The organism is Brevundimonas sp., assembly GCF_030704825.1.
Taxonomy (GTDB): domain Bacteria; phylum Pseudomonadota; class Alphaproteobacteria; order Caulobacterales; family Caulobacteraceae; genus Brevundimonas.
Window position 1 is genome coordinate 105,904 of the sequence record NZ_JAUYNX010000021.1, and the last position, 52,710, is coordinate 158,613.

Below are 52,710 nucleotides of genomic sequence, written 5' to 3' on the forward strand. Positions count from 1 at the left end.
GCGACAGCCTCGAGGTCCTGCGCGAGCGGCTGGAGGAGGGCGCCGGCCTGGCCGTGGTGGTCGAGGAGGCGCTGCGCGACCGCGACCTGACGGGGCTGGCGGCGTGGATCGAGGCGCAGCCGTCGTGGTCGGACTTTCCCTTCGTGGTCCTGACCCGGCGGGGCGGCAGCGTGGAGCGCAATCCGGCGGCCCGGCGGCTGTCGGTCACCCTGGGCAATGTCAGCTTTCTGGAGCGCCCGTTTCATCCCACCACCCTGGTCAGCGCCATGCAGACGGCCCTGCGGGGGCGCAACCGGCAGTACGAGGCCCGGGAGCGGATCGAGGAGATCCGCCGCGCGGAGGCGACGCTGGAGCGCCGGGTGGCCGAGCGCACCGCCGAGCTGGAGGCCGCGAACCGGCAACTGGCCTCGCAGATCGGCGAGCGGGAGAAGATGGAATCCGCCCTGCGCCAGGCGCAGCGGCTGGAGGCGGTCGGACAGCTGACCAGCGGGGTGGCGCACGACTTCAACAATCTGCTGACCGTCATCCTCGGCAATGTCGAACAGATGCGAAAACAGGCCGAGGATCCCGTGCTGATCCGGCGGCTGGCGATGATGAGCGAGGCCTCGCAGCGGGGCGCCCGGCTCACCGCCCAGATGCTGGCCTTCTCGCGACGGCAGAAGCTGGAGCCGCGAGCGGTCGACCTGAACGACACGGTTCTGAGCATGAGGGACCTGCTGCACAGCACGATCGGCGGCAGCGTCCGCATCGCCCCGCCCCGGCTGGCCGACGACCTGTGGCCGGCGATGATCGACCCGACCCAGATCGAGCTGGTCATCCTCAACCTGGCGATCAACGCCCGCGACGCCATGGAGGTGGGCGGGTCGCTGACCATCGGCACCGCCAATGTCGTGCTGGGTCAGCCGGAGACCGCCGAGGCGCCGCCCGCGGGCGCGTATGTGATGGTTTCGGTCAGCGACACCGGATCGGGCATGGCCGAGGCGGTGCGGGCGCGCGCCTTCGAGCCCTTCTTCACCACCAAGGAGGTGGGCAAGGGATCGGGCCTGGGGCTGAGCCAGGTGTACGGGCTGGCGAAGCAGTCGGGCGGGGGCGTCGCCATCGAGACCGGACTCGGGCAGGGGACCACCATCAAGGTGTTCCTGCCCAGGGCCAGCGCCCCGCCGACGGTCCAGGGCGCGGACGCCGAGGCCGCGCCCCCGGCCCATGAGGACCATCTGGTCGTGCTGGTCGTCGACGACGACGACGCCGTGCGCGAGGTCACCGCCGGCCTGCTGACCGACCTGGGGTACGATGTGGTGGAGGCCGGCAGCGGCGGGGCCGCGCTGGACCTGATCGAGCGCCACGACGAGATCAGGGCGGTGGTGCTCGACTTCGCCATGCCGGGGATGAACGGCGCCGATCTGGCGCGGGAGTTGCGGGCCCGGCGTCCGCGGGTGCCGATCCTGTTCGCGACGGGCTATGCCGACGCCGAGGCCCTGACCGGCGTCGGGGATCACCAGATCGTGCACAAGCCGTTCGTGCAGGCGGACCTGGCGCGCAAGCTGTCGCGCAGCTTCGCGGCGGCCTGACGGTTCGCGGAGACGTAGCCGGCTCCGGCGCCTTTGACACGTCCCGCGCCAGTCACTAGCCACTGGGTTCCGTCCCTCCGCCCCGGAGCCGTCATGGCCGCCCCCCTCAAGACCGCGCTGATCTACGATTTCGACGGCACCCTGGCGCGGGGCAATATGCAGGAGGTCACCTTCATCCCCTCGGTGGGCATGGGGGTCGGCGACTTCTGGGGCGAGGCCGACCGGCTGACCCGCGAGGCCGACGGCGACAACATCCTGATGTACATGCAGCTGATGCTGGCGCGGGCGCGCGAGAACGAGCACCCGATCACCCGCAAGCTGCTGGCCGAGCACGGCGAGGAGGTGAAGCTGTTCGACGGGCTGAAGTCCGACCTGACCGGCCCCGGATGGTTCGACCGCATCAACGCCGTCGGCGTCAGATACGGCCTGGAGATCGAGCACTACATCATCTCGGCGGGCCTCGAGGAGATGATCGACGGCTGCCCGATCCGGCCCGAGTTCCGGCACGTCTTCGCGTCGAAATTCGTCTACGACGAGAACGGCGTCGCGATCTGGCCGGCGGTGGGCGTCAACTACACGACCAAGACCCAGTATCTGTTCCGCATCAACAAGGGCGTGCTCAATCACTGGGAGCACGAGAAGATCAACCGCTTCATGGCCGATGACGACCGGCCGGTGCCGTTCGAGCGGATGATCTTCCTCGGCGACGGGGACACCGACGTGCCGACCATGAAGATGATGCACACCAAGGGCGGCTATTCGATCGCGGTCTACGACCCGCGCAACTCCGAGCGGGACCAGCAGAAGATCTATGGCCTGATCTCGGAGGACCGGGTCAATTTCGTCGCCGCCGCGGACTATCGCGAGGGCTCGGCCCTGGACCTGATCGTCAAGGGTCTGATCGGCCGCATCGCCATCACCGCCGGAACGATGCCGGACGGGGTCTGAGCTAGATCGCGTTCAGCGGCAGTTTGAGGAACCGCTTGCCCGAGGCCTCGGGCGGCGGCAGGGCGCCGGCGCGGATGTTGATCTGCAGCGAGGGCAGGATCAGCGCCGGAACCGCCAGGGTCGCGTCGCGAGCCTCGCGCAGGGCCACGAATTCGTCCTCGGACCGGGCGCTGCCTATGTGGATGTTGTCCGCCGCCTGGGCCGCCACGGTGGTCTCCCACCGGTAGTCCGACCGGCCCTCGGGCAGATAGTCGTGGCCGACGAAGACGCGGGTTCCGGGCGGCAGGGCCAGGATGCGCCGGATGGAGCGGTACAGGGTCCGGGCGTCGCCGCCGGGAAAGTCGCATCGCGCCGTGCCGTAGTCGGGCATGAACAGGGTGTCGCCGATGAAGACGGCGTCGCCGACGACATAGCTGACGCAGGCCGGGGTGTGGCCCGGCGTGTGCATCACCTCGACCGGAAGCCTGCCCAGGGCGAAGCGCTCGCCGTCGGCGTAGAGGCTGTCGAACACCACGCCGTCGGCGGTGACGTCATGGGCCTCGAACAGGGCGCCGAAGACCTTCTGCACCTCGGTGATGCGGCTGCCGATGCCGATCGGCGCGCCCGTGCGCCGGCGGATCTCGTCGGCGCCGGTCAGATGATCGGCGTGGGCGTGGGTCTCGAGCACGCGCTCCAGCCTCAGGCCGCGTTCGGAGATCCGGGCCAGGAGCCGCTCGAGGGAGGCGGTCGAGGTGCGGCCGCTGGCGGCGTCGAAGTCGAGGACCGGATCGATGACGGCCGCGGCCCCGGTCGCGGGGTCGGCGACCAGATAGGTGATGGTGTGGGTCGCCGCGTCGAAGAACCCTTCGACGATCGGGACGGGCGGCGGGGCGACGGCCATGGGAACCTCCTTGATTGGCCCCAATATATTAGGACTTGCTAAATTAGCAATCCCTTATATATTCCGCCTCATGAACACGCTTTCCACCCTGTCCCTCGACCAGTTTCAAGGCAAGGCCGGTGAGGCGGCGCGGCTTCTGAAGGCGCTCTCGAACGAGAAGCGGCTGATGATCCTGTGCCGGCTCGGCGACGGCGAATGCGCCGTGGGCGAGCTGTTGCCGCTGGTGGGCCTGTCCCAGTCGGCCCTGTCGCAACACCTCGCGGTGCTGCGCGAGGAAGGCCTGGTCGAGGGCAGGCGCGAGGGCGTGTCCATCCTCTACCGCATCGCCGAGCCGGCGGTCCTGAAGCTCATCGCCGCCCTCGCCGACATCTATTGCCCCCCAGCCCAGGGAAACTGACCATGGCCGCGCTCACCCCCCTCTCCGCCGCCGAAGTCGCGGCCCGCATCACGGCCGGCAAGGCCGTTCTGGTCGACATTCGCGAGCCCGGCGAAGTCGCCCAGGAACGGATCGCCGGCAGCATCATCAAACCCCTGTCCATCTTCGAGGCGGCCGACCTGGACGTCCAGCCGGGCCGCGACGTCATCTATATGTGCCGCTCCGGCGCCCGCACCGGCATGAACTGCGTCCGCCTGGCCGCCTGCATCCCGGGCGAGGCCTTCGTGCTCGAGGGCGGTCTGAACGCCTGGAAGGCCCAGGGCCTGCCCACGGTCTCCGGCAACCCCTCGTCACGGACGGCGTAAGGCATGGACCCCGCCGTCATCCAGCTGCTTCTGGCCGTCCTCAGCGGCGGTGTGGTCGCCCTGCTGCTGACGGTGTTCGGCGGCGGCGGCTCGGTGCTGGCCGTGCCGTTGCTGCTGTATGTGGTCGGGGTGAAGGATCCCCATGTGGCCATCGGCGCCTCGGCCGCCGGCGTCGCCCTCAACGCCCTGACCGCCCTCGCCGGTCGGGCGCGGGCGGGACGGGTGCGCTGGCCCTGCGCCCTGCTGTTCGCCGCGACCGGCTCGGCCGGCGCCTTCGCCGGATCGTCCCTGGCCAAGGCGATCGACGGCCACGCCCTGCTGATCTTCTTCGCCCTCGCCATGGGACTGGTCGCCCTGGCCATGCTGAGGCCGAAAGCCCCCGTCGGGGCGGAGAATGTGCGGCTGACCCGGGGCATGGCCCCGCGCGTCGCCGCCTCCGGCGCGGGAGTCGGCGCCGCGGCCGGCTTCTTCGGCATCGGCGGCGGCTTCCTGATCGTACCCGGCCTGATGGGGGCGGCCGGCATGACCCTGGCCCTGGCCCAGGCCTCGTCCCTGGTCAGCGTGGCGGCCTTCGGAGCGACGACGGCGGCCAACTACGCCCTGTCGGGCCTGATCGACTGGCCCATCGTGGCGGCCATGGCCGCGGGCGGGACGGCGGGAACCCTGGCCGGCCTGCCGATCGCCCGGCGGCTGGGCGCCGACGCGGTGCTCGGCCGGCGTCTGTTCGCGGCGCTGATCCTGGTCGTCGCCGTCTATGTGGCGGTGAGGGCGATCACCGCCCTCTAACGCCCGCCGGCCCTGAGGAAGGCGGCGCGGGCGGGGGCGAGGCGGGACGGGACCAGACCGCGCAGGGACGAGCGGGCGCGCTGTTTCAGCCCCGCCTCCTGGCCCTTGCGCCAGACCACGTCGGCCTCGATCGCCGCCGCCCCGGCCAGGTCGATGACCACGACCGGACCCGACAGGGCGAGATTGCGCTCGAGCCGCAGGCGCAGCCCGCCCGCGGACTGATCGACGATCAGGCAGGGCAGCTCCAGCCCGTGCGCCAGCACCACGCCGCGCGCGCCGGCGGGCGAACGGGGTTCCAGTCGGCGGTCGTCCGGCCTGTTCATCGCGCGATGGATACCGGTTGTCGGTTTCGATCCAGTTTCACTGTCACATCGGCCTGGACGCCGCCGGCCAGCATGCGCCGGGTGATCCGCTCGAAATACTGGATGAAGCCGGCGATGCGGGCGCGCTCGGGCGGCGGCAGGGCGTCGGGCGCGACGCCCAGCAGGTCGGCCTCCTGCTGGCAGCGCCAGTCCAGCACGACGTCGAAGCCGGGAGCCTGAAGGAACAGGACGGCGTCGAGGCCCGCGACGAAGTCGGCGTAGGCCCCGGCGACGAAGCCGTCGACGGCGCGCCGCCAGACGCCGTCCGGGTCCCGCTCACGCTCCAGGGTGTTGACCGGTTCGGCCAGGTCCGCGGCATCCCCGGGTCGGGCGCCCAGACACCAGGCGTCGATCAGGATCGCCGCCGGCCGGCCCCGGAAGACGCGCCACTCAGAGACCGGCCGCCGGTCGTCGCCGCGCTTGTCGAACGCCGGAATCCGGGTTTCGTCGTCGGGCCCGGCCGCGGACAGGTCGCCGATCAATCGTTGACCCAGGGCGAGATCATGGGTTCCCGGCGGCCCGCGCGTCACGAACAGCGGATGGACCTCCCGCGCCATGGCCTCGCGTTCGGCGCGGGTCCGGTAGAGGTCGTCGAGCGAGATCTGCACGGCCCCGAAGCGGTCGGCGGCGGCGCGGGCCAGGGTGGTCTTGCCGGACCCTTGCGCCCCGACGACAGCGATCAACGGGGGGCGGTTTTCCGGACCGTCGGCGATCATCTGGCCGACAAGCTCGACGAGGGCGGGGTTCGGCCGGCCCATGGCCGGGCTCAGTGCTGGTCTTCAGGCAGGCGGACGATCAGGCCGTCGAGATCGTCCGTGACCCGGATCTGGCAGGACAGGCGGCTGTTCGGCTGGACGTTCTCGGCGAAGTCCAGCATCGACTCCTCCATGGCCGAGGCCCGGCCGGTCTCGGCGGCGAAGGCCTCGTCGACATAGACGTGGCAGGTGGCGCAGGCGCAGGCCCCGCCGCAGTCGGCGTCGATGCCCGGGACGTTGTTGCGGATCGCCCCCTCCATGACGGTGAGGCCGTTCCTGACCTCGACCACATGCTCGCGGCCGTCGTGCTCGATGTAGGTGATCTTCGCCAACTCAGGCGGCCTCGGTCTTCTTCCGCGACGGAGACACCATCAGCTTCTTGGTTTTCGCGATCGCCTCGGCCGGGTTCAGGCCCTTGGGGCAGACCTGGGCGCAGTTCATGATGGTGTGGCAGCGGTAGAGCTTGAACGGGTCCTCGAGGTCGTCGAGCCGCTTGTCCGTGGCGTCGTCGCGGCTGTCGGCGATCCAGCGGTAGGACTGCAGCAGGGCGGCGGGGCCGAGGTATTCGGTCTGGTTCCACCAATAGCTGGGGCAGGAGGTCGAGCAACAGGCGCACAGGATGCATTCGTACAGGCCGTCCAGTTTCGCCCGGTCCTCGGGCAGCTGGATACGCTCGGTCTCCGGGTCCGACTCGTCGGACTGGAGGTACGGCTGGATCGAGTCGTACTGGGCGTAGAACAGGGTCAGGTCCGTGACCAGGTCCTTGACCACCGGCTGGTGCGGCAGGGGGGCGATGGAGATGGTCGAGGAGGAGCACTCGTCCCAGCCCCTGGTGCAGGCCAGGGTGTTGCGCCCGTCGATATTCATCGAGCAGGAGCCGCAGATGCCCTCGCGGCACGAGCGCCGGAAAGTCAGGGTCGGGTCGATCTCGTTCTTGATGTGGATCAGGGCGTCCAGCAGCATCGGGCCGTGATCGTCGGCCGAGATCTCGAACACATCCCAGCGCGGGTCGGCGTCGACCTCGGGGTCGTAGCGGTAGACCTTGTAGGTCTTGACGTTCTTCGCGCCGGGCGGGGCCTTGTGGACCTTGCCGGTCGTGGGCTTCGAGCCCCTGGGGAGGGTCAGCTGGACCATCAGTACACCCGCGCCTTGGGTTCGATGTAGGCGATGTCGTCGGACATCGTGTAATTATGGACCGGGCGGTAGTCGATCTTCACCGCGTCGCCGGGGACCTTCCAGGCGAGGGTGTGTTTCATCCACTCGGCGTCGTTGCGGTCCGGATAGTCCTCGCGGGCGTGGGCGCCGCGGCTCTCGGTGCGGTTCAGGGCGCCCTCGATGGTGACCAGGGCCTGGTCGATCAGGTTGTCGTATTCGAGGGTCTCGACCAGGTCGGTGTTCCAGATCAGGCCGCGGTCGGTGGTCCTGATGTCGGCGCCGGCGGCGTGGATGGCGCGCAGCTTGGCGACCCCCTCCTCCAGCGTCTTGCCGGTGCGGAAGACGGCGGCGTCGGACTGCATGGCGCGCTGCATCTGGATGCGCAGCCGGGACGTCGGGGTCGAGCCGTCCGCATGGCGGAAGCGGTCGAGGCGGGCCAGGTGGCCGTCGGTGGCCGAGGCCGGGACGTCGGGCACCTTCGAGGCCTTGTCCACCACCTCGCCGCAGCGCAGGCCGGCGGCGCGGCCGAACACGACCAGGTCGGTCAGGGAGTTGGAGCCGAGACGGTTGGCGCCGTGCACCGAGACGCAGGCGGCCTCGCCCACCGCCATCAGGCCGGGCACGACGCTGTCGGCGTTGTCGCCGACCTTGGTCAGGACCTCGCCGTGATAGTTCGTGGGGATGCCGCCCATATTGTAGTGGACCGTCGGCAGGACCGGGATCGGCTGTTTGGTGACGTCGACGCCGGCGAAGATCCTGGCCGATTCCGAAATGCCGGGCAGGCGTTCGTGCAGCACGGCGGGGTCGAGGTGGTCGAGGTGCAGGTGGATGTGGTCCTTGTTCGGGCCCACGCCGCGGCCTTCACGGATTTCGATGGTCATGGAGCGGCTGACCATGTCGCGCGGGGCGAGGTCCTTCACGGTCGGCGCATAGCGCTCCATGAAGCGCTCGCCCTCGGAGTTGGTCAGATAGCCGCCCTCGCCGCGCGCGCCCTCGGTGATCAGGCAGCCGGCGCCGTAGATGCCGGTCGGATGGAACTGGACGAACTCCATGTCCTGCAGCGGCAGGCCGGCGCGCAGGACCATGGCGTTGCCGTCGCCGGTGCAGGTGTGGGCGCTGGTGGCCGAGAAATAGGCGCGGCCGTAGCCGCCGGTGGCCAGGATGACGAGCTTGGCGCGGAAGCGGTGCATCGTGCCGTCGTCCAGCTTCAGCGCCGTGACGCCCGTGCAGGCGCCGTCCTGCATGATCAGGTCGAGGGCGAAATATTCGACGAAGAACTCGACCTCGCGGCGCACCGACTGGCCGTACAGGGTGTGCAGGATGGCGTGGCCGGTGCGGTCGGCGGCGGCGCAGGTGCGCTGCACCGGACCCTCGCCGAAATTGCGCGTCATGCCGCCGAAGGCGCGCTGGTAGATCTTGCCTTCCTCGGTGCGCGAGAAGGGCACGCCCCAGTGCTCGAGCTCGTAGACGGCCTTGGGCGCGTTGCGGACGAGGTATTCGATGGCGTCCTGGTCGCCGAGCCAGTCCGACCCCTTGACGGTGTCGTACATGTGCCACTGCCACGAATCCTCGCCCATGTTGCCGAGCGAGGCGGAGATGCCGCCCTGGGCCGCGACGGTGTGGGAGCGGGTCGGGAAGACCTTGGTGACGCAGGCGACCTTCAGCCCCTGCTGGGCGGCGCCGAGGGCGGCGCGAAGGCCCGAGCCGCCCGCGCCGACGACGACGACGTCACAGGCGTGATCGACGAATTCATAAGCAGCCATCAGCCGTCAGATCCCGAAACCGGCGGGCAGGGGCGCCGAGCCCAGCGCCAGCCGCACGATGAAGAAGACGCCCGCCGCCGCGATCACGAGGCAGAGCAGGCCGATCCCGCCCAGCAGCGCCGTGCGCGAGCCGGGCTTGTGAATGTAGTCGTCGACGATGACCTTCAGCCCCATCTGCATGTGCCAGACGCTGACCAGCAGGGTCACGGCCAGCAGGACGGCGTTCACCGGCGAGCGGAACCAGGCCAGGGCGCCGTCGTAGCCGCCGCCGGCGAGGACGGAGCCGCTCCACAGGCCCCACAGGGTCAGGGGAACGAGGATCAGGGACGACAACCGCTCGGCGGTCCATTCCCCGGCGCCATGGCGTTCGGACACCTTGACGCCCTTGACGAAGGCTTTCGCTTCGCGGCTCACAGCGCGACCCTCCCGGAGGCGAGGAGGAAGACCCAGAAGGCGACGGCGATGGCCGCGCCCCCGATGATCGAGGCCCAGGACAGGGCGTCGGCCGATTTCGGCGACAGGCCGGCGCCGGCGTCCCAGATCAGATGACGGAGGCCGCCCGTCAGATGCAGGCACAGGGCGAGGGTCAGGCCGAACCAGACCAGCAGGCCGAGCGGCGAGCCCATCCAGCCGGCGAAGGTCGCATAGGCGTCCGGCCCGAAGGCCAGGGCCAGCAGCCACAGGGCGATCAGGACCGCCCCGACCGACAGGGCGCCGCCCGTGAACCGGTTCAGGATCGAGGCGAACATGGTCACGTGCCAGCGCCAGATCTGGAGATGGGGCGACAGGGGACGGACGCGGCCGTTGGGCTGGACCACGAACCGGCCGGTCTGATCGTCCGTCGGGTCGTTGGAGGCGTCGCCCGGCGAGGGGGAGGTCGACATATTGCGAATGGTTCTCAGAAACCTGAGCGAATTCAGCCGCTCGAAACCGGTGGTCACGCTTTAGTCAGCGCCGCCCCGGGGGTCAACGCGGCCAGGCTCGAGGGGAGGGCTCGCGCGCGCGTTATCGGCCGGTTCCGGACCATCACGATTTCGCGTGTGGCCTGTCTGCACTAGGCGCCCGCCCGGACGCGCGGCAGCCTCGAACCATGTCGGGGTTCATCGCAGTCGCCTTCGCGGGCCTGCTCGTGCAGCAGGCCGCGCCGCATCCGTCCACGCAGACGCCCTACCAGGCGCCGGCGATCCGTCCGTTCGAGCCTCCGTCCGACTTCGGCCGCGAGGTCGCCCAGGGCGACGCCGCCGACGACCTGCACCGCCGTCCGCTGGAGGCCCCGGTCCCGGTCGAGGCCTATGACCGCTCCTACGAGTTCACGCCCGGCGACGCCGAAACCGCCTATGACCAGGGCGTGGCCTCGGCCGAGATACGGGCGGACCAGGCCGCGGGGCCGCTGGACGGGCGCTGGCGGATGGTCGATGCGGCGGGGCGGACCGTCTGCGACCTGGTCCTGAGCGATCCCGGCACGGGACCGGTGGAGGGCGGCTGGCGCGGCGGGCCAGGCTCGGGCGGGGCGACATCGGACGGGACGATCCTGACGCTCGACGGCCTGGGCGAGCTGACGCTGGAGCGGACGACGTCGGGCTGGCGCGGCGCGTTGACGGCCGACGGCCGGACCCGCCCGGTGGCCCTCAGCCGCCCGGGCTGAGCCGGATGCGCGAAAGCGCGACCTGCAGGCCGTTGGCGCCGTAGGGAGCCGCCGATCCCCGGCCCCACACCGGATCGGGCCACAGGCCGTCGTCGTGGCGACGTCCCACCACATGCAGATGCAGCTGGGCGGTGACATTGCCCAGGGCGGCGACGTTCAGCTTCTGGACGGGGCGGCCCGCCGCCTGACCCAGCGAACGGACGATATCGCCGGCGCGCACGACCTCGTCCATCAGCCGGGACCGCTCCGGCGGCGTCAGGTCCTCGAGCTCATGCAGTCCCGCGCGCCGGGGGATCAGGATCAGCCAGGGGAACCGGGAATCGTCCTGCAGCCGGACCTGGCACAGGGGCCAGTCGCAGACGACGACGGATCCGGGGTCGAAGGCCGGATCGGCTTTGAACGGCGTGGTCATGGCCCTGCGTGGCGCGACCACGCCGGGGGGTCAAGCGTCAGTCCAGCGCGTAGACCACGCAGGCCCGGTCGCTCAGCTCGCGCAGCGGCGGCTGGAGCGCCAGCCGGGCGGCCTCGATCTGGGCTTCGGACGGACCTCCGCCTCCCGGAGGCGGAGGGGGAGGCGGCGGCGGAGGCGGGGGCGGAGCCGGAGCGAAATTCGCCCGGTCCATCATGCCCGAATCCACGTCCGTGGCGAGGCCGCCGGCGCCGTAGACCGGCCAGCCGGCGAGCACGTCCGTCTCGCAGGCCCGGCCGGTCGGATCGATCACCCGCACCGCGCCGAGGTCCGCCCCGGCCGCCGCGGTCGCCAGACGGGCGCGGCGCGCGGCGTCCCGCACCGCCTCGGTCTGGAGCCAGGTCTTCACCGCATTGTCCGGCTCGAGACTGAAGTGGACCGGGGCGATCGAGGTCGGCTGGGAGGCCACGACCGTCGCATAGACCCGCTCCAGCACGGCGATGTCGCGAATGGTGACGGTGACGGCGGCATCGGCCTGGTAGCGTTCGATCCGGTCGGAGCGGACATTGTCGCGCAGGACCCCGTTCTCGTCGCGGTACTGGTCATAGAGCGGGCGGGTGCTCACGGTCGTCTCGACCCGGACCTTGTCGACGCCATAGGCCGCCAGGGCCTGGCTGAGGGCGCGGACCTGATCCGCCGCCTTGCGCGAGGCGTCGGCCGCGGTGCGGTCCACGGACTGGAAACTGGCGCCGAAGCCCGCGCGATTCGCGGCCACCTCGGTGCGGACATGGCCGATCGAGGCGATCACCGGCTCGCGCATCCACCAGGGCGCGGGCACGTAGCGTTCGCCGATGGTCGCGGGCGGGGTCTGGGCAAGGGCGGCGGCCGGCAGGCCGGCCGCCGGCGCGGCCGTGGCCGCCAGCAGAAGAAACGTCAGTCGGCGCATGTCGATGTCTCCGGTTGGACCCCGAACCTGCGCCCGGGGAATGGGGCCGTAAAGACGCCGACGGGTTTCGTCAGGGTCCGCGCCGCCTATGTACTCCATAGATATTATCTATCGAACATTCCGGTTTCCAATCATTGACTTTGTGCAGCGCACAGGCCATTTCGCGGCTGCGGCGCCGCTCCCCCGGCGCTCCGGACATTCCCTTTTCAGAGACTTCAGGAGAACAGCGATGCTGGGCGTCGGTCAAAAACTGCCGGACTTCAAGATCATCGGCGTCAAGCCGGGCTTCAACAGCCACGAGGAAAACGGCGTCTCGGCCTTCGAGGTCGTCACCCAGGACAGTTTCGAGGGCAAGTGGAAGGTCATCTTCTTCTACCCGAAGGATTTCACCTTCGTCTGCCCGACCGAGATCGCCGAGTTCGCCTCGCTGGCGCGCGACTTCGAGGACCGCGACACCGTGGTCCTGGGCGGCTCGACCGACAACGAATTCGTCAAACTGGCCTGGCGCCGCGACCACGCCGACCTGTCGAAGCTGCCGATCTGGCAGTTCGCCGATAACGGCGGCAAATTCGCCCGCGACCTGGGCGTCCTGGACGAGGCCGAGGGCGTCGCCCTGCGCGCCACCTTCGTGGTCGACCCGCACAATGTCGTGCAGCACGTCTATGTCACCAACCTGAACGTGGGCCGCGCCCCCGCCGACACGCTTCGCGTGGTGGACGCGTTGCAGACCGACGAGCTGTGCGCCTGCAACCGCCCGGTGGGCGGCGAGACGCTCGCTGCGTAAGGCGGCGTCCTGAGTGGCGGGAGGCGGCGGCGTTTGTATCGCCGCCTTCCGCGCTCGCCCTTTTTTTGGGCGCCATGCCCGGCTCGCCCCCCGGTCCGATCTCCGATCGGCCGGAGGACAGGCTCCGCCTCGCGACTTGAGCGCGGCCGCGCCCGTTTCCCACGACTTCATGCGGCTCAAGCAGCGCGCGACCGCGTCGCGTGCGATAGCCGCTTCCCGAAGGGAACCCCACAAATGTCGATCGACGCCCTGCGCGACCTCATCCCGGCCTACGCCAGGGACATCTCCCTGAACCTCGGCTCGCTCGCATCCGAGACGGTGCTGAACGACCAGCAGAAATGGGGGACCTTCCTCGCCTCGGCCCATGCCATCGGCGTCGCGCCGGTGGTCAGGGCGATCGAGGCCCAGGCTGCGACGGTCCTGTCGCCCGAGGCCCTGAACGCGGCCAAATCGGCGGCCGCCATCATGGGCATGAACAACATCTACTACCGGTCGCTGCACCTGATGAAGAACCAGGAATACACGACCATCCCCGCCCGCCTGCGGATGAACGTCATCGCCAATCCGGGCGTCGACAAGCTTGATTTTGAATTATGGTCGACGGCGGTATCCGCGATCAACGGCTGCGGCGCCTGTCTGGACGCCCACGAGGGCGAGCTGCGCAAACACGGCGTCCCGGCGACCCGGATCCAGGCCGCCCTGCGCATCGCCGCCGTGGTCCACGCCGCCAGCCGGATCGTCGCCTCGGAAGCGGCCCTGGCGGGCTAGCCCGGCGGGGCCTCGCCGTACTCCAGATAATGGAGCCAGCGTTGGTAGCCGGCGTCCATGACCGCGTCGACGCCGTCGGCCATGGCCCCGATCCCCGGCCCTTCGACGACGAAGGTCCAGGTCGGGGTCCAGCCCCGGTTCGCCGCCGGCCAGGTCACCGAGAGTTCGGCGCGGGTCGCCTTGCCGCGCAGGGGTCCGAAGGGGGCCTCGAAAACGATGCGGTCCGCCGCGACCGAGACGGTTCGTCCGTGATCGAAGTCGGTCCCGTCCGCCAGTTTCTCGCACCAGCAGCCGCCCGGCGCGAGGTCGAGGCTCAGATTGGCCGCCGAGCCGCTGTAGGTGTGCGCGGAGTCCCACCACTTCGGAAGATCTGTCAGCGCGACCGGAATGTCGTCGGGCGCGATCCCGACGCCGACGGCGTAGCGCAGGGTGAAGCCGTCGGCGTTGCGCGACACCACTTCGGCCGCGGCCGGCGAGCCGACCAGCACCAGGGCCGCGGCGGCGATCAGGGTCTTGAACATCGGATATCCTCCCGCCGCCATCGGGCGACCAAAGGCGCGCCTCGTCAAGTCAGGCCGGCGTGAAGGTCAGGGGCGCGCCCCAGAACTGGCCGACCAGGTCCGATTGCGGTCCCGGCTTGCCGCTGGTCAGGAAGTCCCGGCGCCCCGAGCCGCCCAGATCATATTCCGGATGCCGTTCGAAATAGCGCGCCAGGGCGTCGGCCACGGCGGTGGGCTGGTGGATCAACGGCGTGCCGGGCGGCAGGGCCGCGGCGAACAGGTCGGCGACGATCTCGTAGTGGGTGCAGCCGAGGATGGCCTGGTCGGGATGGCGGCCGATGCGACGGCGCAGGGCGTCGACGTGGTCCTCGACCACGATCTTCAGCTCCTCGGCCGGGGCGCCCAGTTCGATCAGGCCGGCCAGGCCGGGGCAGGGCTCGGAGAAGACGGCCAGGTCCTCGCGCCGCTTGTCGATCTCGATCTCGTAAACCCGGCTCATGGCCGTGGCGGCGGTGCAGAAGACGCCGGTGATGTCGATGGCCTCGACCTTGTCGCCGCGCCGTTCGGCCTCGTAGGTCCAGGGCAGGCCGGTCGCGGCCTCGATGGTCGGGACGATGATGCCGAGAACGTTGATGGGCCGCCCGTGGCGGGCGCGCGCCTCGGGCACCCAGGTCTGCTGCAGGCGGCGAAGGGCGATGGCCGAGGCGGTGTTGCAGGCCAGGACGATGACGTTGGCCCCGGCCTCGAACAGCCGCTCGCAGCCGGCGCGGGTCAGGTCGACGATCTCTTCGCCGCCGCGACCGCCATAGGGGGCGTTGGCCTGGTCGGCCAGATAGACGAAATCCCGCTCGGGAAACCGCCGCGTCAGTTCGCGGTGGACCGTGAGGCCGCCCACGCCGGAGTCGAATACGCCAATCGCCATGGCGCGGGCTTTAGACTCGCCGCCCGCCGCCGTCCACCGGCGAAGATTACGGCCCGTTCATGTGACAGTCAGCGGCCCGAGCGCCTAGGGTCGATGCAACGAACGCACGCACGGAGTTTCTCATGCACAGACGTCACCTTCTCGTCGCCGGGGGCAGCCTGTTCGCCCTTTCGGCCTGCGCCTCGAACGGAATGCCCATGGGCGGAGGAAACCCGACCGCGACCCTCGCCGCCGACGCCGCCGTCGCCCGCGCCGTCCTGCCGGCGCAGACGCCGCGCGCCGAACTGCTGCAGCCGTGGACCGGCCCGTTCGGCGGCGTGCCGCCCTGGGACAGGGTGACCGCGCCCAAGCTGAAGGCCGCCCTGCTGGAAGGCATCGACCTGCAGCGCGCCGAGATCGAGGCGATCGCGAACAATCCCGAGCCGCCGACCTTCGCCAACACCCTGGTCGCCCTGCAGATGGCGGGCGAGCCTCTGGACCGGGCCGGCTCCATCTATGGCGTCATGACGTCGAACATCGGGTCGGACGACTACAACGCCGTCGACACCGAGGTGTCGCCCCTGCTGTCGGCCGCCGGCGACGAGATCACCTTCAACGAGAAACTGTTCGCCCGCATCAAGGCTGTCGCCGACGGCGCCGCCGCCGCCGGCCTGACCGCCGAACAGACGCGGATCGCCGAACGCAGCCGCGACGCCTTCGTGCGCAACGGCGCCGCCCTGAACGCCGGGGGCAAGGCCGAGCTGGGCCGGATCAACACCGCCCTGGCCAACGCCTTCACCGCCTTCAGCCAGAAGGTGGTGGCCGACGAGAACACCTGGACCGTCATCCCGACCGAGGCCGGCGTCGCCGGCCTGCCCGCCTCGAACAAGGCCGCCGCCGCCGCCGCGGCGCGCAGCCGCAACGTCCAGGGCTGGGCCATCGTCAACACCCGCTCCAGCGTCGATCCGTTCCTCAGCTTCGCCGACGACCGCGGCCTGCGCGAAGTGGTCTGGAAGAAATTCGTCAACCGCGGCGACAACGGCGACGGCAACGACACCAATGCGATCATCGCCGAGATCGTGAAGCTGCGTCAGGACCGCGCCCGTCTGCTGGGCTTCGGCAACCACGCCGAATGGCGGATGCAGGACACGATGGCGAAGACCCCGCGCGCGGCCATGGACCTGATGATGCGGGTCTGGGCCCCGGCCAGGACGCGGGTGGCCGAGGAGGTCGCCGACATGCGCGCGATCGCCGGCCACGACATCGAACCGTGGGACTATCTGTATTACGCCGAGAAGGTGCGGAAGCAGAAGTACGACCTCGACCAGAACGAGCTGAAGCCGTATTTCGAGCTCAACAACGTCCGCGCCGGCTCGTTCGAGATGGCGCGCCGCCTGTACGGCTTCACCTTCGACAAACTGCCCGCGGGCGCCGTGCCGGTCTTCCATCCGGACGTCACCGTCTATGAGGTCAAGGACGCGGGCCGGCCGATCGGCCTGTACTACGCCGACGACTACGCCCGCGCCGGCAAGCGGTCGGGGGCGTGGATGACGACCTACCGGTCGCATTCGACCTATGACGGGGACAAGAACACCCTCGGCTCGAACAACAACAATTTCGTCAAGGCCGAAGGGTCGGAGCCGATCCTGATCTCGCTGGACGACGCCGAGACCCTGTTCCACGAGTTCGGCCACACCCTGCACGCCTATTCGTCAAAGGTGACCTATCCGGCCCTGGGCGGCACGCCGCGCGACTACGTGGAGTATCCGTCGCAGGTGCATGAGCACTGGGTGCTGAGCCGGCCGATCCTCGACGGCTTCATGAAGCACTACCAGACCGGCGAACCCATGCCCCAGGCGCTGGTGGACAAGGTCCAGGCGGCCCAGACCTTCAACCAGGGCTATGCGACGGTCAGCTATCTGTCCTCGGCCCTGGTCGACATGGACCTGCATACGCAGACCACGCCGCCGACCGACATCGACGCCTTCGAGCGCGAGAGCCTGGAACGCTACGGCATGCCCAGGGAGATCGTGATGCGGCACCGCCTGCCGCAGTTCAATCACCTGTTCACCTCGGACGCCTATTCGGCCGGCTATTACAGCTACCTCTGGTCCGAGGTCATGGACGCCGACACCTGGGCCTATTTCGAGGAGTCGGGCGACGTCTTCAATGCGGACATCGCGGCCCGCTACAAGGCCATCATCCTGGCCGAGGGCAACACCACCGACCGCGCCGAGGCCTATCGCCGCTTCCGCGGCCGCGACCCGGACGTGACGGCCCTGCTGAAGGTGCGGGGCTTCCCGGTTTCTTAAGGACCCTGACGCCCTTCGGGCTGCTTGAGGGCGCCGCGTGGAGCGCGGTTGCGAAACGGACGGGGCCGGCGGAGCGATCCGCCGGCCTTTTCCTTGCCTCAGCCGCTGTTGCGCAGGCCGGCCGCGACGCCGTTGAGGGCCAGCAGAATGCCTTCGCGGACGCGCGGGTCGTCGTCGCCGGCGCGGCGGCGGCGGATCAGCTCGATCTGCACGTGGTTGAGCGGCTCGACATAGGGCATGCGCAGCCGGATCAGCCGGTCCAGCTCGGGCTGGCCGCCCAGCAGGGCGTCCTGGCCGGTGATCGCCAGAACGGCAGCCCGGGTCCGGTCCCATTCGGCGAGGATGGCGGCGAAGACCCGGTCGGCCAGGGCCCGGTCGGGAACCAAGGCGGCGTAGCGGCGGGCGATGGTCATGTCCGCCTTGGCCATGACCATCTCCATGTTCTGGATCAGGGTGCGGAAGAAGGGCCACTCGCGGGCCATGACCCGCAGTTCGTCCATGTCCTCGCCCGCGATCGCCGAACCGAAGCCGTACCAGCCGGGCAGCATGACCCGGCTCTGGCTCCAGCTGAACACCCAGGGAATGGCGCGCAGATCCTCGATGGCGGTCGAGGCGCGGCGCGACGCCGGGCGGGAGCCGATCTTAAGGTCGGCGATCTCGACGATCGGGGTCGCGGCCCGGAAATAGTCGACGAAGCCCTCGGTCTCATAGACCAGGGCCCGGTAGGCGGCCATCGAGGCCCGCGACAGCCGCCCCATGGTCGCGCCGTGGCGCCGGGTCAGCTCGGCGTCCGGCGGCGGGGCCAGCGAGGCCAGCAGGACGCCGCAGGTCAGGGCGTCGAGATTGCGCCGCGCCACCTCGGGCTCGCCGTATTTGTTGGCGATGACCTCGCCCTGTTCGGTGACGCGGATGCGGCCGGCGACCGTGCCCTGGGGCTGGCCGAGGACGGCGGAAAAGCTGGAGCCGCCGCCGCGCCCGACCGCCCCGCCCCGGCCGTGAAACAGCTGGAGCCGCAATCCCGCCGCGTCCGTGACCTCGAGCAGGGCCCGCGAGGCCTCGTGCAGCTCCCAGGTCGAGGTCAGGTAGGAGCCGTCCTTGTTGGAATCCGAATAGCCGATCATCACCTCCTGGACGCCGCGGGCGCGGGCCACGGCGAGGGCCGACGGCTCGCGCAGCAGCCGCTCCAGCGTCGGCTTCGAGGCGCGCAGGTCGTCGATGGTCTCGAACAGGGGCGCGGCCTGGATCGGACAGGCGGCCGGGTCGGCGGGACGATAGAGGCCGACCTCCTTGAGCAGCAGATAGACCTCCAGCAGGTCCGAGGCCGCGTCGGTCTTGGAGACCACATGGGTGCGGATGGCGTGGGGGCCGAACAGGCGCAGCGCCTCGGCCGCGGCCTGGAGTATGGCCCGCTCCTTCAGCGTTTCGTCGGCATAGGCGCCCCAGGGGCTGAACAGCGGACGGCCCGAGGCCAGCTCCCCGGCGAGGATGGCCAGCCGGGCCTCCTCCGGCTGCGCGGCGTAGTCGTCGCAGACCCCGGCCACCTTCAGCAGATCGGCGACGACCCGTTCGTGCACGTCCGCGTTCTGGCGCAGGTCCAGCGTCGCCATGTGGAAGCCGAACACGTCCACGGCCGTGACCAGCCGGGCCAGCCGGTCGTCGGCGAAGACGGCGCCGTGGTTGGCGACCAGGCTGTCGCGCAGGACCGCCAGGTCGGCGCGGAAGGCCTCGGGCCCGGCATAGGGTTCGGCCGCGAACGAGGCGGCGCGCGGCGCGGGCTGGCCGGTCAGGACGGGATGGGTCGCGGCCAGCCGGGCGTAGATCTCGCTCAGGGCGCGGCGGTAGGGCTCGTCGGCCCGGTGCGGCGAGCGGTCGCCGGACGCCCCGGCCAGGGTCGCCAGTTCGGGCGAGACGGCGCTCATCGAGCCGGACAGGCTGAGCTCGGCGCCGAGGGCGTTCACCTCGTCCAGATAGAAGCGCAGCACGGCGCGGGCCTGGGTGCGGAAGGCGGCGGTCAGCACCGCGCCGTCGACATTGGGATTGCCGTCGCGGTCGCCGCCGACCCAGGTGCCGATGCGGATGAAGGGCTCGAGATCCGGCGCGTCCAGCCGTCCGCGCCAGTCCGCCAGCTGGGCCGGCGCGACGCGCAGGAAGACGCGTTCGAGGAAGGAGACGACGGTGTCGATCTCGTCCTGCACCACCAGTCCGGCCTGCCGCACCAGCCGGGTGGTCCAAAGGATGACGGTCTGGCGGCGCAGGCCGGCCGTCAGCACCCCGGGCGCGCAGGCCGTCTGGTTCTGGTCGCAGGCGTCCAGCAGGTCGGACACGGCCGCGATGCGGTCGATGACGCTCTTGCGGCGCACCTCCGAAGGGTGGGCGGTCAGGACCGGCGAGATCAGGGCGCCGGAGAGCAGGCCACGGGCGTCGGCGGGCGACCGGCCGGCGGCCTTCAGCCGTTCGAGCGCGCCCTCGGGCGTGTCGGGCCGGGCCCCGGCCGAGGTCTGCTCCCGGGCCCGGCGCTTGCCCGCGCGGTCCTCGGCGACATTGGCGAGCAGCGAGAAGACCGCGAAGCCGTGGGCCAGGCCGACGGCGTCGTCGAGCGACAGCTCGGCCAGCAGGGCCTCCAGCCGCGAGGCGTCCTGCGAGGCGGAATCGCGATGGTAGGCCACCGAGGCCTGCCGCACCGCCTCGATCCGGTCGTACAGCCCCTGCCCGCCCTCGTCGCGGATCACCTCGCCCAGCAGGCCGCCCAGCAGGCGGACCTCGTCGCGCAGGCGGTCGTCGGCGGCAGGGCTCATGGCGTTGTCTTTCAGCGGGGAGGCTGGGAGCGGCACCGTATCAGGGGCGGCGAGGTTGGCCATCGCAAAGCCGACGTCGAAACGCGATGTGTGGTCCACGGGCGGTTGAACGGAATCTGTCAGCCCGAGTCGACAAACGGCCTCCTTTCCCGCATAAGCCGCCGCTTCCGACGCAAGTGAACCTCGCGTCTCCACCTGCACGACCCCGGTTTCAACCGGACGAGGCAGGCGAGAACCCTCCGCCGACGTGATCGTCGCCGGGGGCCGTTGTCGTATGGAGCCGTTTCACCCGTCGGATGTTGGTGGCCCATTTTCTGGATTCAGGTCGTCGTGACCTGAAGCGAAAATGGGCTGACGAGGTTTGTATGTTCGAGGCTCTGAACGAGCGGCTGACAGGCGTCTTCGACCGGATCACCGGGCGCGGAGCCCTGTCCGAAAAGGACGTCTCCGAGGCGATGCGCGAAGTTCGCGTGGCGCTGCTGGAAGCCGACGTCGCCCTGCCCGTCGTCAAGGACTTCATCGCCTTCGCCACCGAGCGCGCCACCGGCGAAGACGTCATCCGTTCGGTCAAGCCGGCGGATCAGGTGGTCAAGATCGTCTATGACGGACTGGTCGAGATGCTGGGCGGGGACGAGCCGACCCCGATCAATCTGAACGCCACGCCGCCCGCTGTCATCCTGATGGCCGGCCTGCAGGGCTCGGGCAAGACCACGACCTCGGCCAAGCTGGCGCTGCGGCTGACCAGGTTCGACCGCAAGAAGGTCATGATGGCCTCGCTGGACACGCGTCGTCCGGCGGCCATGGAGCAGCTGGCCAAGCTGGGCGAGCAGATCGAGGTCACGACCCTGCCGATCGTGGCCGGCGAGTCGCCGATCCAGATCACCAAGCGCGCGCTGCAGTCCGCGAAACTGCAGGGCTTCGACGTCCTGATCCTCGACACCGCCGGCCGGATCACCCTGGACGAGGCCCTGATGGCCGAGGTGGCGGACGTCGCCGCCGTCTCGAAGCCGGTCGAGACCCTGCTGGTCGCCGACAGCCTGACCGGCCAGGACGCGGTGCGCACCGCCAAGGCCTTCCACGAACGCCTGCCTCTGACCGGCCTGGTCCTGACCCGCGCCGACGGCGACGGGCGCGGCGGGGCCATGCTGTCGATGCGCGCCGTCACCGGCCTGCCGATCAAATACATCGGCGCGGGCGAGAAGGTCGATGCGCTGGAAGTGTTCGACGCCCGCCGCGTCGCCGGCCGCATCCTCGGTCAGGGGGACATCGTCGCCCTGGTCGAGAAGGCCAGCCAGGAGCTGGACCAGTCCAAGGCCGAGGCCATGGCCCGCAAACTGGCCAAGGGGCAGTTCGATCTGAACGACCTCGCAAGCCAGCTGCAGCAGATGAAGCGGATGGGCGGTCTTCAGGGCATCATGGGCATGCTGCCCGGCGTCGCCAAGATGAAGGCCCAGATGGCCGAGAGCGGCGTCGACGACCGCATGATCGCGCGCCAGGAAGCCATCATCTCCTCGATGACGAAAGCCGAGCGCAAGAAGCCCGACCTGCTCAACGCCAGCCGCAAGAAGCGCGTCGCCGCCGGCGCCGGGGTCGAGGTCCAGGACATCAACCGCCTGCTCAAACAGCACCGCCAGATGGCCGACATGGTCAAGTCCATGTCGCGCGGCGGCGGCAAGGGCCTGAAGCAGATGGCCGCCATGATGGGCGGCCTCGGCGGCGGCGGAATGGGCGGCCCGGACATGGCCCGCCTCAAGGCGATGGGCGGCGGCAAGATGCCGGAGCCCTCGGCCGACGAATTGAAAGCCCTCCAGGACCGCATGGCGGCCCTGGGTGGCGGACAACTTCCGGGAGGCCTCCCCGGCCTGCCGGGCTTCCCTCCCAAGAAATAATCCGACTTAACGAAAGAGACTGAAAATGCTGAAGATTCGTCTGGCCCGCGGCGGCGCCAAGAAGCGCCCCTACTACTACATCGTCGTCGCCGACAGCCACTCGCCGCGCGACGGCAAATTCATCGAGCGCGTCGGCACCTACAACCCGATGCTGCCGCGCGACGGCGAGCAGAAGCGCGTCACCCTGAAGGCCGACCGGATCGCGGAATGGCTCGGCAAGGGCGCCCAGCCCACCGACCGCGTCGCCCGCTTCCTGAGCCAGGACGAGGCCCTGGCCGGCAAGGTCAAGTGGACCCAGTCGAACAATCCGAAGAAGGCCGAGCCGGGCAAGAAGGCCCAGGAACGCGCCGCCGAGCGCGCCCAGCGCGAAGCCGACCGTGCGGAAGCAGAAGCTGCCGCCAAGGTGGAAGCTGCTGAAGCCGCTGTCCGGGCCAAGGAAGAGGCCAAGGCCGCGGCCGAGGCCGCCAAGAACGCTCCGGCGCCCGAGCCCGAAGCCGTCGCCGAGGAAGCCCCGGCCGAGGCCGCCGCTGAAGAAGCTCCGGCCGCTGAAGCGGAAGCCGTGACCGGGGAAGCCCCGGCCGAAGCCGCCGCGGAAGAGGCTCCGGCCGCTGAAGCGACCGAGGAAGAGAAGACCGAGGCCTAAGGCTTCCGGGTTCCGCTCAAGCGGGACGCAGACGATCGGAAAGCAGCGTCCGGACGCCCGGGCGCTGCTTTTCTGTTATCGGGACGGATCAACAGCGAGGCGGCCATGACGACCGACAGCAAACTCATCCTCGTCGGCCAGGTCGCCGGGGGGTTCGGGGTCAGGGGCGAGGTGCGGGTCACGGCCTGGACCGCCGACCCAATGGCCCTGCTGTCCTATGGCGTCCTGCTGCGCGCCGACGGCTCTCCCGGCCTGACCCTGACCTCGGCCCGGCCGGAGAAGTCGGCGGTCGTGGGGCGGGCGAAGGAGATCGCCACCAAGGAACAGGCCGACGCCCTGCGCGGCCTGAAGCTCTACATCCATCGCGACCGCCTGCCGGAGCCGGACGAGGACGAATTCTACCTGGCCGACCTCGTGGGGCTGGAGGCGCGTGACCCGGACGGCGCGGTTCTGGGCCCGGTGAGGTCGGTGCAGAATTTCGGCGCCGGCGACATGCTGGAGATCGCCCCGGCGACCGGCGGCCCGACCTGGTACCTGCCCTTCACCCGGGAGGCCGTGCCCGCGCTGCACATCGCCGATGGCTGGCTGCTGGCCGTCAGGCCGGTCGAGATCGGCGAGCGCGAACCGGACTGAACCGGGGGCGTCCCCGGGGCGTTACGCCGTCTCTTTCAAAGGAAGGCGCAGCGCATGAGTATCTTCAGTTCGATCTGGGACCGGATCCGGGGTCGCCGCGACGAGGTCGTCCCCACTTCGGCGCCGGCGCCCGGGACCGCCGCCCCGACCGCCGTCGCGCCGGTCGACGTCGAGGCCGTCCTTCAGTCGATGGCCGACATGAAGGGCGGCGCCGCCGGCAACTGGCGCACCTCCATCGTCGACCTGCTCAAGCTGCTGGGGCTCGATTCGAGCCTCGAGGCGCGCAAGGAGCTGGCCGGGGAACTGGGCGTCAACGCCGGTCCGCACGGCAGCGCCGAGCAGAACATCGCCCTGTCGAAGGCCGTCTGGCGCAAGATGGCCGAGAACGGCGGCCTGGTGCCGGCTTCCCTGCGCGACTGAGACGAGGGGCGCAGCCGGAACGCCCGCCGCGCCCCACCGCCTAGCTGTTGTCCTCGGTCGGCGCGTCGGGGCCGTTCTTCTTGATCGAGTCGATGGCGTTCAGGGCCGAGGCCTTCGACGAATAGCCCTCGGTCGAGAAGATGGTTTCGGCGTTGTATTTGAAGCGGACCCGGAACTCGCCCGCCTTGTCCTTCCAGATTTCGAACTTGTGGGCCACGTCGGACTCTCCTCTCGGGGGAACCGCCAAGGTCTCACAGCGTCCCCGACGGTCAACGGGGCAAATGCGCGTCGCCGACACAGCCGCGTGATCGGAGCCGTGGGCGGGTTCGCACGTTTCCCCGCCATGCCGTCCACCGTCATCCGCCGCTTCAGCTATGACGAACCGCGCCGCCGCCTACGGGTGACCTTCACGAGCGGGGACGTCTACGACTATTTTGATGTCCCGCCCGACCTGCCCGCGGACTGGAGGTCAGCCTTTTCCAAGGGTCAGTTCTTCGCCGAACGCGTCCGCGACCGGTTCGGATACCAGCTGGTCGAGAAGGCGTGGCGCTGAACCGGCAAGGACCGCCATCCGTCCCGACCGCATGAACCGCAGTCCCTGAACCGTCATCCGCGCCGAAAGCGCCGGTCCGGTCATCACGAGAGGAAGGAACGTCGCGTCCGGGGGCGCGTTCGGGGGTCATGCTCGACCACACAGGGATCGTCGTCACCGACCTGAAGGCCGCGCGGCGGTTCTACGACGCCATCGCGGAGGCCCTGGGCCTGCAGACCGCCGACAACGGCCCGGACGCCTTCCTGTTCGGCAAGAGCCGGGAGGAGCCGATCCCCTATCTGTGGATCGGGACGCTGATCCCCTCCTACTGGGTCGAGGGCTCGCGGCCGGGGATCAACCAGATGCACGTCGCCTTCCGGGCCGACAGCAAGGCGATGGTGCAGGCGTTTTATGACGCGGCGCTGAAGGCCGGCGGACGGGACAACGGAGGGCCGGGCCCGCGAGAGGGGGCCGTGGGCTACTACGGCGCCTTCGTGCTGGATCCGGACGGCAACAATATCGAGGCCGCGTACCGCGGCCCGGACGCGGAAGAGACCTAGCCGGCGGCCTCCTCGTCCGCCGCCATGCCCATCATGTGGAAGCCGGCGTCGACGTGGATGACCTCGCCCGTGGTCGAGAAGCCGAGGTCGGAGCACAGCCACAGGGCGGCGCCGGCGACGCCCTCCATGGAGGTGTCCTCCTTCATCGCCGACATGGCCCGGCCCTGGCTGATCATGCCCCGACCGCCCGAGATGCCGGCCAGCGACAGGGTGCGCATGGCGCCGGCGGAGATGGCGTTGCAGCGGATGCCCTTCGGCCCCAGGTCGCGAGCGATGTAGCGGGTCGCCGCCTCCAGCGCCGCCTTGGCCACGCCCATGGTGTTGTAGTTGGGAATGGCCCGCTCGGAGCCGAGATAGGTCATGGTCACCAGCGAGCCGCCATTGGGCATCAGCTTCGATGCGCGTTTGGCCACGTCGACGAAGCTGAAGGCCGAGATGTTCATGGCCAGCAGGAAGCTGTCGCGGCTGGTGTTGTCGACGAAACTGCCCTTGAGCTCGTCCTTGTTGGCGAAGGCCACCGAATGGACGACGAAGTCGATGGTCCCGAAGGCCTTTTCCAGCTCGGCGAAGGCCTGGTCCATCGAGGCGTCGTCGGTGACGTCGGCCTGGATCAGCAGTTTGGCGCCGACGCTCTCGGCCAGCGGGCGCACGCGGCGCTCCAGCCCCTCGCCGAGGTAGGTGAAGGCCAGTTCGGCGCCCTGGGCCGCCAGCTGGGAGGCGATGCCCCAGGCGATGGAGTTGGAGTTGGCCACCCCCATGATCAGGCCCTTCTTGCCCTTCATCAGGTCGCCCTTGGGCATGTTCCAGCCGCTCTCGCTCGCCATGGTCCGTCTCCTTCTTGGTGGCCTATGCTCGCAACGCGGTTGCTCGCGACTTGAGGCCGGTCTGGTTGGCCCGAGGCCGTGGGCGGAGGGTTAGCAGCGACCGCTTTCGGGGGGAAGCGTCAGTCGGCGCCTGCCTCGCGACGCCGGGCCAGCCGGCGCAGCAGGGGCGCCGCCGTGATCCCGTGCACGAGGATCGAGACCAGGACGATGAAGCCGACGACGGCCCACAGCCGCTCGCTGTCGCCGAAATCGCCGTGGTTCAGCCCCCAGGCGACATAGTAGACCGAGCCCACGCCGCGGATGCCGAGAAAGGACAGCAGCAGCCGCTCGCGCATCGGCTGGCCCGAGCCGATCATGGCGATCATCCCCGCGACGGGCCGGATCACGAAGACCACCGCCAGGCCGACGAGGGCGTCGATCCAGGTCAGGGAGGCCAGCAGGCCGTTGGCCAGGGCGCCGCCGAACAGGACCAGCAGCAGCATCATCAGCAGCCGTTCGATCTGGTCCGAGAAATCGTGCATCTCCTGATGGAACTGGTGATCGCGCTCGCCGGCGCGGATGGTCAGGGCGCAGACGAAGACGGCCAGGAAGCCGTAGCCGTGGACCAGTTCGGCGGCCGCATAGGCCATCAGGGTGGCGGCCAGGGCGACCAGGCCGTCGCCGAACCGCGTCCCGCCCTCGCGGAAGATCAGCCGGGCGAAGCCGAGGCCGCACAGCACGCCGACGCCCACGCCGGTCGCCAGCCTCCAGCCCACGTCGACCGCCAGCCAGTCCGTCAGCCCTCCCGTGGAGGCCAGGCCGCCGGCGGCCGCCAGAATGGCCAGGTGCACGAAGGGGAAGGCCAGGGCGTCGTTGAGCCCGGCCTCCGAGGTCAGGCCGAAGCGCACCTCGTCCTCGTCCCCCGAGAGGGGCGGCCCGACCTGGACGTCGGCGGCCAGCACGGGGTCGGTCGGAGCCATGGCGGCCCCCAGCAACAGGGCCATGGCCAGGCTGAAGCCCAGCCCGGCCACGCCCAGCCAGGCCACGGCGACGATGGTCAGGGGCATGGCCACGGCCAGCAGCCGCCAGGTCGAGGCCCAGCGCCGCCAGCCCACCGGCCGGTCCAGTTTCAGCCCCGCGCCCATCAAGGCGATGATCACCACCAGTTCGGTGAGACGTTCCGTGGCCGTGTCCCACGTCCTCGGATCGGGGTCGAACGACAGCAGGCCGGTGCTGAAGATCACCACTCCGAGCGCCACGCACAGGATGGCCAGGGTCAGCGGCAGCGGCTTCAGCCCCACCGGCGCCCAGGACACCAGCAGGATCACGGCGCCGAGGCCGAGCAGGAACAGGATGTAGGGGTCGAGGGTCAGGCCGGACTCCCGCGCGTCATGTTTGAGGGGGTTTCATAGCCGGAAAACCCGGTCAGGATGCACGGAACGTCCAGCGGAGTCTTCGGATGCGTATTTGGGTTCTCCTGTCCGCCCTGATCGTGTGCGGTTTTGCGGCCCCGGGAGCCATGGCCCAGGCCGGTCCGCCGCCGTTGCGGGTCAGGGTGCTGCTGGCCTCTTCCCCGCATCTCGACGCCACGGCGCGGACCCAACACGACGCCATGCTGCAGAGCCTGTCGGCGGGCGGGCCGTCCGGCGGCTGGTTCGAAATTCTGCCGACCGGGCTGGACCTTGCCGAGTTCGAGCACTGCACCATCTCGGCCCAGGACACCCGCACCTGCGCCAGCCGCCAGTTGGCCGAACAAGGGGCGACCGGCGCGACGATCGTCGTCCTCGCCGGCGGCGAGGCGGACCACGCAAGCTGGATCTGCGTGGGGACAGGCGCACGACCGACCTCGCCCGATCGGCAGGCTATTCGCTTCGACCTGAACGCGGGCCTCGACGCCGCATCTCCGAAGCGGATGGAGACCCGCGCGGCGGCGGCCGGCTGCATTACCAGCGCGGGCGCCGAGAGCGGCTGGTAGCGCCGGTCAGACCTTGCTGAGGATCAACGTGCCGTTGGTCCCGCCGAAGCCGAAGCTGTTCGACATGACGTGCTTGAGCTCGCCGTCGTGGCGCTTGCGCAGGATCGGCATGCCCTCGAACTCGGGGTCGAGGTTTTCGATGTGGGCGCTCTCGGCGGCGAAGCCGTGCTTCATCATCAGCAGGCAGTAGATGGCTTCCTGCGCCCCGGCGGCGCCGAGCGAATGGCCCGTCAGGGACTTGGTCGAGGAGATCATCGGCATCTGGTCGCCGAAGACGTTGCGCACCGCCCCCATCTCCTTGGAGTCGCCGACCGGGGTCGAGGTGCCGTGCGGGTTGAGGTAGTCGATCTTCGGATTGCCGGCCATTTCCAGCGCGATCTTCATACAGCGCTCGGCGCCCTCGCCCGAGGGGGCGACCATGTCGTAGCCGTCGGAATTGGCGCCGTAGCCGGTGACCTCGGCATAGATGGTCGCGCCGCGGGCCACGGCCCGCTCATATTCTTCCAGCACCACGATGCCGGCGCCGCCGGCGATGACGAAGCCGTCGCGGGTCACGTCATAGGCGCGCGAGGCCTTCGACGGCGTTTCGTTGAAGTTGGACGACATGGCGCCCATGGCGTCGAACATGTTGGACATGGACCAGTCGATGTCCTCGCAGCCGCCGGCGAAGACCACGTCCTGCTTGCCCCAGGCGATCTGTTCGGCGCCCGCGCCGATGCAGTGGGCGCTGGTCGCGCACGCCGAGCTGATCGAATAGTTGATCCCCTTGAGCTGGAACCAGGTGGCCAGGACGGCCGAGGGGCCCGAGGCCATGGCCTTGGGCACGGCGAACGGCCCGATCCGCTTGGGCGAATTCTTTTCGATGGTGGTGGCGGCGGCCTGGAGGATGATCTGGGTCGAGGGGCCGCCCTCGCCGACGATCAGGCCGATGCGGTCGGACTGGATCTCCTCGGCCGTCATGCCGGAATCCTTCAGCGCCTCCTCGAAGGCGATGTGGCCCCAGGCCGTGCCGTTGGCGAGGAAGCGGGCGGCGCGGCGGTCGACCAGCGGGGCCCAGTCCTCGGCCGCGACGCCCAGGGCCGGCGGGGCCCAGACCTGGGAGCGGAAGCCGTATTTGATGTGGTCCGGGGCGGCGACCACGCCCGAACGGGCTTCGCGCAGCGAGGCCGCGACCTCGTCCTGACCCGTGCCGATGGAGGAGACGATACCCAGACCGGTGACGACGACACGCCGCATGATGGTTTCCCTTGTCAGTCTTCAGTCGCCGCGTTGTCCGCGGTCTATCGGTGAAAGCGGATCAGCCGCCGACGGGTTCAGTCGAACCGCCGAACAGGCCCACGCGCATGTCCTGGCAGGTGTAGATGACCTGGCCGTCCGCCTCGAGCACGCCATCGGCGATGCCCATGACCAGGCGTCGGTTGATCACCCGCTTCAGGTCGATCTTGTAGACCACCTTCTTGACGTCGGGCTGGACCTGGCCGGTGAATTTGACCTCGCCGACGCCGAGCGCGCGACCCTTTCCCGGCCCGCCGATCCAGGCGAGATAGAAGCCGACCAGCTGCCACATCGCGTCCAGGCCCAGACAGCCCGGCATGACCGGATCGCCGATGAAATGGCACTGGAAGAACCAGAGGTCGGGATGGATATCCAGCTCGGCCTCGACATAGCCCTTGCCGTGGGCGCCGCCGTCGTCGTTGATCTGCGTGATCCGGTCGAACATCAGCATCGGCGGGGCCGGCAGCTGGGCGTTGCCGGGTCCGAACAGTTCGCCCCGGCCCGAGGCCAGCAGGGCCTCATAGTCGAACGACGAGGGATTTTTCGACTGGCTCAACAGCGGTCTCGCATTGTGAGGGCCTGACGCGCATGCGCGGCATGAGGCCGGGTGTTGCCGTGGGGTTACACGACCGGAACCGGCGGCTCAACATTTTAGCGGCGGCGCGGTCAGGGCGCGGCCCGGCGTCCCGGGCCCGCGGGCCGGGCGGCGTTGCACAGAAGGCGGTCCTGGGCGCCGAAGACGTCGGCCTGGCGCACGAAGCCGCGCAGACGACGGGCGCGGACCTCGCACCAGCCTTCCTCGCATTCGTCCAGCGAGGCCAGGGAACGCGGCGCCAGCCGGGCCCGCAGGGGCGCGGTTACCGAGCGGCCGGCGCGGATCGGGATCTCGGCGTCCGAGGCGTTGAAGACGCTGCGGCGGCTGGAGACCACGCTGCGGTGGACCCAGGCCACGGCCCCCTCGGGATCGCAGATCTTGCGCCACTCGGCGGTCTCGGCGATCACCTGCACCGGCAGGCCCGAGGCGCGGTATTCCCACAGGATGCGGTAGTCGAGACCGGGGCCGGAGCGCGCCCGCACCTCGTCGGACTTCAGCGACAGCCAGCGCGGCACGGGCTGGCCGCTCGGCGTCGGGCGGCCGTCCGGCATGGTCTGGCCGGCGCCGGCCAGGACGGCGGCGCCGAGCACGCCGGCGACGACAGCGAGCCTTTGGAGGCGGGAGCGAGCTTTGCTAGACACCGTCTGCGTCCGTGTAACCGAAGGCTCCCAATGTCCGCGCCCAGACTTAAGGTCGTGTTAACCAGACGTCTGCCGGACGCGGTCGAGACGCGCATGCGCGAACTGTTCGACGCCGAGCTGAACCTGACCGACACGCCCATGGACCGGGCGGCGCTGGAAGCGGCGGTGCGCCGCGCCGACGTCCTGGTCCCGACCATCACCGACGCCATCGACGCCGCGCTGATCGCCGCGGCCGGCGACCAGCTGAGGATGATCGCCAATTTCGGCGCCGGCGTGGACCACATCGACGTCGACGCCGCCGTGGGCCGGGGCCTGATCGTCACCAATACGCCGGGCGTCCTGACCGAGGACACCGCCGACCTGGCCATGGGCCTGATCCTCGCCGTCAGCCGCCGCATCGTGGAGGGCGCGCAGGTCGTCGCGGAGGGCCGGTTCGAGGGCTGGAACCCGACCTGGATGATGGGGCGCAAGCTGTGGGGGAAGCGTCTGGGCATCGTGGGCATGGGCCGGATCGGCCAGGCGCTGGCGCGGCGGGCCAGGGCCTTCGGCATGCAGGTCCACTACCACAACCGCAAGCCGGTCCCGGACATGATCGCCGAGGAACTGGGGGCGACCTGGTGGGACGACCTGGACCAGATGCTGGCGCGGATGGACATGATCTCGCTGAACTGCCCGGCGACGCGGGAAACCCACCACCTGCTGTCCGCGGAGCGGCTGGCCCGGCTGCAGCCCCACGCCCTGCTGATCAACACCGCGCGCGGCGAGCTGATCGACGAGGCGGCCCTGGCCGACGCCGTGGCCCGGCGCGCCATCGCCGGAGTCGGACTGGACGTCTATGAGCACGAGCCGGCCGTCCACCCGGGCCTGCTGGGCCAGGCCAATGTCGTGCTTCTGCCCCACCTCGGGTCGGCGACGATCGAGGCCCGTCAGGACATGGGCGACCGCGTCATCGCCAACATCCAGACCTTCGCCAACGGCCACCGGCCGCCCGATCGGGTGATCCCGGCGATGCTGTAACCGCTCCGCGACTTGACGCGGCCCGAAACCTTGGGTTGGTAGGCGGCCGGGCAGGGGGCGTAATCATGACCATCGGAATCACCGCGGCGACGCGGCTGGCGTTCTCGCGCCGGGGGCTTCTGGCCGGAGCGGGCGGCCTGGGCCTGGCGGCGGCGGCGGGACCGGCGGCGGCGCGCCAGGCGACGCCCTACGCCCTGGAGGATTTCTTCGCCCGGGACGGCGTGCGCTCCGTCGCCCTGTCCCCCTCCGGCGAACGCATCGCGATAATCCGCGAGACCTGGACCGGCGGACAGCGCCGCGCGGTCCTGGACACCCTCGACGCCGCCGACCTCACGCGTCCGCCGCTGCGGGCGCCGATCGGCGACGTCGATTGCGAAGCGATGGAGTGGGCCAGCGACGACCGGCTTCTGGTCTGGGTGGCGGTGAAGACCCGCAGTTCGCTGGACCGCAGTTCCGCCCGGTCCCTGATCGCATCCGGCGGGGATGAAATCGTCTCGCGGCGGGTCATCTCGATCGATCCCGACACCGGGGGAGCCGTGGTCCTGTTCGGCGGCGACCAGCGCCGGATGCGCACGACCCACAATCTCGGCGTCACGGCCGACCTGCTGCACGACGATCCCGAACATGTGCTGATGATCGCTCCGACCGCGGCCCGGGGGATCGCCGCCCTGTACAAGGTCAACGTCCTGACCGGCCGGGCCGAGGAATTCGAGCGCGGCGACTTCGACACCGTGGGGTGGAAGACCCGCAACGGCGTGCCGGTGCTGCGCTACGACATCAACGACGCCGGCAACACCTTCGAGATCATGGCCCGCGCCGTGGGAGAGCGGCAGTGGACCCTGGTGCGGCGGGTGCCGATCTTCGAGGCGCCGGAGTTCGCCTTCGTGTCCATGACCGACCGCGACGACGTCATCCTGGTTTCGGCGCGGCTGGACGGCGAGGACGTCCAGTCGGTCCGCGAGCTCAATCTGCGAACCCGCGAATACGGATCGCCCATGACCAGCCGCGAGGGGGCCGATGTGGCCGGCGGGCTGACCGACGACCGGGGCGTCTACCTGGGCGCGGCCTACTGGAACGACCGGCTGGAGTACGATTTCGCCGAGGCCGGCCTGGCGCCGCACCACCGGGCCATGAACCGGTTCTTCGATGACAGCTGCAATGTTCGGCTGGACGACGTCGACCGGGCCCGCAACCGGTTCATCGCCTACGTCAGCGGCCCCCAGGAGCCGGGGGCCTGGTACCTCTACGACCGCGGGGCGCGCAGCTTCGTCAACCTGGCCCCGCGCACGGCCCTGTCGGCGGAGCGGCTGGCCCGGACCGAGGCGGTGGACGTGACGACCCGGGACGGCGCGACCATCCGCGCCTATCTGACCGCGCCCCCCGGCGGGGCCCCGGGCCCGCTGGTGGTCATGCCGCATGGGGGCCCCGAGGTGCGGGACGTGTTCGGATGGGACCGGACCGTCCAGGTGCTGGCGGCCCAGGGCTGGTGGGTCGTGCAGCCGAATTTCCGCGGTTCGGGCGGCTACGGCCGGGCGTTCGCCGGCGAGGGCTGGGGCCGCTGGGGCGAGCGGATGCAGGAGGACGTCGAGGACACGGTGGCCCAGGTGGTGCGCGAGCGCGGGCTGGACGGCGACCGGGTCGGCATCATGGGCATCAGCTACGGCGGCTACGCCGCCCTGATGGGCGCGGTGCGGCGGCCGGACCTGTACAAGGCGGCGATAGGCGTTTGCGGCGTCTACGACCTGCCGGAGATGCTGTCCTTCGCGCGGCGGGACGATCCCACGCCCCGCAACGAGATCTACAACTACTGGGTCAAGCGGATCGGCGATCCGGGTGCGAACCACGACGCGCTGGACGCCGCCTCCCCGCGTCAGCGGGCCGAGGCGGTCCGTTGCCCGGTGATGCTGGTGCACGGGGTCGACGACCCGGTCGTGCCGGTGTTCCAGTCCCGACGGATGAAGGACGCCCTGCAGGCCGCCGGCCAGGTGAACGTGGACTACGCCGAGATCCCCAACAGCGGCCACGCCGACTGGGAGGACGAGGTCGAACAGGCGCTGTTGCAGCGCTACGTCGCCCTGCTGCGCCGCGCCTTCGCCTAGGGTCCGCCCGGCCCGCACACCGGACATTCCGGGTCGGGAACGACGGCGACCGTTCGCGCGGTTCCGGCCAGGCCGTCGTAGAGCAGCAGGCGGCCCGTCAGGGGCGTGCCCGCGCCGGCGATCAGCTTGATCGTCTCGAGCGCGGCCATCGACCCGACCACGCCGGCCAGGGCGCCGACCACGCCGACCCGGGCGCAGGTTTCGGCCTCGGGCGGGGCGGCGGGCACGAGGCAGCGGTAGCAGGGCCGTCCGGCGAAGACGCCCAGCTGACCGCTCCAGCGGCCCAGGGCGCCCGATACGAGCGGGATGCGCGCCGCCACGCAGGCGGCGTTGACGGCGAAGCGGGTTCCGAAATCGTCGGTCCCGTCGACGACCACGTCGCAGCCCGCGATCAGGCGCGCGGCGCTGTCCGGGGTCAGGCGTTCGGCGACCGGTTCGATCCGGACGTGGGGGTTGAGCGCGGTCAGGGCCTCCGCCCCGGCCTCGACCTTGGCGCGGCCGATGTCGGACGTCGCGAAGCCGATCTGGCGCTGCAGGTTGGACAGGGCGACCGTGTCGTCGTCGATCAGGCGCAGGGTTCCGACCCCGGCCGCGGCCAGATAGAGGGCCGCCGGCGAACCGACCCCGCCCAGGCCGATCAGGCCCACGCGCGCGGCCCTCAGCCGCTGCTGTCCCGGCCCGCCCAGTTCGGCGAGCACCAGATGGCGGGCGTAGCGTTCGATTTCGTCGTCGGAGAAGATCACCGTCCCCCGTTAGGCCGCGCCGGCCTTCAGGTCCACGCCGGCGCGGTCAGGCCGCCTTGCGGATGGACAGCAGGGCCTCGGCCTCGGCGGCCGTGAGGCGGGAGATGCAGGGCAGGCCGATGCGCTCCAGCAGGGCGGCGGGATCGCCGCAGATGCCCATCGGCTCGGGCAGAAGGCGCGCCGCGACCGGCATGTCCGAGAGGATCCGTACGCCCGTGTGACGGGGATCGGTCAGAATCCGGCGCATCAGCCGGTCGAGATCGCCGCGGGCCCCTTCCAGCGCCTGGAGGATATGTCCCTCATGGAACATCAGGCAGCCGGTGACATGGTCGCGGCGATTGTTGCGTTCGGAGACGCCGAGAATCTGGGCGATCGACAGGGTCGAAGCGCCGGTCGCTCCAACCGCTTCGCTGGCATAGATCACGCGATGAAGCACGACGCTTCCCTTATATGGCGATTTGTGGGGTTAAGTTTGTCAATGTAACGGGTTACATCGGCCATAATGTGGCCGAGCGTCACCGTTGAATTCGCTTCGATTCCGCTTGCCGGGCCGCATTTCGGTCGCCATCTGAAATGGATGATGAACGCGAACCCCAACTTCCCCGACTGGCACGGCACCACCATCCTGGCGGTGCGCAAGAACGGCCGCACGGTCATCGCCGGCGACGGCCAGGTCTCGATGGGACCGACCATCGTCAAGGGCGCGGCGCGCAAGGTGCGGACCCTCGCCGGCGGCAAGGTGCTGGCGGGCTTCGCCGGCGCCACGGCCGACGCCTTCACCCTGATCGAGCGGCTCGAGGCCAAGCTGGAGCAGTATCCGGACCAGCTGGCGCGGGCCTGCGTCGACCTGGCCAAGGACTGGCGCACCGACCGCTACCTGCGCCGGCTCGAGGCCATGCTGCTGGTCGCGGACAAGAGTTCGATCTTCACCGTCACCGGCGTCGGCGACGTGCTGGAGCCGGAACACGGCGTGGCCGCGGTCGGATCGGGCGGCAATTTCGCCCTGTCGGCAGCCCGCGCCCTGCTGGACCACACGGAGATGGACGCCGAGGCGATCGCCCGCCGGGCCATGGCCATCGCGGCGGACATCTGCGTCTACACCAACGGGAATCTGACCGTGGAGACCCTGGACTGACCCTGACAAGGATTTAACGGGACAGCCCCGCTTCGCTGGCGTTCCATGCCGGGCGGAGGATTTCCCATGCGCCGTCTCGCCGTTCTCGCCCTGGCCCTGGCCTTGCTGGCGGCCCCCGTGGCCGCACAGGAGCCCGATGTCGCCCCCGTCGTGGCCGCCGAGCGGGGCTTCGCCGCGGATGCGCCCTCGATGGGGATCGCCGGCAGTTTCAACAAATGGTCGGTCCCGGAAGCGATCGTGATCGGCGGCGGGCGGGCCCAACGGATCGGCGAGGTCTATCCCGACCGGCCCAGACCTGCCGACGAACCCTTGCTGGAGTGGTGGCCGAATTTCGCGGGCATTTCGCGTTCGGGCGACCTGGGCTTCACCACCGGCGGCGTCGCCGTCAACGGCCAGCGCACCGGCCACTACTTCACCATCTGGAAGCGCCAGCCCGACGGATCGTGGAAATGGGTCTACGACGGCGGCTCCGGGGCCAGCGCGGCGGACGTGCCGGGTCCGGAGATCGAGCCCGTGATTCTGCCGATGGCGCCGCAGGGTTCGGGGTCGGCGGAACAGGCCATGATCGAGGTCGAGGCCATGGAGGCCGAACTGGCCGCCTTCGCCCACGACCAGAAGACGGTCCACCTGCGCATGCTTGCTGACAACGGGCGGCTCTATGTGGCGCCTCTTCCGCCGGCGATCGGGCGCGAGGCTTTCGCCGGGGCGCTGGCGGAATGGCCGGCCGGGTTCGCCTTCGGCCCCGCCGAGGGCGGCGGGTCGTCGCAGGCGGGGGATCTGGTCTGGACCTATGGAGGGGCGGCCTGGAGGCGGGACGGGCAGGCCCGGACCGGCCACTATGTGCGGCTGTGGCAGCGGCAGGAGGAAGGCTGGAAAATCGTCCTGGCCCAGCTGATCCCCGCCCCGCCGCCTCCCGCCGGAGGCTGAGCCGCTCCCCGCTGCCGCCAACTGGTTCATCACGAAGATCACCAAGGATGCACGAAGGACACGAAGGGACCGAACCGATTTCCGAATCCGTTGAGCGGATCGGACGCGCCGTCGTGGACGCGGCCTTGGCTGTGCATCGGGCGCTGGGGCCGGGACTGCTCGAATCCGTCTATGAGACCTGCCTGGTAGAGGAGTTGAAGCAGAGAGGATTGACGACCGATCGTCAGATCGGCGTGCCGGTCGTTTACGGCGATGTCCGGATGGATGTCGGCTTTCGGCTCGATCTGCTCGTCGAAAAATGCGTGGTGGTGGAAATCAAGTCGATCGACGCCCTGGCGTCGATCCATACGGCCCAGGTTCTGACCTACCTGCGCTTCTCGGGTCTCAGGCTCGGTTACCTCATCAATTTCAACACCGGCCTCCTCAAGCATGGCCTTCGCCGCCTCGTGCTCTGACCCCTTGGTGTTCTTCGTGCCCTTCTTCGTGTCCTTCGTGACGAACCGCCCCTCCCCAATCCCGTATCGCCCCACCATCTGCCATTCATGACCGAACTCTCTCCCCGCGAAATCGTCTCCGAACTCGACCGCTTCATTGTCGGCCAGGACGACGCCAAGCGCGCCGTGGCCGTGGCGCTGCGCAACCGGTGGCGCAGGAAGCGCGTGCCCGACGACCTGCGCGACGAGGTCACGCCCAAGAACATCCTGATGATCGGCCCCACGGGCGTCGGCAAGACCGAGATCGCCCGCCGCCTCGCCCGGCTGGCCGGGGCCCCGTTCCTCAAGATCGAGGCGACCAAATTCACCGAGGTCGGCTATGTCGGCCGCGACGTGGATTCGATCATGCGCGATCTGGTGGAGGCCGCCCTGGTCATGGTCCGCGACAAGCGGCGGATCGGCGTCAAGGCGAAGGCGGAAGCGGCGGCCGAGGAGCGGATTCTCGACGCCCTGGTCGGCCCGGGATCCCAGCCGGCCACCCGCGACAGTTTCCGCAGGAAGCTGCGCGCGGGCGAGCTGGACGACAAGGAGATCGAGGTCCAGCTGGCCGATACGACGTCCCCGATGCAGGGGCTGGATCTGCCCGGCGGCGGCAATGTCGGCATGATCAACCTGTCCGAAATGCTGGGCAAGCTGGGCGGCGGACGGACCCGAACCGTCAGGCTGGCGGTGCGCGACGCCGTGGCGCCGCTGACAACCGAGGAAGGCGACAAACTGCTGGACCAGGAGAGCCTGACCGCCGAGGCCCTGTCGCTGGCCGAGAACGAGGGCATCGTCTTCATCGACGAGATCGACAAGGTCGCCGGCCGGTCGGACCGCACCGGCGGCGACGTCAGCCGCGAAGGCGTGCAGCGCGACCTGCTGCCCCTGATCGAGGGCACCACCGTCTCGACCAAATACGGGCCGGCCAAGTCGGACCATGTGCTGTTCATCGCCTCGGGCGCCTTCCATGTCGCCAAACCCTCGGACCTGCTGCCCGAGCTGCAGGGGCGGCTGCCGATCCGGGTCGAACTCAAGGCCCTGACCCGCGACGACTTCGTGCGCATCCTGACCGAGCCCGAGGCCAATCTGATCCGGCAGAACCAGGCCCTGCTGGCCACCGAGGACGTGACCCTGACCTTCACCCCGGACGCGGTCGAGGCGCTGGCCGACGCCGCGGTGGCCGCCAATGGCGCGGTCGAGAACATCGGGGCGCGGCGGCTGGTGACGGTGATCGAGCGGGTACTGGAGGAGACCAGCTTCAAGGCCTCGGATCTGGCCGGCCAGACCGTCGCCTTTGACGGCGAGCGGGTGCGGAACCTGGTCGCCGAACTGGCCCGCGACGCCGACCTGAGCCGCTACATCCTCTGAACGGCCCGTTCAGGGTTCGGGCGAGGCGGCCATGGCCGGGCCCGCCCCGATCTGTCCCGGCAGGGCCTCGACCACGCCCATAGCCATGTGCGCGTCGTGGCGCGTATCGACCGCGCGGAAGACGTACAGGCACAGAACGGCCACCAGGCTGGTGACCAGCAGATTGATCAGCCACAGCCCGCTGGCGCCGCCGCGGTTCCGTCTCGCTCCGGGATCGTGATCGAACGACATCGGCCCCCTGGTTCCCTGTTCAGAATGGTTAATAGCCCGCCGTTATCCGAACCGGCAATCGTCAGGGCCCCGGACCGGCATGAATCATCCCCAGCCTGGGGACAGACGGGTTGAAATCGGAACATATGCCGAACATAAAGACCGGATGGCCGCTTCCGCCCTGCAGATCGACCTGGTCTTCAGCCGTCCGCAGACCACCCTGTCGGTGACGCGGGGGGCGGGACGGCTGATGGTCGACCTGGGCTACGCCCCCCTGCTGGAGGTCGGCCTGCCCAATGGACGGCGCGCCGACGTGATGGCCCTGGGCCCGCGCGGCGACATCGTCATCTGCGAGGTCAAGTCGGGCGTGGACGACTATCGGGTCGACCGAAAATGGGGCGAATACGGCCCGTACTGCGACGCCTTCTATTTCGCCGTCGCCCCCGAGTTCCCGCACGAAATCCTGCCCGACCAGCCCGGGCTGATCGTCGCCGACGGTTTCGGCGGGGCGGTGGTGCGGGACGCGCCCCTGACGCCCCTGGCGCCGGCCCGGCGCAAGGCCCTGACCCTGGCCTTCGCCCGGCTGGGGGCGATGCGGTCGCTGAGGGATCAGCCCGCCGGTTGAGCCTTTTCCACCACGGGGCCGCTTTCTCCGGTCGACATGATGGCGGCGACCGAGGCGGCGCAGCCGGTCAGGGTCTCGTCGCCGATCCGGACGATGGCCGACAGGGGATAGGTGCGGTCGCTCATGCCGTCGGAGCATTCGGTGGCGGCCAGCATGACGCTGATCGGGTTTCCCGCGGCGGTCACGCCGTCGAAGGTGGCCGTGGTGCCCTGAATCACGGCCCGGGGCTGGGGCGCGCGCTGCTCGGGGCGATCGGCGCCGGAATAGACCATCTCGGTTCCCGTCAGGTCGACGCCCCAGAAGGGTTCGGTGCCGAGGGCGCGCACCGGCCGGCTCAGGTCGACGCCCGCCAGAACCGGGACGGGTTCGGGCGCGGGCCCCGGCGCGGGGGCCTCAGGCTCCCGCGAACAGGCCGAAAGGGCGAGGACGGACAGGACGGCGAATGCAGCGCGCATGGGGATCTCCGGGGCTGACCGCAGAAAGCGCGGACCGGAGCGGCGGGTCAACCCCGCACCCGCTCCTGTCTCAGAGCCAGCCCTTCCGCTTGAACCAGGCCAGCGGCAGCATCACCGACACCACCATGGCGATCAACGCCGCCGGATACCCCCACCGCTGCGACAGTTCGGGCATGAAGTCGAAATTCATGCCGTAGATCGAGGCGATCAGGGTCGGCGGCAACAGGGCCACCGCCGCGACGGAGAAGATCTTGATGATCGACGACCGCTCGATGTTGATCAGACCCAGCGCCGCCGACAGCTGAAAATTGATCGAGGCCGCCGCCGACTGGTTGTGGGTCGTGAGGCTTTCGGCGTCGCGGCCGAGCGAACGCAGATGGGCCCTGGCCTCGTCGGTCCTGACCCGCTCATCCACCCCCACGAAGGCGAAGATGCGCAGCAGGCTGGCCAGACTCTGTTCGATGCGGGCGTTGGCGATCTGGGCCTGGCCCAGCCTGGCGATCAGCTTCTCGAACCCGACCGTCCGGCCGCCCGAGAAGACATGGGTGGCGATCCCTTCCACCCGGTCGACATTCTTCGACAGGATGTCCGAGGCGCGATCGATCACCGCCTCCATCAGATTCAGGAACATGTCGGTTCCGGACGCGCACAGGGCGGGTTCGTGATCCAGCTTCTGGATCAGCATGGAGAAGGGCCGCGGGTCGGCGTAGCGGATCGTCACCAGCGGCCCGTCGGTGAGCACGAAGGTGACCGGCTCGACCCCCGGAATGGGCTCGTCGCTGTGGACGATAATGTCGGCGGTGGCGTAGGTGGCGCCGTTCTCACGATAGACGCGGCTGGAGGCCTCGAGCTCGGCCATTTCGTCGCGCGTGGGCACCGACAGGCCCAGCGCCCGCTCGACGGCGGCGTCCTCGTCGCGGGTCGGGTCGATCAGGTCGATCCAGATGGCGTCGGCCGGCAGGACCCAGTCCGCGGGATCGACGGTCGACGGCTCGCAGTGGGTGCAGCCGGTGCGGTAGACCCGGATCACGGGCGGGTCCCGACGAACGTCGGGCGATCAGGGGCGGCCGTCGCTGTTCGGCGCCGAGGCCATGAGCACGCCTTCGGACGGCAGCGCGGGGGCTTTGTGGATGAAGCCGTAGGTCGGATAGACGGACGTGCCCAGGTCATGGATCGGGTTGTACCAGACCTTGACCGCGGTCCAATCGCCGTCGTGCGAGACGTCGACGACGGTGACGTTCTCCTCGACCCGGCCGCGGCTGCCGCCCCAGTTGGCGTGGGTCACCCGGATGACGCGGTCGGTGAGAATTTCGGAGACGACGGCGACATGGCCCCGGGTCATCCGGCCGCTGGGCTGGAAGGCCAGCACCGAGCCGGTCTCCGGACGGGCGCTGGTGCGGAACCGGCCCTGGGCCTGGCGCCACCACGTCAGGGCGTCGCCGAAAATGTCGATGCCCGAGAACATCCGGGCGAAGGTCACGCACTGCCAGTACGGCTCGTCGGCCTTTGCTACGGGCGCGGCGCCCAGCACAGAAAGTCCGAAGGTCGCCGCAACCGCGGCGGCTGTGAGCCGTTTCATCATGCTGGCGTGGGTCCCGACCTGCCTCAGTGCGCTAGCCTTAGACGATAGTTTCCGAGGGTTGAAGAACCCTTTCGGGCGAGTCCGTGCGCGCTTTCGCCGCGCTTGACCGCGCCGCCCGGCGGTCGGCGACGCCCCTCAAAGCCTTGCGGGCCGGGCGTTCGACCAGGTGATAGGTGGCCATGGCCGCGACCGGTATGGCCGCGACCGCGAGCAACCACACAATGATGTGAAACCGCTTGTCGTCGGCCCCGGTCAGGCGCGCGGCGACATTGGTCGTGACCAGCAGCACCGGCGCGCAGACCATGTAGATCGAATAGCTGATCTCCCCCAGATAGACCGCCGCCTTCGAACCCATCAGGCCCGCGCGGGCGTTGTCCAGCGAGCCGAGCCCCAGGATCAGGCCGCCGGCCAGCAGCACGGTGACCGGGTCCCACAGCCCCAGCGAGGCGCTGGCCAGCAGGCCGAGGCCGCTGATCAGGGCCACGGGCCCGGCGTACGGGATCGGGGCGCGGCGATAGACCAGATACAGGGCGCAGCCGAGGGCGAAACACGGCACGATCCTGAGCGCGCCCCAGCGGAACGTCGCCTCGGTCAGGGAGAAGCCGGCCAGCGGCTGGAAGGCGGCGTAGATGGCCAGCGCCAACGCCACAGCCCCCATAACGGCCGCGATTGGCCGCTCGCGCAGTCGCCATGCGACGAACGCGAAGGCGGGGAAGGTCAGATAGGCGAACCACTCGGCCGAGATAGACCAGGACGGGTGGTTGAACGCCGAGATCGGGGCCAGTCCCCAGGCATGGGTCATGGTCAGATGCGCCGGCAGGGCGCGCCAGTCCGTCAGGCTGCCGTCGATGCTCAGCCCCGCGGCCGTGCCCGCGATCCCCAGGGCGGCCATGCCGAACAGGGTGACCAGATGCAGCGGATAGACCCGCGCGATCCGCGCCCACAGGAAGCCGCCGTACGAATACCGCTTCTGCCCCGCCGCCTCGAGATAGACATGGCTGAGGATGAAGCCCGACAGGACGAAGAAGACCTCGACGCCGAGATAACCCTTGGTCACGGCGACCGGGACCCAGCTGACGTCCAGATGCGGCCAGGCCGTATAGAGCACCACCCACAGGGCGGCGAGGAAGCGCAGGCCGGTCAGGGCGCGCAGGTCGGGGGGTGTCTGGACAGGCGTCATGGCCGGCAGACTGCCGGAACAGGATTGGAAAACGATTAAGCGCCCGCCGCCGGCCTCAGGCGGCGCATTCCGCCGGCCTGGCCTCGCCCGGCGCGTACATTTCGCACGACCGGTCGATCTCGCCCTGGATCATCTCGCAGGGATTGGCGACGTTGCAGGGCGGGTGCGTCGCGGGACTGACGGCGATGCAGCGGTCGACCAGCCGCTGCGCCGCCTCGGCGCCGACGTCGTTCAGGCAGGACACCGGGGCGCCGGCCGGCGTCATCGCCGCGGCGGGATCGACCTCTTCCTGCGGCGGAGCGTCGGCGGGCATTTCCGGGGCCGGAGCTTCGGCGGCGGGCGCGTCCTCCGCGGCCGGTTCAGCGGGGCGGTCGCAGCCGGCCGCCAGGGCGGTCACGGCCATGAGGGCGAGGACGGTCCGACGCATGGGCGCTCCGATCGGTCGCTGGGGAAGGACACCATAGGCATGGTTCGCGCCGGGGCGAAAGCGCCCGGCGCGGCTCAGCGGCCCAGCGCCGCCCGCTGCAGGGCGAACAGCTCGGCGCAGCCGCCCTCGGCCAGCTGGAACAGGCGGTCGAACTCGGCGCGCGAGAAGCCGCGCTTCTCGCCCGTGGCCTGGATCTCGACGATCGCCCCCGCTCCGGTCAGGACGAAGTTGGAATCCGCCTCGGCGGTGGAATCCTCCTCATAGTCCAGGTCCAGCACGGGCAGGTCGCTGCACACGCCGCACGACACCGCCGCGACCTGGTCGAGGATGGGGTCGGTCTTGAGCACGCCCTCGGCGCGCAGATAGTCGAAGGCCGAGGCCATGGCGACCCAGGCGCCGGTGATGGCGGCGGTGCGGGTGCCGCCGTCGGCCTGGATGACGTCGCAGTCCAGCACCACCTGGCGTTCGCCCAGCAGCTTCAGATCGACCACGGCGCGCAGGGAGCGGCCGATCAGGCGCTGGATCTCCTGCGTGCGGCCGGTCTGTTTGCCGCTGGCGGCCTCGCGCCGGCCGCGGGTGTGGGTGGCGCGGGGCAGCATGCCGTATTCCGCCGTGACCCAGCCCGCGCCCTTGCCGCGCATCCAGCCGGGCACATTCTCCTCGACCGAGGCCGTCACCAGCACCTTCGTATGGCCGAACGACACCAGGCAGGAGCCCTCGGCGTAGCGGTTGACGCCGGTCTCGAGGGTGACGGCGCGGAGCTGGTCGGGCAGGCGTTCGGACGGGCGCATACGGTATTCCTTGGAAGCGGCGGCTGGGGTGCTTATCCTGAAACCGTGATCCTGTCCCCCGCATCTTCGGTTCGCCTGCGCCCGGCCACGACCGACGACGCCCCGATGCTGGCGGAGTGGGATCGGGAGCCGCACGTCATCGAATGTTCGACCGACGATCCCGGCGCCGACGGCTGTCTGGCGCATCGGCTGGAGCCGGCGACGTGGGAAGGCCGGACGGAACCATGAAGCCGCCCCTGCTGACCTCGACGGCGATGGAGCCCGGGAGCCTGACCGGTCTGGACCAGCGCGCCCGCGACATCTTCCGGCGCATCGTCGAGACCTATCTGGAAACCGGCGACCCGGTCGGCTCGCGCACCCTGTCGATGACCGGCGTGGCCCTGTCGCCGGCCTCGATCCGCAACACCATGCAGGACCTGACCCTGGCGGGGCTGCTGGGCGCGCCACACACCTCGGCGGGGCGGATCCCGACCCATGCGGGCCTGCGCCTGTTCGTCGACGGCCTGCTGGAGATCGGCGACATCGGGGCCGACGAGCGGCGCGAGATCGACGCACGCCTCGCCGGCCGCGGCCGCAGTTTCGACGAGGCCCTGAACGAGGCCTCCAGCCTGCTGTCCGGCCTCGCCGGCGGCGCCAGCATCGTCGCCAGCCCGATCCGCGAGGCCGGGGTCAAACACGTCGAATTCGTCGCTCTCGGCCACGACCAGGCCCTGGCGGTGCTGGTCGGCGACGACGGCTCGGTCGAGAACCGGCTGATGCCGCTCAAGGCCGGGGTCACCCCCTCGACCCTGACCGAGGCCTCCAACTTCCTCAACGCCCGGCTCAAGGGCCGGCCCCTGCATGAGGCGCGCACCGAGATGCGCACCGAGCTGGACGCCGCCCGCCGGGAGCTGGACGCCGCCGCCGCCCGCCTGGTCGAGGATGGTCTGGCCGCCTGGTCCGGCGGGGCCGAGCGCGAACGGTCCCTGATCGTGCGCGGCCGGGCCAATCTGCTGCACGACCGCGAGACCGCCGAGGATCTGGAGAAGGTCCGCATCCTGTTCGACGACCTGGAGCAGAAGGAACAGCTGATCGGCCTGCTGGACGGGGTGTCGACGGCCCAGGGGGTGCGCATCTTCATCGGGGCGGAAACGCGTCTGTTCTCACTTTCGGGTTCCGCCGTGATCGCGGCGCCCTATATGACGGGCCGACAGCGGGTCCTGGGCGCCATCGGCGTGATCGGACCCGCGCGACTGAACTATGCCCGCATCATCCCGTTGGTGGACTATACCGCCCGGGTGCTGGGGCGAATGCTGGACGGACAAGAGACTTGAGCGACACACACGACGACCTCCCCCACTCCGAGGAACTGGCCGCCGACATCGCGGAGGCCGAGGCTGACGCCGAGGCCGGGCTCGACGACGGCCTCGGACCCATCGACGCCCTGATCGCCGAGCGCGACCAGTGGAAGGACCGCGCCCTGCGCGCCGTCGCCGAGGCCGAGAACACGAAGAAGCGGGCCGAGACCCAGTCCAACGACGCCCGCGCCTACGCCATCCAGCGTTTCGCCCGCGACCTGCTGGGCGTGGCCGACAATCTGGAGCGGGCGCTGCAGGCCGCGCCGAAGAACGCCGACGCGGGCGAGGCCGGCCTGGTCACCGGCCTCGAGCTGACCCAGAAGTCGCTGCTGCAGGCCTTCGAAGCCAACAATCTGAAACGCGTCTCCCCCGAGCCGGGCGAGGCCTTCGATCCCCACCTGCATCAGGCCATGATGGAACAGGTGTCCGACAGCGTTCAGGGCGGTCAGGTGATCCAGACCCTGCAGCCCGGCTACGCCCTGTTCGGCCGCACCGTGCGCCCGGCCATGGTGGTGGTCGCCGCCAGGGGCTCCGGCGCGGCGGCGGGCAATGCGGCCTATGTCGCGGCGGGGGCGACCGGCGGGAATTTCGACCAGAAGGCCTGAACAAAGGCCCACCTCCGTCATCCTCGGGCTTGACCCGGGGATCAGACCGTCCGGTGCGCCTCGAGCGGCAGATGGGGCGCGGTCGCGGGGCCATCCCGAAAGCACAGCCCGCCTCTCGCCTCTGATCCTCGGGTCAAGCCCGAGGATGACGGTGGGGACAGGATAACCTTCAGCTCTTCAGCCGCGCATCGAGGAAGGCCAGCGCCCGGCGCCAGCCGTCGGCCGCGTCGGCGGCGCGATAGCTGTCGCGATAGTCGGCGTGGAAGGCGTGCGGCGCGTCCGGATAGACGTGGATGCCGCTGTCGGTCTGGCCGGCGCGTTGCAGGGCGGCGCGCATGGCCTCGACGCCGGGCAGGGGAATGCCACGATCCTGGCCGCCGTACAGGCCCAGCACCGGACATTTGAGGTCGTCGGCCAGATCGACCGGCCAGGGCTGCCCCGAGGCCGTCTGTTCGGGCGTCGCCGTCTCCGGGGGCGCGAGCCGGCCGTACCAGGCCACGCCGGCGTCCAGCACGGCGAAACGGGCGCAGGCCTGCCACACCACCTTGCCGCCCCAGCAGAAGCCGGTGATCCCGACCTTGTCCGAATCCGCCCACAGCTGCTGGCTGACCCAGTCGAGCGTGGCCGAGACGTCGCCCATCACCTGCTCATAGCCGGCCGCGCCCACGATCTGCTGCACCCGGGTCATGTCCGACAGGGGCGCCGGGTCCTCGACCCGGTTGAAGAAGGCCGGAGCGACGGCCGCATAGCCCGCCTTCGCCAGCCGGCGGCAGACGTCGCGGATATATTCGTGGACCCCGAAGATCTCCGACGCGACCACCACGACGGGCCAGGGCCCGTCGCCCGCGGGCCGGGCCGCAAAGATCGGCAGGGCGAAGCCGTCCGGGGCGGGGATGGTGGTGGTTTCGAGGGTCAGGCCGTCGTCGTCCGTGGTGATCGGCGCCGCCTGGCGGGCCAGGGCCGCCGGGGCGTAGCCGGCGAAGGCCAGGCCGCCCAGAACGCCGGACGAGAGGACGCCGGTCGCCAGGGTGCGGCGGCTGAAGCGGACATCGTCGGGTTCGGGTCCTTCGGGACGGATCAGGGTCGGCATCGGCGGCCTCCGGCTTCGAAGGGCCGGACCTTGGCGCGGCCCCGGCGGGGCGTCCATTCACGATTGCCGTGAAGCTGGCGCGGCCCTTCGCAAGGTCAGGTTGATGCGCCCGCCGCCGGGCACCAGGCTCGACGAACCGGCGATGACCCGGTCGATCCCGTGCCGCGCCAGCCGCGCCGGGCCGGTCAGGGCGCAGACGTCTCCCGACGCCAGCCGGACCGGTTTCGTGGCCCCGCCGCCCGCCGCCCCGATCCGGAACACGGCGGCGTCGCCCAGGGAGACCGAGAGCACCGGCGCGGCCATATCGGCCTCGTCGCGATCCTGATGCAGGCCCATCTTCGCCCCGTCGCGGTACAGATTGACCAGGCAGGCGTCCGGCGACGGCTCCGACCCCGTCAGCGCGCTCCAGAGGTCCAGCAGGAGCCGCGGGATGGGCGGCCAGGCCTCCCCCGTGACCGGGTGGGTCGGCTGATAGCGGTAGCCCGCCCGGTCCGACACCCAGCCCAGCGGACCCAGATTGGTCATCAGCACGGAAAAGGGCCGTCCGCCCGGCGTCACGGGCCGGTAGAAGGGCGCGGCCGCCTCGGCCGCCAGCACCTCGGCCAGCAATCGCGCCTGCTCCGGCGCGGAAAGGGCTCCCGGCCAGAACCGGAAGCCCTCCATTCCCGTATCGATCTCGCGCGCGGAGCCCATGCCCCAAGGTAGGGCGTCCGGCCCGGCGCTCAAGCCGCGAGCGACCGGGTCGTGGGCGCTGGCGCCCCGAAATCAGCGCGTGTAGTAGTAGTCGGCGATCTGGCACACGTTGACGTTGAAGCGGGTCAGCTCCTGGCCGTTGGTGAAGCGGGCCTTGAAGTCGTACAGGCAGGCGCCCGAGCCGTCGTCGATGTTCATCATGATGCTCGAGCCGGCGCCCAGGACGTCGCGGCCCAGCATGTCTTCCTGCCAGCTGTCGACCCGCGAGTCCGAGGCGTAGAAATGGGTCATGGTCCAGCCGGTGTTGTTGTGGATGCGCACCCGGCGGTTCAGGCCGTCGCGCGACTGGGCCGGCGCCGCGACGGCGGTCCTTTCGGCGGCGACCAGCGGCTCGGCGGCCGTGGCGACGGAGGCGGAAGCGGTTCCCAGGGCCGCCGCGATCAGGGCGGCGCGGGCAATGGCGGTGAATGTGGTCACGTCGGTTTCTCCCCAGCGGCCGGACCGGTTCGGTGCGGCTATGACGGCGTTATGCCATCGTCCGCACGCCGCCGCATCTGACGGAGCCTGACGGCTGAATCGCGCCCGCCGGCCATTTGGGCCTTGCGGGCGGGGGGGTGTTTCCCATATCGGCGACAACCGCCGGAAAACCCCGCAGTTCGTGGGGCTTTGCGGCGACAACCGTACCAACCGACCTGAGACCCTGACACCGGGGGCGGTCACGCGCGGCGCTTCGCTTGAAAAGGCCGCCGCATCGCCCGCTGAAATGGAGTGAAAGACCTACACATGGCCAAGATCATCGGCATCGACCTGGGCACGACGAACTCGTGCGTGGCCGTCATGGACGGCAAGAATCCCAAGGTCATCGAGAACGCCGAGGGCAACCGCACCACGCCCTCGGTCATCGCCATCCAGGACGGCGGTGAGACCCTGGTGGGCCAGCCGGCGCGTCGCCAGGCGGTGACCAATCCGACCAACACCTTCTTCGCCATCAAGCGCCTGATCGGCCGCTCGTTCGACGATCCGGTGGTGGCCAAGGACAAGAAGATGGTCCCCTACGAGATCGTCAAGGGACCGACCGGCGACGCCTGGGTGCGCGCCAACGGCAAGGACTATTCGCCCCAGCAGATCTCGGCCTTCACCCTCGGCAAGATGAAGGAGGCCGCGGAGGCCTACCTCGGCGAGACCGTGACCCAGGCGGTCATCACCGTCCCGGCCTATTTCAACGACGCCCAGCGTCAGGCGACCAAGGACGCCGGCAAGATCGCCGGCCTCGAGGTGCTGCGCATCATCAACGAGCCGACCGCGGCGGCCCTGGCCTACGGCCTCGAGAAGAACGACGGCCAGAAGATCGCCGTCTACGACCTCGGCGGCGGCACCTTCGACGTCTCCATCCTCGAGATCGGCGACGGCGTGTTCGAGGTGAAGTCGACCAACGGCGACACCTTCCTGGGCGGCGAGGATTTCGACCTGCGTCTGGTCGACTATCTGGCCGACGAGTTCAAGAAGGAGCAGGGCGTCGACCTGCGCTCCGACAAGCTGGCCCTGCAGCGCCTGAAGGAAGAGGCCGAAAAGGCCAAGAAGGAGCTCAGCTCCACGACCCAGTACGAGGTCAATCTGCCGTTCATCACCATGAACGCCTCGGGCCCGCTGCACCTGAACATCAAGCTGTCGCGCGCCAAGCTGGAGGCCCTCGTCGAGGACCTGGTCCAGCGCACCATCGAGCCCTGCGCCAAGGCGCTGAAGGACGCGGGCCTCAAGGCTTCGGACATCGACGAGGTTGTGCTGGTCGGCGGCATGACCCGCATGCCCAAGGTGCAGGAGGCCGTGAAGGCCTTCTTCGGCAAGGAGCCGCACAAGGGCGTCAACCCCGACGAGGTCGTGGCGCTGGGCGCCGCGGTTCAGGCCGGCGTCCTGCAGGGCGACGTCAAGGACGTGCTGCTGCTGGACGTGACGCCGCTGACCCTGGGCATCGAGACCCTGGGCGGCGTCTTCACCCCGCTGATCGAACGCAACACCACCATCCCCACCAAGAAGAGCCAGGTCTTCTCGACCGCCGACGACAACCAGTCGGCCGTGACCATCCGCGTCTTCCAGGGCGAGCGTCCGATGGCCTCCGACAACAAGGTGCTGGGCCAGTTCGACCTGATGGGCATTCCGCCGGCGCCGCGCGGCATGCCGCAGATCGAGGTCGCCTTCGACATCGACGCCAACGGCATCGTCCACGTCACCGCCAAGGACAAGGCGACCAACAAGGAACAGTCGATCCGCATCCAGGCCAACGGCGGCCTCTCGGACGCCGACATCGACAAGATGGTCAAGGAAGCCGAGGCCAACGCCGCGGCCGACAAGGCGAAGAAGGAGATGGTCGAGGCGGTCAACGCCGCCGACAGCCTGATCCACTCGACCGAAAAGGCCATGGCCGAACACGGCGACAAGGTCGGGGCCGACGAGAAGGCCGCGATCGAGGCCGCCCTGGCCGAGCTGAAGACGGCGAAGGAGGGCACGGACCCGGAAGACATCCGGACGAAGACCAACACCCTGGTCCAGGCCTCGATGAAGCTGGGCGAGGCCATGTACGCCTCGCAACAGGGCGCCGGCGACGCGGCTGAAGCCCCCGCCGACGACGGCGTGGTCGACGCCGAGTTCGAGGAAGTCTCCGGCGACGACGACGAGAAGAAGAGCGCGTAAGCCACACCGCGCCCGGAATCACCATGGCCCCGCTTGTCTCGCGACGGGCGGGGCCGTTTCATGAAACTTGCATCATCGCACCGGGCGCCCATGTCAGCCCGGTCAGCCGATACGGACAGCCGCCCGGCAAGAGGCGCGGTCCGGAACGGCAAGGGTAAGAGGACGAACGCCGGATGGCGACGCGTGACTATTACGAAATCCTCGAGGTCGAACGGACCATCGACGCCGCCGGACTGAAGGCGGCCTATCGCAAGCTGGCCATGAAGCACCACCCCGACCGCAACGGCGGGTGCGACGATTCCATGGCCCGGTTCAAGGAAATCTCCGAAGCCTATTCGGTGCTGTCGGACGACCAGAAGCGGGCCGCCTACGACCGCTTCGGCCACGCCGGCGTCAACGGCGGCGGGGGCGGCAACCCCTTCGGCCAGGGGCAGGGCTTCGCCGACGTCAACGACATCTTCTCCCAGGTCTTCGGCGAGGCGTTCGGCGACGTCTTCGGCGGCCGTCAGGGCGGCGGCGCCCGCCAGCACGGCCCCCGGCGCGGCTCGGACCTCCGCTACGACCTCGAGATCACGCTGGAGCAGGCCTACAAGGGCGCCGACGTCGAGATCGCCGTGCCCACCACCGCCACCTGTGAGACCTGCGAGGGAAGCGGAGCGCGCCAGGGCGCCAAGCCGACCACCTGCGCCACCTGCCAGGGCGCGGGCCGCGTGCGGTCCGCCAACGGCTTCTTCCAGGTGGAGCGCACCTGCCCCCATTGCGGCGGCGCCGGCACCCGCCTGCCTCCGGCCGACACCTGCGCCAGCTGCGCCGGCCACGGCCAGGTGCGCAAGAACCGCAAGCTCCAGCTCAAGGTTCCGGCCGGGGTCGACGACGGCTCGCGCATCCGCCTGTCGGGCGAGGGCGACGCCGGCCAGCGCGGCGGGCCGCGCGGCGACCTGTACGTCTTCCTGTCGGTGACGCCGCACGAACTGTTCGAGCGCGACAACCTGGACCTTCTGGTCACCGTGCCCGTGCCCATGACCACCGCGGCCCTGGGCGGCGAGATCGACGCCCCCTGCCTGACCTCCGAGGCCTGCGATGGCCGCTGCAGGGCCCCCGTCAGCGTCCCGGCCGGCTCCCAGACGGGCAAGACGGTGCGCATCAAGGGCAAGGGCATGCCGCACCTCAGCGGCAAGAACCGCGGCGATCTGGTGGTCGAACTGTTCGTCGAGACCCCGACCGAGCTGACGGCGCACCAGAAGGAACTGCTGCAGGAGCTGGCGGCCTCGCTGGGCGAGAGCCAGACCCCGCGCAACTCGTCCTTCGCCGGCAAGGCCAAACGCTTCTGGGCCGACATCCTGGGCGCGGAGGCGCCGCAGTAGAGGTCCGGCGACCTGAGGATGACGCTGCGCGCGAAAGCCGTCACACTATCCGCGAACTGACAGGGGTCTGAGTTGAGCGTCATCTTCCACGCCGGCATCTCCGGCGCGCGCGGCCGGATGGGCCGGGCCGTCTCGACGGCGCTGGACGCCCGCGAGGACGTCGTCGTCGCCGCCCGGTTCGACCGCGGCGAGACGCCCGACCTGTCGCTGTGCGACGTGATCATCGACTTCTCGACCCCGGACGCCTCGGTCGAACTGGCCCGGGCCTGCGCCGCCCGCGGCGGACCGGCGCTGGTCATCGGCTCGACCGGCCTGACCCCCGAACAGGACGCCGAAATCCTCGCGGCGGCGGAAAGGATCGCCATCGTCCGCAGCGGAAACTTCTCGCTCGGCGTCAACATTCTTATCGGCCTCGTGGAGCACGCCGCCCAGCGGCTGGACGCCGCCGACTGGGACATCGAGGTGCTGGAGACCCATCATCGCAAGAAGGCCGACGCCCCCTCGGGCACGGCCCTGATGCTGGGCGAGGCCGCCGCCAGCGGCCGCGGCGAGGATCTGGCCGATGTGCGCAGCGCCCCGTACGACGGCATCACCGGGGAGCGGGCCCCGGGCCGGATCGGCTTCGCCTCCCTGCGCGCCGGCGGGGTCATCGGCGAGCACACCGTCCTGTTCGCCTCCGAGGACGAGACCCTGACGCTCAGCCATTCGGCCATCGACCGCTCGCTGTTCGCCAAGGGCGCCGTCGCCGCCGCCGCCTGGGTCCGCGGCCGCAAGCCCGGCCTCTACGACATGCAGGACGTGCTGGGTTTCCGGCAGGCCTGACGGCTCGCCCGGGCGCTAATGCTCGCGACGCGGTCGCTCGCTGCCTGAGCGCCGATTTTCTGCCTCGCGTGGCAAGGCTGCGCGAAGCGCCAGGCCGCGTCGGGTCGGGTCGGGTCGGGAGGTCCCGAAGGGCCGACGACCGCGGCCCAACAAGGAACCCGAGGCTCCGGTCCTCAGTGCGCGTGTTTGCGGTGGCCGTGCCCGCGACCGACGAACAGCGACTTGATGAAGAACATCACCGCGATGACCACGGCGAAGCCGAGGAACAGCGCCAGCACGGTCATCCAGAAGCCCAGCGTCAGCAGCGGCGGCATCGCGAAGGCGCCGCCATCCAGCATCGGGCGCAGCAGGCCGACGAGGATGAAGACGAAGGCCGCCCCCAGCGACGTGGCCCACAGCCGGTTCCACGCCGGCATCATGAAGGTCGCGATCACCGCGATGAGCAGGCCCGTGACCTGATTGATGGTGTCGAACCCGCCCTGGGCCAGGCCGAACAGGCCGGTCAGAAACGCGCCGATCGAATCGAACAGGGACTCCATACGCCGACCTCCTTGATACGGCCGAGCTTGGCCGGAAGCAGGGTTAACGCGCTTGGCGGCGAATGGCTCCGCTTAACGTCCGGTCGAGCCGAAGCCGCCCGCCCCGCGCGCGGTTTCGTCCAGCGTCCCGACCTCGACCATGGCCGCCTGCTCGTGCCGGGCGATGACCATCTGGGCGATGCGTTCGCCGCGGCGGATGACGAACGGCTCCTGTCCATGGTTGATCAGGATGACCCCGACCTCGCCGCGATAGTCGCTGTCGATGGTGCCGGGCGAATTCAGGCAGGTCAGGCCGTGTTTCAGCGCCAGCCCCGAGCGGGGCCGCACCTGGGCCTCGAAACCCGGCTCCAGGGCGATCTTCAGCCCCGTCGGCACCAGTGTCCGCGCGCCGGGCGCCAGCGTCAGCGGCGCGTCGTCGGCGACCGCCGCGCGCAGGTCCATCCCGGCCGAGCCCCCGGTCTCATAGGCCGGCAGGGGCAAACCCTCGGCATGGGGCAGGCGTTCGACGCGGACGGTGGTCATGGCTTTCCCTGGCGGTGCGATGTGTCGGCTG

The 52,710-nt window shown here is 70.0% G+C and carries 61 protein-coding genes and 1 pseudogene (1 of these 62 only partly in view); 29 read left to right on the forward strand and 33 right to left on the reverse strand.

The annotated features are described in order from the left end of the window. Both Q8Q71_RS11365 and Q8Q71_RS11370 read left to right on the forward strand, forming a co-directional pair. On the forward strand, positions 1 to 1,568 hold the 3' portion of the coding sequence (locus Q8Q71_RS11365; protein WP_305759704.1) for a response regulator. It extends 112 nt beyond the left edge of the window; 1,568 of the gene's 1,680 nt are visible here — the last part of the coding sequence; its start codon lies beyond the left edge, outside the window; it ends in the stop codon at positions 1,566 to 1,568. 93 nt (positions 1,569 to 1,661) lie between these two features. After that, positions 1,662 to 2,516, forward strand: a complete 855-nt coding sequence (locus Q8Q71_RS11370; RefSeq protein WP_305759705.1) for an HAD family hydrolase — start codon at positions 1,662 to 1,664, stop codon at positions 2,514 to 2,516. A gap of 1 nt (position 2,517) precedes the next feature. On the opposite strand, the gene Q8Q71_RS11375 is transcribed toward Q8Q71_RS11370, so the two are convergent. Beyond that, complete coding sequence (locus tag Q8Q71_RS11375; RefSeq protein ID WP_305759706.1) at positions 2,518 to 3,396, reverse strand: MBL fold metallo-hydrolase; 879 nt, start codon at positions 3,394 to 3,396, stop codon at positions 2,518 to 2,520. 70 nt (positions 3,397 to 3,466) lie between these two features. On the opposite strand from Q8Q71_RS11375, the gene Q8Q71_RS11380 reads away from it, so the two are divergent. Genes Q8Q71_RS11380 through Q8Q71_RS11390 form a run of 3 tightly spaced genes read left to right on the forward strand, consistent with a single transcriptional unit; the run spans position 3,467 to position 4,923 of the window. Continuing rightward, a complete protein-coding gene (locus Q8Q71_RS11380; RefSeq protein WP_305759707.1) occupies positions 3,467 to 3,793 on the forward strand; it encodes a helix-turn-helix transcriptional regulator in 327 nt (108 codons plus the stop codon). A 2-nt stretch (positions 3,794 to 3,795) separates the two neighbouring features. Beyond that, a complete protein-coding gene (locus Q8Q71_RS11385) occupies positions 3,796 to 4,137 on the forward strand; it encodes a rhodanese-like domain-containing protein (protein WP_305759708.1) in 342 nt (113 codons plus the stop codon). 3 nt (positions 4,138 to 4,140) lie between these two features. Beyond that, positions 4,141 to 4,923 (forward strand): sulfite exporter TauE/SafE family protein, encoded by a 783-nt coding sequence (locus Q8Q71_RS11390; protein WP_305759709.1) that lies wholly within the window; start codon positions 4,141 to 4,143, stop codon positions 4,921 to 4,923. Here the strand turns inward: Q8Q71_RS11390 and Q8Q71_RS11395 are convergent. Genes Q8Q71_RS11395 through sdhC form a run of 7 tightly spaced genes read right to left on the reverse strand, consistent with a single transcriptional unit; the run spans position 4,920 to position 9,899 of the window. Next, a complete protein-coding gene (locus Q8Q71_RS11395) occupies positions 4,920 to 5,246 on the reverse strand; it encodes a PilZ domain-containing protein (protein WP_305759710.1) in 327 nt (108 codons plus the stop codon). The two genes, Q8Q71_RS11390 and Q8Q71_RS11395, sit on opposite strands and share 4 nt — an antisense overlap. Further along, positions 5,243 to 6,043 carry an AAA family ATPase gene (locus Q8Q71_RS11400; protein WP_305759711.1) on the reverse strand — a complete coding sequence of 267 codons (801 nt, stop codon included), beginning with the start codon at positions 6,041 to 6,043 and terminating at the stop codon, positions 5,243 to 5,245. Before Q8Q71_RS11400 ends, Q8Q71_RS11395 begins: the two co-directional genes overlap by 4 nt. 8 nt (positions 6,044 to 6,051) lie before the next feature. Beyond that, positions 6,052 to 6,372: a 2Fe-2S iron-sulfur cluster-binding protein gene (locus Q8Q71_RS11405; RefSeq protein WP_305759712.1), complete on the reverse strand. Its 321-nt coding sequence runs from the start codon at positions 6,370 to 6,372 to the stop codon at positions 6,052 to 6,054. A 1-nt stretch (position 6,373) separates the two neighbouring features. After that, positions 6,374 to 7,174: a succinate dehydrogenase iron-sulfur subunit gene (locus tag Q8Q71_RS11410; protein ID WP_305759713.1), complete on the reverse strand. Its 801-nt coding sequence runs from the start codon at positions 7,172 to 7,174 to the stop codon at positions 6,374 to 6,376. Beyond that, positions 7,174 to 8,958 (reverse strand): succinate dehydrogenase flavoprotein subunit, encoded by a 1,785-nt coding sequence (sdhA, locus tag Q8Q71_RS11415; RefSeq protein WP_305759714.1) that lies wholly within the window; start codon positions 8,956 to 8,958, stop codon positions 7,174 to 7,176. Before sdhA ends, Q8Q71_RS11410 begins: the two co-directional genes overlap by 1 nt. Before the next feature lie 6 nt (positions 8,959 to 8,964). Next, a complete protein-coding gene (gene sdhD, locus Q8Q71_RS11420; protein ID WP_305759715.1) occupies positions 8,965 to 9,372 on the reverse strand; it encodes a succinate dehydrogenase, hydrophobic membrane anchor protein in 408 nt (135 codons plus the stop codon). Beyond that, positions 9,369 to 9,899 carry a succinate dehydrogenase, cytochrome b556 subunit gene (gene sdhC / locus Q8Q71_RS11425; RefSeq protein WP_305759716.1) on the reverse strand — a complete coding sequence of 177 codons (531 nt, stop codon included), beginning with the start codon at positions 9,897 to 9,899 and terminating at the stop codon, positions 9,369 to 9,371. The genes sdhD and sdhC overlap by 4 nt, the downstream gene beginning before the upstream one ends. Positions 9,900 to 10,048: 149 nt before the next feature. On the opposite strand from sdhC, the gene Q8Q71_RS11430 reads away from it, so the two are divergent. Next, complete coding sequence (locus tag Q8Q71_RS11430; RefSeq protein WP_305759717.1) at positions 10,049 to 10,603, forward strand: hypothetical protein; 555 nt, start codon at positions 10,049 to 10,051, stop codon at positions 10,601 to 10,603. On the opposite strand, the gene Q8Q71_RS11435 is transcribed toward Q8Q71_RS11430, so the two are convergent. Continuing rightward, a complete protein-coding gene (locus Q8Q71_RS11435) occupies positions 10,587 to 11,015 on the reverse strand; it encodes an HIT domain-containing protein (RefSeq protein WP_305759718.1) in 429 nt (142 codons plus the stop codon). The genes Q8Q71_RS11430 and Q8Q71_RS11435 overlap by 17 nt on opposite strands. Before the next feature lie 37 nt (positions 11,016 to 11,052). Continuing rightward, the gene (locus tag Q8Q71_RS11440; protein ID WP_305759719.1) at positions 11,053 to 11,958 is read right to left on the reverse strand and encodes an SIMPL domain-containing protein; all 906 of its coding nucleotides are present in this window, start codon (positions 11,956 to 11,958) and stop codon (positions 11,053 to 11,055) included. Positions 11,959 to 12,187: 229 nt separating this feature from the next. Between Q8Q71_RS11440 and Q8Q71_RS11445 the strand changes: the two genes are divergently transcribed. After that, positions 12,188 to 12,742: a peroxiredoxin gene (locus tag Q8Q71_RS11445; RefSeq protein WP_305759720.1), complete on the forward strand. Its 555-nt coding sequence runs from the start codon at positions 12,188 to 12,190 to the stop codon at positions 12,740 to 12,742. A gap of 234 nt (positions 12,743 to 12,976) precedes the next feature. Continuing rightward, entirely contained in the window at positions 12,977 to 13,510 is a 534-nt protein-coding gene (locus Q8Q71_RS11450; RefSeq protein WP_305759721.1) for a carboxymuconolactone decarboxylase family protein, read from the forward strand. Here Q8Q71_RS11450 and Q8Q71_RS11455 read toward each other — a convergent pair. After that, positions 13,507 to 14,031, reverse strand: coding sequence for a hypothetical protein (locus Q8Q71_RS11455; protein WP_305759722.1), 525 nt, complete (start codon positions 14,029 to 14,031; stop codon positions 13,507 to 13,509). The two genes, Q8Q71_RS11450 and Q8Q71_RS11455, sit on opposite strands and share 4 nt — an antisense overlap. A 49-nt stretch (positions 14,032 to 14,080) precedes the next feature. After that, positions 14,081 to 14,932 (reverse strand): glutamate racemase, encoded by an 852-nt coding sequence (locus Q8Q71_RS11460; protein ID WP_305759723.1) that lies wholly within the window; start codon positions 14,930 to 14,932, stop codon positions 14,081 to 14,083. Between the two features lie 122 nt (positions 14,933 to 15,054). Between Q8Q71_RS11460 and Q8Q71_RS11465 the strand changes: the two genes are divergently transcribed. Further along, the gene (locus Q8Q71_RS11465) at positions 15,055 to 17,223 is read left to right on the forward strand and encodes a M3 family metallopeptidase (protein ID WP_305759724.1); all 2,169 of its coding nucleotides are present in this window, start codon (positions 15,055 to 15,057) and stop codon (positions 17,221 to 17,223) included. Between the two features lie 98 nt (positions 17,224 to 17,321). Here Q8Q71_RS11465 and ppc read toward each other — a convergent pair whose 3' ends face one another. After that, positions 17,322 to 20,018, reverse strand: a complete 2,697-nt coding sequence (gene ppc, locus Q8Q71_RS11470) for a phosphoenolpyruvate carboxylase (protein ID WP_305759725.1) — start codon at positions 20,016 to 20,018, stop codon at positions 17,322 to 17,324. A 365-nt stretch (positions 20,019 to 20,383) separates the two neighbouring features. On the opposite strand from ppc, the gene ffh reads away from it, so the two are divergent. From ffh to Q8Q71_RS11490, 4 genes are all read left to right on the forward strand, one after another. Continuing rightward, positions 20,384 to 21,907 (forward strand): signal recognition particle protein, encoded by a 1,524-nt coding sequence (gene ffh, locus Q8Q71_RS11475; protein WP_305759726.1) that lies wholly within the window; start codon positions 20,384 to 20,386, stop codon positions 21,905 to 21,907. 25 nt (positions 21,908 to 21,932) lie between these two features. Continuing rightward, the gene (gene rpsP / locus Q8Q71_RS11480; protein ID WP_305759727.1) at positions 21,933 to 22,550 is read left to right on the forward strand and encodes a 30S ribosomal protein S16; all 618 of its coding nucleotides are present in this window, start codon (positions 21,933 to 21,935) and stop codon (positions 22,548 to 22,550) included. A gap of 105 nt (positions 22,551 to 22,655) precedes the next feature. Further along, complete coding sequence (gene rimM, locus Q8Q71_RS11485) at positions 22,656 to 23,183, forward strand: ribosome maturation factor RimM (protein ID WP_305759728.1); 528 nt, start codon at positions 22,656 to 22,658, stop codon at positions 23,181 to 23,183. A 54-nt stretch (positions 23,184 to 23,237) separates the two neighbouring features. Then, positions 23,238 to 23,603, forward strand: a complete 366-nt coding sequence (locus Q8Q71_RS11490; protein WP_305759729.1) for a DUF3597 domain-containing protein — start codon at positions 23,238 to 23,240, stop codon at positions 23,601 to 23,603. Between the two features lie 40 nt (positions 23,604 to 23,643). Here the strand turns inward: Q8Q71_RS11490 and Q8Q71_RS11495 are convergent, their stop codons facing one another. Further along, a complete protein-coding gene (locus Q8Q71_RS11495) occupies positions 23,644 to 23,820 on the reverse strand; it encodes a YegP family protein (protein ID WP_305759730.1) in 177 nt (58 codons plus the stop codon). 126 nt (positions 23,821 to 23,946) lie between these two features. Here Q8Q71_RS11495 and Q8Q71_RS11500 point away from each other — a divergent pair, with 126 nt between their 5' ends. Beyond that, positions 23,947 to 24,156, forward strand: a complete 210-nt coding sequence (locus tag Q8Q71_RS11500; protein WP_305759731.1) for a KTSC domain-containing protein — start codon at positions 23,947 to 23,949, stop codon at positions 24,154 to 24,156. A 128-nt stretch (positions 24,157 to 24,284) separates the two neighbouring features. Continuing rightward, positions 24,285 to 24,695 (forward strand): VOC family protein, encoded by a 411-nt coding sequence (locus Q8Q71_RS11505; RefSeq protein ID WP_305759732.1) that lies wholly within the window; start codon positions 24,285 to 24,287, stop codon positions 24,693 to 24,695. On the opposite strand, the gene Q8Q71_RS11510 is transcribed toward Q8Q71_RS11505, so the two are convergent. Together Q8Q71_RS11510 and Q8Q71_RS11515 are read right to left on the reverse strand one after the other, a co-directional pair. Continuing rightward, entirely contained in the window at positions 24,692 to 25,495 is an 804-nt protein-coding gene (locus Q8Q71_RS11510; RefSeq protein ID WP_305759821.1) for an enoyl-ACP reductase, read from the reverse strand. The two genes, Q8Q71_RS11505 and Q8Q71_RS11510, sit on opposite strands and share 4 nt — an antisense overlap. A gap of 143 nt (positions 25,496 to 25,638) precedes the next feature. Continuing rightward, entirely contained in the window at positions 25,639 to 26,826 is a 1,188-nt protein-coding gene (locus Q8Q71_RS11515; protein WP_305759733.1) for a sodium:proton antiporter, read from the reverse strand. A gap of 131 nt (positions 26,827 to 26,957) precedes the next feature. Here Q8Q71_RS11515 and Q8Q71_RS11520 point away from each other — a divergent pair, with 131 nt between their 5' ends. Continuing rightward, positions 26,958 to 27,473 carry a hypothetical protein gene (locus Q8Q71_RS11520; protein ID WP_305759734.1) on the forward strand — a complete coding sequence of 172 codons (516 nt, stop codon included), beginning with the start codon at positions 26,958 to 26,960 and terminating at the stop codon, positions 27,471 to 27,473. A 6-nt stretch (positions 27,474 to 27,479) separates the two neighbouring features. On the opposite strand, the gene fabB is transcribed toward Q8Q71_RS11520, so the two are convergent. The 3 genes from fabB to Q8Q71_RS11535 form a co-directional block, all read right to left on the reverse strand. After that, positions 27,480 to 28,709: a beta-ketoacyl-ACP synthase I gene (fabB, locus tag Q8Q71_RS11525; RefSeq protein ID WP_305759735.1), complete on the reverse strand. Its 1,230-nt coding sequence runs from the start codon at positions 28,707 to 28,709 to the stop codon at positions 27,480 to 27,482. A 61-nt stretch (positions 28,710 to 28,770) separates the two neighbouring features. Then, on the reverse strand, positions 28,771 to 29,304 hold the full coding sequence (fabA, locus tag Q8Q71_RS11530) for a 3-hydroxyacyl-[acyl-carrier-protein] dehydratase FabA (RefSeq protein ID WP_305759736.1): 534 nt from the start codon (positions 29,302 to 29,304) through the stop codon (positions 28,771 to 28,773). 110 nt (positions 29,305 to 29,414) lie between these two features. Beyond that, entirely contained in the window at positions 29,415 to 29,933 is a 519-nt protein-coding gene (locus Q8Q71_RS11535) for an SH3 domain-containing protein (protein WP_305759737.1), read from the reverse strand. Between the two features lie 81 nt (positions 29,934 to 30,014). Here Q8Q71_RS11535 and Q8Q71_RS11540 point away from each other — a divergent pair, with 81 nt between their 5' ends. Both Q8Q71_RS11540 and Q8Q71_RS11545 read left to right on the forward strand, forming a co-directional pair. After that, entirely contained in the window at positions 30,015 to 31,001 is a 987-nt protein-coding gene (locus tag Q8Q71_RS11540) for a D-glycerate dehydrogenase (protein WP_305759738.1), read from the forward strand. Positions 31,002 to 31,066: 65 nt separating this feature from the next. Next, the gene (locus tag Q8Q71_RS11545) at positions 31,067 to 33,100 is read left to right on the forward strand and encodes a S9 family peptidase (RefSeq protein ID WP_305759739.1); all 2,034 of its coding nucleotides are present in this window, start codon (positions 31,067 to 31,069) and stop codon (positions 33,098 to 33,100) included. Here Q8Q71_RS11545 and Q8Q71_RS11550 read toward each other — a convergent pair. Together Q8Q71_RS11550 and Q8Q71_RS11555 are read right to left on the reverse strand one after the other, a co-directional pair. Further along, on the reverse strand, positions 33,097 to 33,843 hold the full coding sequence (locus Q8Q71_RS11550; RefSeq protein WP_305759740.1) for a molybdopterin-synthase adenylyltransferase MoeB: 747 nt from the start codon (positions 33,841 to 33,843) through the stop codon (positions 33,097 to 33,099). The two genes, Q8Q71_RS11545 and Q8Q71_RS11550, sit on opposite strands and share 4 nt — an antisense overlap. Positions 33,844 to 33,889: 46 nt before the next feature. Further along, complete coding sequence (locus Q8Q71_RS11555; RefSeq protein WP_305759741.1) at positions 33,890 to 34,279, reverse strand: BLUF domain-containing protein; 390 nt, start codon at positions 34,277 to 34,279, stop codon at positions 33,890 to 33,892. A gap of 141 nt (positions 34,280 to 34,420) precedes the next feature. Between Q8Q71_RS11555 and hslV the strand changes: the two genes are divergently transcribed. The 4 genes from hslV to hslU all read left to right on the forward strand — a co-directional run bounded on the left by hslV (position 34,421) and on the right by hslU (position 37,749). Beyond that, a complete protein-coding gene (hslV, locus tag Q8Q71_RS11560) occupies positions 34,421 to 34,978 on the forward strand; it encodes an ATP-dependent protease subunit HslV (protein WP_305759742.1) in 558 nt (185 codons plus the stop codon). Between the two features lie 66 nt (positions 34,979 to 35,044). After that, positions 35,045 to 35,905 (forward strand): DUF4440 domain-containing protein, encoded by an 861-nt coding sequence (locus Q8Q71_RS11565; RefSeq protein WP_305759743.1) that lies wholly within the window; start codon positions 35,045 to 35,047, stop codon positions 35,903 to 35,905. Between the two features lie 47 nt (positions 35,906 to 35,952). Continuing rightward, on the forward strand, positions 35,953 to 36,360 hold the full coding sequence (locus Q8Q71_RS11570; protein WP_305759744.1) for a GxxExxY protein: 408 nt from the start codon (positions 35,953 to 35,955) through the stop codon (positions 36,358 to 36,360). Between the two features lie 87 nt (positions 36,361 to 36,447). Continuing rightward, positions 36,448 to 37,749 (forward strand): ATP-dependent protease ATPase subunit HslU, encoded by a 1,302-nt coding sequence (gene hslU / locus Q8Q71_RS11575; protein WP_305759745.1) that lies wholly within the window; start codon positions 36,448 to 36,450, stop codon positions 37,747 to 37,749. A gap of 9 nt (positions 37,750 to 37,758) precedes the next feature. On the opposite strand, the gene Q8Q71_RS11580 is transcribed toward hslU, so the two are convergent. Then, positions 37,759 to 37,980, reverse strand: coding sequence for a hypothetical protein (locus Q8Q71_RS11580; protein WP_305759746.1), 222 nt, complete (start codon positions 37,978 to 37,980; stop codon positions 37,759 to 37,761). 145 nt (positions 37,981 to 38,125) lie between these two features. On the opposite strand from Q8Q71_RS11580, the pseudogene Q8Q71_RS11585 reads away from it, so the two are divergent. Continuing rightward, a pseudogene (locus Q8Q71_RS11585) lies at positions 38,126 to 38,589 on the forward strand (MmcB family DNA repair protein); the annotation flags it as partial. On the opposite strand, the gene Q8Q71_RS11590 reads toward Q8Q71_RS11585, so the two are convergent. The 6 genes from Q8Q71_RS11590 to rph form a co-directional block, all read right to left on the reverse strand. Next, positions 38,569 to 39,039, reverse strand: coding sequence for a COG3650 family protein (locus tag Q8Q71_RS11590; protein ID WP_305759747.1), 471 nt, complete (start codon positions 39,037 to 39,039; stop codon positions 38,569 to 38,571). The pseudogene Q8Q71_RS11585 and the gene Q8Q71_RS11590 sit on opposite strands and share 21 nt — an antisense overlap. Before the next feature lie 70 nt (positions 39,040 to 39,109). After that, positions 39,110 to 40,069, reverse strand: a complete 960-nt coding sequence (locus Q8Q71_RS11595) for a magnesium transporter CorA family protein (protein ID WP_305759748.1) — start codon at positions 40,067 to 40,069, stop codon at positions 39,110 to 39,112. Between the two features lie 27 nt (positions 40,070 to 40,096). Further along, positions 40,097 to 40,618: a CHAP domain-containing protein gene (locus Q8Q71_RS11600; protein ID WP_305759749.1), complete on the reverse strand. Its 522-nt coding sequence runs from the start codon at positions 40,616 to 40,618 to the stop codon at positions 40,097 to 40,099. A 40-nt stretch (positions 40,619 to 40,658) separates the two neighbouring features. After that, positions 40,659 to 41,801 carry an acyltransferase gene (locus Q8Q71_RS11605; RefSeq protein ID WP_305759750.1) on the reverse strand — a complete coding sequence of 381 codons (1,143 nt, stop codon included), beginning with the start codon at positions 41,799 to 41,801 and terminating at the stop codon, positions 40,659 to 40,661. 55 nt (positions 41,802 to 41,856) lie between these two features. Next, positions 41,857 to 42,228 (reverse strand): hypothetical protein, encoded by a 372-nt coding sequence (locus tag Q8Q71_RS11610; protein WP_305759751.1) that lies wholly within the window; start codon positions 42,226 to 42,228, stop codon positions 41,857 to 41,859. A 74-nt stretch (positions 42,229 to 42,302) separates the two neighbouring features. Beyond that, a complete protein-coding gene (gene rph, locus Q8Q71_RS11615; protein WP_305759752.1) occupies positions 42,303 to 43,019 on the reverse strand; it encodes a ribonuclease PH in 717 nt (238 codons plus the stop codon). A gap of 45 nt (positions 43,020 to 43,064) precedes the next feature. Here rph and Q8Q71_RS11620 point away from each other — a divergent pair, with 45 nt between their 5' ends. From Q8Q71_RS11620 to grpE, 3 genes are read left to right on the forward strand one after another with little or no spacing between them, the layout of a single operon-like run. Next, complete coding sequence (locus tag Q8Q71_RS11620) at positions 43,065 to 43,247, forward strand: hypothetical protein (protein WP_305759753.1); 183 nt, start codon at positions 43,065 to 43,067, stop codon at positions 43,245 to 43,247. Between the two features lie 26 nt (positions 43,248 to 43,273). Then, a complete protein-coding gene (gene hrcA / locus Q8Q71_RS11625; RefSeq protein ID WP_305759822.1) occupies positions 43,274 to 44,332 on the forward strand; it encodes a heat-inducible transcriptional repressor HrcA in 1,059 nt (352 codons plus the stop codon). A 47-nt stretch (positions 44,333 to 44,379) separates the two neighbouring features. Then, positions 44,380 to 44,961: a nucleotide exchange factor GrpE gene (gene grpE / locus Q8Q71_RS11630; RefSeq protein WP_371315958.1), complete on the forward strand. Its 582-nt coding sequence runs from the start codon at positions 44,380 to 44,382 to the stop codon at positions 44,959 to 44,961. A 169-nt stretch (positions 44,962 to 45,130) separates the two neighbouring features. Here grpE and Q8Q71_RS11635 read toward each other — a convergent pair whose 3' ends face one another. From Q8Q71_RS11635 to Q8Q71_RS11645, 3 genes are all read right to left on the reverse strand, one after another. Further along, positions 45,131 to 46,051 (reverse strand): dienelactone hydrolase family protein, encoded by a 921-nt coding sequence (locus Q8Q71_RS11635; protein WP_305759755.1) that lies wholly within the window; start codon positions 46,049 to 46,051, stop codon positions 45,131 to 45,133. Positions 46,052 to 46,108: 57 nt separating this feature from the next. Continuing rightward, entirely contained in the window at positions 46,109 to 46,744 is a 636-nt protein-coding gene (locus Q8Q71_RS11640) for an alpha-ketoglutarate-dependent dioxygenase AlkB (RefSeq protein ID WP_305759756.1), read from the reverse strand. Between the two features lie 72 nt (positions 46,745 to 46,816). Then, the gene (locus tag Q8Q71_RS11645; protein WP_305759757.1) at positions 46,817 to 47,221 is read right to left on the reverse strand and encodes a hypothetical protein; all 405 of its coding nucleotides are present in this window, start codon (positions 47,219 to 47,221) and stop codon (positions 46,817 to 46,819) included. 306 nt (positions 47,222 to 47,527) lie between these two features. Between Q8Q71_RS11645 and dnaK the strand changes: the two genes are divergently transcribed. The 3 genes from dnaK to dapB all read left to right on the forward strand — a co-directional run bounded on the left by dnaK (position 47,528) and on the right by dapB (position 51,618). Next, positions 47,528 to 49,432 (forward strand): molecular chaperone DnaK, encoded by a 1,905-nt coding sequence (gene dnaK, locus Q8Q71_RS11650; protein WP_305759758.1) that lies wholly within the window; start codon positions 47,528 to 47,530, stop codon positions 49,430 to 49,432. Positions 49,433 to 49,605: 173 nt separating this feature from the next. After that, positions 49,606 to 50,796 (forward strand): molecular chaperone DnaJ, encoded by a 1,191-nt coding sequence (gene dnaJ, locus Q8Q71_RS11655; RefSeq protein WP_305759759.1) that lies wholly within the window; start codon positions 49,606 to 49,608, stop codon positions 50,794 to 50,796. 72 nt (positions 50,797 to 50,868) lie between these two features. Then, entirely contained in the window at positions 50,869 to 51,618 is a 750-nt protein-coding gene (gene dapB / locus Q8Q71_RS11660) for a 4-hydroxy-tetrahydrodipicolinate reductase (RefSeq protein WP_305759760.1), read from the forward strand. Positions 51,619 to 51,791: 173 nt separating this feature from the next. Here dapB and Q8Q71_RS11665 read toward each other — a convergent pair whose 3' ends face one another. Both Q8Q71_RS11665 and dut read right to left on the reverse strand, forming a co-directional pair. Then, positions 51,792 to 52,157 (reverse strand): hypothetical protein, encoded by a 366-nt coding sequence (locus Q8Q71_RS11665; RefSeq protein WP_305759761.1) that lies wholly within the window; start codon positions 52,155 to 52,157, stop codon positions 51,792 to 51,794. Positions 52,158 to 52,229: 72 nt separating this feature from the next. Further along, on the reverse strand, positions 52,230 to 52,679 hold the full coding sequence (gene dut, locus Q8Q71_RS11670; RefSeq protein ID WP_305759762.1) for a dUTP diphosphatase: 450 nt from the start codon (positions 52,677 to 52,679) through the stop codon (positions 52,230 to 52,232). Positions 52,680 to 52,710: the final 31 nt, after the last annotated feature.

What these genes read in the sequence shown, in the direction of transcription:
- Q8Q71_RS11370 (WP_305759705.1), top strand. Translation starts at nt 1,662, where the DNA reads ATGGCCGCCCCCCTCAAGACCGCGCTGATCTACGATTTCGACGGCACC.
- Q8Q71_RS11375 (WP_305759706.1), bottom strand. Translation starts at nt 3,396, where the DNA reads ATGGCCGTCGCCCCGCCGCCCGTCCCGATCGTCGAAGGGTTCTTCGAC.
- Q8Q71_RS11380 (WP_305759707.1), top strand. Translation starts at nt 3,467, where the DNA reads ATGAACACGCTTTCCACCCTGTCCCTCGACCAGTTTCAAGGCAAGGCC.
- Q8Q71_RS11385 (WP_305759708.1), top strand. Translation starts at nt 3,796, where the DNA reads ATGGCCGCGCTCACCCCCCTCTCCGCCGCCGAAGTCGCGGCCCGCATC.
- Q8Q71_RS11390 (WP_305759709.1), top strand. Translation starts at nt 4,141, where the DNA reads ATGGACCCCGCCGTCATCCAGCTGCTTCTGGCCGTCCTCAGCGGCGGT.
- Q8Q71_RS11395 (WP_305759710.1), bottom strand. Translation starts at nt 5,246, where the DNA reads ATGAACAGGCCGGACGACCGCCGACTGGAACCCCGTTCGCCCGCCGGC.
- Q8Q71_RS11400 (WP_305759711.1), bottom strand. Translation starts at nt 6,043, where the DNA reads ATGGGCCGGCCGAACCCCGCCCTCGTCGAGCTTGTCGGCCAGATGATC.
- Q8Q71_RS11410 (WP_305759713.1), bottom strand. Translation starts at nt 7,174, where the DNA reads ATGGTCCAGCTGACCCTCCCCAGGGGCTCGAAGCCCACGACCGGCAAG.
- sdhA (WP_305759714.1), bottom strand. Translation starts at nt 8,958, where the DNA reads ATGGCTGCTTATGAATTCGTCGATCACGCCTGTGACGTCGTCGTCGTC.
- Q8Q71_RS11430 (WP_305759717.1), top strand. Translation starts at nt 10,049, where the DNA reads ATGTCGGGGTTCATCGCAGTCGCCTTCGCGGGCCTGCTCGTGCAGCAG.
- Q8Q71_RS11435 (WP_305759718.1), bottom strand. Translation starts at nt 11,015, where the DNA reads ATGACCACGCCGTTCAAAGCCGATCCGGCCTTCGACCCCGGATCCGTC.
- Q8Q71_RS11440 (WP_305759719.1), bottom strand. Translation starts at nt 11,958, where the DNA reads ATGCGCCGACTGACGTTTCTTCTGCTGGCGGCCACGGCCGCGCCGGCG.
- Q8Q71_RS11445 (WP_305759720.1), top strand. Translation starts at nt 12,188, where the DNA reads ATGCTGGGCGTCGGTCAAAAACTGCCGGACTTCAAGATCATCGGCGTC.
- Q8Q71_RS11450 (WP_305759721.1), top strand. Translation starts at nt 12,977, where the DNA reads ATGTCGATCGACGCCCTGCGCGACCTCATCCCGGCCTACGCCAGGGAC.
- Q8Q71_RS11455 (WP_305759722.1), bottom strand. Translation starts at nt 14,031, where the DNA reads ATGTTCAAGACCCTGATCGCCGCCGCGGCCCTGGTGCTGGTCGGCTCG.
- Q8Q71_RS11460 (WP_305759723.1), bottom strand. Translation starts at nt 14,932, where the DNA reads ATGGCGATTGGCGTATTCGACTCCGGCGTGGGCGGCCTCACGGTCCAC.
- Q8Q71_RS11465 (WP_305759724.1), top strand. Translation starts at nt 15,055, where the DNA reads ATGCACAGACGTCACCTTCTCGTCGCCGGGGGCAGCCTGTTCGCCCTT.
- ppc (WP_305759725.1), bottom strand. Translation starts at nt 20,018, where the DNA reads ATGAGCCCTGCCGCCGACGACCGCCTGCGCGACGAGGTCCGCCTGCTG.
- ffh (WP_305759726.1), top strand. Translation starts at nt 20,384, where the DNA reads ATGTTCGAGGCTCTGAACGAGCGGCTGACAGGCGTCTTCGACCGGATC.
- rpsP (WP_305759727.1), top strand. Translation starts at nt 21,933, where the DNA reads ATGCTGAAGATTCGTCTGGCCCGCGGCGGCGCCAAGAAGCGCCCCTAC.
- rimM (WP_305759728.1), top strand. Translation starts at nt 22,656, where the DNA reads ATGACGACCGACAGCAAACTCATCCTCGTCGGCCAGGTCGCCGGGGGG.
- Q8Q71_RS11490 (WP_305759729.1), top strand. Translation starts at nt 23,238, where the DNA reads ATGAGTATCTTCAGTTCGATCTGGGACCGGATCCGGGGTCGCCGCGAC.
- Q8Q71_RS11500 (WP_305759731.1), top strand. Translation starts at nt 23,947, where the DNA reads ATGCCGTCCACCGTCATCCGCCGCTTCAGCTATGACGAACCGCGCCGC.
- Q8Q71_RS11505 (WP_305759732.1), top strand. Translation starts at nt 24,285, where the DNA reads ATGCTCGACCACACAGGGATCGTCGTCACCGACCTGAAGGCCGCGCGG.
- Q8Q71_RS11510 (WP_305759821.1), bottom strand. Translation starts at nt 25,495, where the DNA reads ATGCCCAAGGGCGACCTGATGAAGGGCAAGAAGGGCCTGATCATGGGG.
- Q8Q71_RS11520 (WP_305759734.1), top strand. Translation starts at nt 26,958, where the DNA reads ATGCGTATTTGGGTTCTCCTGTCCGCCCTGATCGTGTGCGGTTTTGCG.
- fabB (WP_305759735.1), bottom strand. Translation starts at nt 28,709, where the DNA reads ATGCGGCGTGTCGTCGTCACCGGTCTGGGTATCGTCTCCTCCATCGGC.
- Q8Q71_RS11540 (WP_305759738.1), top strand. Translation starts at nt 30,015, where the DNA reads ATGTCCGCGCCCAGACTTAAGGTCGTGTTAACCAGACGTCTGCCGGAC.
- Q8Q71_RS11545 (WP_305759739.1), top strand. Translation starts at nt 31,067, where the DNA reads ATGACCATCGGAATCACCGCGGCGACGCGGCTGGCGTTCTCGCGCCGG.
- hslV (WP_305759742.1), top strand. Translation starts at nt 34,421, where the DNA reads ATGATGAACGCGAACCCCAACTTCCCCGACTGGCACGGCACCACCATC.
- Q8Q71_RS11565 (WP_305759743.1), top strand. Translation starts at nt 35,045, where the DNA reads ATGCGCCGTCTCGCCGTTCTCGCCCTGGCCCTGGCCTTGCTGGCGGCC.
- Q8Q71_RS11570 (WP_305759744.1), top strand. Translation starts at nt 35,953, where the DNA reads ATGCACGAAGGACACGAAGGGACCGAACCGATTTCCGAATCCGTTGAG.
- hslU (WP_305759745.1), top strand. Translation starts at nt 36,448, where the DNA reads ATGACCGAACTCTCTCCCCGCGAAATCGTCTCCGAACTCGACCGCTTC.
- Q8Q71_RS11580 (WP_305759746.1), bottom strand. Translation starts at nt 37,980, where the DNA reads ATGTCGTTCGATCACGATCCCGGAGCGAGACGGAACCGCGGCGGCGCC.
- Q8Q71_RS11590 (WP_305759747.1), bottom strand. Translation starts at nt 39,039, where the DNA reads ATGCGCGCTGCATTCGCCGTCCTGTCCGTCCTCGCCCTTTCGGCCTGT.
- Q8Q71_RS11600 (WP_305759749.1), bottom strand. Translation starts at nt 40,618, where the DNA reads ATGAAACGGCTCACAGCCGCCGCGGTTGCGGCGACCTTCGGACTTTCT.
- Q8Q71_RS11605 (WP_305759750.1), bottom strand. Translation starts at nt 41,801, where the DNA reads ATGACGCCTGTCCAGACACCCCCCGACCTGCGCGCCCTGACCGGCCTG.
- Q8Q71_RS11610 (WP_305759751.1), bottom strand. Translation starts at nt 42,228, where the DNA reads ATGCGTCGGACCGTCCTCGCCCTCATGGCCGTGACCGCCCTGGCGGCC.
- rph (WP_305759752.1), bottom strand. Translation starts at nt 43,019, where the DNA reads ATGCGCCCGTCCGAACGCCTGCCCGACCAGCTCCGCGCCGTCACCCTC.
- hrcA (WP_305759822.1), top strand. Translation starts at nt 43,274, where the DNA reads ATGGAGCCCGGGAGCCTGACCGGTCTGGACCAGCGCGCCCGCGACATC.
- Q8Q71_RS11635 (WP_305759755.1), bottom strand. Translation starts at nt 46,051, where the DNA reads ATGCCGACCCTGATCCGTCCCGAAGGACCCGAACCCGACGATGTCCGC.
- Q8Q71_RS11640 (WP_305759756.1), bottom strand. Translation starts at nt 46,744, where the DNA reads ATGGGCTCCGCGCGCGAGATCGATACGGGAATGGAGGGCTTCCGGTTC.
- dnaK (WP_305759758.1), top strand. Translation starts at nt 47,528, where the DNA reads ATGGCCAAGATCATCGGCATCGACCTGGGCACGACGAACTCGTGCGTG.
- dnaJ (WP_305759759.1), top strand. Translation starts at nt 49,606, where the DNA reads ATGGCGACGCGTGACTATTACGAAATCCTCGAGGTCGAACGGACCATC.
- Q8Q71_RS11665 (WP_305759761.1), bottom strand. Translation starts at nt 52,157, where the DNA reads ATGGAGTCCCTGTTCGATTCGATCGGCGCGTTTCTGACCGGCCTGTTC.
- dut (WP_305759762.1), bottom strand. Translation starts at nt 52,679, where the DNA reads ATGACCACCGTCCGCGTCGAACGCCTGCCCCATGCCGAGGGTTTGCCC.